The organism is Paenibacillus sp. MY03 (assembly GCF_002165585.1).
Classification (GTDB): domain Bacteria; phylum Bacillota; class Bacilli; order Paenibacillales; family Paenibacillaceae; genus Pristimantibacillus; species Pristimantibacillus agaridevorans.
Genome location: NZ_MXQD01000043.1, coordinates 57,672 through 115,342, shown reverse-complemented (window position 1 = coordinate 115,342; position 57,671 = coordinate 57,672). Strand labels below are relative to the sequence as shown.

General features: G+C 52.5%; 43 protein-coding genes (1 of these 43 only partly in view). 39 read left to right on the top strand and 4 right to left on the bottom strand.

The genetic code is table 11. From position 1 onward, the window contains the following. The first annotated feature begins 124 nt into the window (after positions 1-124). The 17 genes from yyaC (at position 125) to B1748_RS27435 (ending at position 19,978) form a co-directional block, all read left to right on the top strand. Entirely contained in the window at positions 125-688 is a 564-nt protein-coding gene (yyaC, locus tag B1748_RS27510; protein WP_087571159.1) for a spore protease YyaC, read from the top strand. Between the two features lie 64 nt (positions 689-752). Then, complete coding sequence (locus tag B1748_RS27505) at positions 753-1,604, top strand: alpha/beta fold hydrolase (protein ID WP_087571158.1); 852 nt, start codon at positions 753-755, stop codon at positions 1,602-1,604. Between the two features lie 89 nt (positions 1,605-1,693). Beyond that, complete coding sequence (locus B1748_RS27500) at positions 1,694-2,359, top strand: DUF6483 family protein (protein WP_087571157.1); 666 nt, start codon at positions 1,694-1,696, stop codon at positions 2,357-2,359. Next, positions 2,359-3,549, top strand: coding sequence for a class I SAM-dependent methyltransferase (locus tag B1748_RS27495; RefSeq protein ID WP_087571156.1), 1,191 nt, complete (start codon positions 2,359-2,361; stop codon positions 3,547-3,549). Before B1748_RS27500 ends, B1748_RS27495 begins: the two co-directional genes overlap by 1 nt. A gap of 103 nt (positions 3,550-3,652) precedes the next feature. Continuing rightward, positions 3,653-5,332 (top strand): histidine kinase N-terminal 7TM domain-containing diguanylate cyclase, encoded by a 1,680-nt coding sequence (locus B1748_RS27490; RefSeq protein WP_256975964.1) that lies wholly within the window; start codon positions 3,653-3,655, stop codon positions 5,330-5,332. Between the two features lie 393 nt (positions 5,333-5,725). Further along, positions 5,726-6,808 (top strand): HD-GYP domain-containing protein, encoded by a 1,083-nt coding sequence (locus B1748_RS27485; RefSeq protein WP_087571154.1) that lies wholly within the window; start codon positions 5,726-5,728, stop codon positions 6,806-6,808. A 166-nt stretch (positions 6,809-6,974) separates the two neighbouring features. Next, positions 6,975-8,138, top strand: coding sequence for a thiamine-phosphate kinase (locus tag B1748_RS27480; RefSeq protein WP_256975963.1), 1,164 nt, complete (start codon positions 6,975-6,977; stop codon positions 8,136-8,138). A gap of 16 nt (positions 8,139-8,154) precedes the next feature. Then, entirely contained in the window at positions 8,155-8,646 is a 492-nt protein-coding gene (gene tsaE, locus B1748_RS27475; protein ID WP_087571164.1) for a tRNA (adenosine(37)-N6)-threonylcarbamoyltransferase complex ATPase subunit type 1 TsaE, read from the top strand. Next, positions 8,643-9,557: a tRNA (adenosine(37)-N6)-threonylcarbamoyltransferase complex dimerization subunit type 1 TsaB gene (gene tsaB, locus B1748_RS27470; RefSeq protein WP_087571152.1), complete on the top strand. Its 915-nt coding sequence runs from the start codon at positions 8,643-8,645 to the stop codon at positions 9,555-9,557. Before tsaE ends, tsaB begins: the two co-directional genes overlap by 4 nt. Before the next feature lie 2 nt (positions 9,558-9,559). Continuing rightward, entirely contained in the window at positions 9,560-10,054 is a 495-nt protein-coding gene (gene rimI, locus B1748_RS27465; protein ID WP_087571151.1) for a ribosomal protein S18-alanine N-acetyltransferase, read from the top strand. Further along, positions 10,051-11,109 (top strand): tRNA (adenosine(37)-N6)-threonylcarbamoyltransferase complex transferase subunit TsaD, encoded by a 1,059-nt coding sequence (gene tsaD, locus B1748_RS27460; RefSeq protein ID WP_087571150.1) that lies wholly within the window; start codon positions 10,051-10,053, stop codon positions 11,107-11,109. Before rimI ends, tsaD begins: the two co-directional genes overlap by 4 nt. 1,503 nt (positions 11,110-12,612) lie before the next feature. Continuing rightward, entirely contained in the window at positions 12,613-14,175 is a 1,563-nt protein-coding gene (locus B1748_RS27455; protein WP_087571149.1) for a 2-isopropylmalate synthase, read from the top strand. A 500-nt stretch (positions 14,176-14,675) separates the two neighbouring features. Continuing rightward, positions 14,676-15,419, top strand: a complete 744-nt coding sequence (locus tag B1748_RS27450; protein WP_087571148.1) for an ABC transporter ATP-binding protein — start codon at positions 14,676-14,678, stop codon at positions 15,417-15,419. A gap of 198 nt (positions 15,420-15,617) precedes the next feature. Further along, on the top strand, positions 15,618-16,598 hold the full coding sequence (locus tag B1748_RS27445) for a polyprenyl synthetase family protein (RefSeq protein ID WP_087571147.1): 981 nt from the start codon (positions 15,618-15,620) through the stop codon (positions 16,596-16,598). Positions 16,599-16,736: 138 nt separating this feature from the next. After that, complete coding sequence (locus B1748_RS37035) at positions 16,737-16,907, top strand: competence pheromone ComX (RefSeq protein WP_179215859.1); 171 nt, start codon at positions 16,737-16,739, stop codon at positions 16,905-16,907. A 40-nt stretch (positions 16,908-16,947) separates the two neighbouring features. Beyond that, complete coding sequence (locus B1748_RS27440) at positions 16,948-19,344, top strand: ATP-binding protein (protein ID WP_087571146.1); 2,397 nt, start codon at positions 16,948-16,950, stop codon at positions 19,342-19,344. Further along, positions 19,322-19,978, top strand: coding sequence for a response regulator transcription factor (locus B1748_RS27435; RefSeq protein WP_087571145.1), 657 nt, complete (start codon positions 19,322-19,324; stop codon positions 19,976-19,978). The genes B1748_RS27440 and B1748_RS27435 overlap by 23 nt, the downstream gene beginning before the upstream one ends. Before the next feature lie 86 nt (positions 19,979-20,064). On the opposite strand, the gene B1748_RS27430 is transcribed toward B1748_RS27435, so the two are convergent. Then, entirely contained in the window at positions 20,065-22,002 is a 1,938-nt protein-coding gene (locus B1748_RS27430; protein WP_087571144.1) for an ABC-F family ATP-binding cassette domain-containing protein, read from the bottom strand. Positions 22,003-22,156: 154 nt separating this feature from the next. Here B1748_RS27430 and B1748_RS27425 point away from each other — a divergent pair, with 154 nt between their 5' ends. From B1748_RS27425 to B1748_RS27390, 8 genes are all read left to right on the top strand, one after another. Further along, positions 22,157-22,783 carry a 5-formyltetrahydrofolate cyclo-ligase gene (locus B1748_RS27425; RefSeq protein WP_087571143.1) on the top strand — a complete coding sequence of 209 codons (627 nt, stop codon included), beginning with the start codon at positions 22,157-22,159 and terminating at the stop codon, positions 22,781-22,783. A gap of 18 nt (positions 22,784-22,801) precedes the next feature. Then, positions 22,802-23,278, top strand: coding sequence for a cyclic pyranopterin monophosphate synthase MoaC (moaC, locus tag B1748_RS27420; RefSeq protein WP_087571142.1), 477 nt, complete (start codon positions 22,802-22,804; stop codon positions 23,276-23,278). A gap of 36 nt (positions 23,279-23,314) precedes the next feature. Next, positions 23,315-23,809 carry a MogA/MoaB family molybdenum cofactor biosynthesis protein gene (locus B1748_RS27415; RefSeq protein WP_087571141.1) on the top strand — a complete coding sequence of 165 codons (495 nt, stop codon included), beginning with the start codon at positions 23,315-23,317 and terminating at the stop codon, positions 23,807-23,809. After that, positions 23,806-24,870 carry a molybdopterin-binding protein gene (locus B1748_RS27410; RefSeq protein WP_087571140.1) on the top strand — a complete coding sequence of 355 codons (1,065 nt, stop codon included), beginning with the start codon at positions 23,806-23,808 and terminating at the stop codon, positions 24,868-24,870. The genes B1748_RS27415 and B1748_RS27410 overlap by 4 nt, the downstream gene beginning before the upstream one ends. A gap of 95 nt (positions 24,871-24,965) precedes the next feature. Beyond that, positions 24,966-25,193, top strand: a complete 228-nt coding sequence (locus B1748_RS27405; protein WP_087571139.1) for a twin-arginine translocase TatA/TatE family subunit — start codon at positions 24,966-24,968, stop codon at positions 25,191-25,193. Between the two features lie 72 nt (positions 25,194-25,265). Further along, on the top strand, positions 25,266-26,081 hold the full coding sequence (tatC, locus tag B1748_RS27400; RefSeq protein ID WP_179215858.1) for a twin-arginine translocase subunit TatC: 816 nt from the start codon (positions 25,266-25,268) through the stop codon (positions 26,079-26,081). A gap of 197 nt (positions 26,082-26,278) precedes the next feature. Further along, entirely contained in the window at positions 26,279-27,445 is a 1,167-nt protein-coding gene (locus tag B1748_RS27395; protein ID WP_087571138.1) for a YhgE/Pip domain-containing protein, read from the top strand. A 27-nt stretch (positions 27,446-27,472) separates the two neighbouring features. Next, a complete protein-coding gene (locus B1748_RS27390) occupies positions 27,473-28,066 on the top strand; it encodes a TetR/AcrR family transcriptional regulator (RefSeq protein ID WP_087571137.1) in 594 nt (197 codons plus the stop codon). Positions 28,067-28,217: 151 nt separating this feature from the next. Here the strand turns inward: B1748_RS27390 and B1748_RS27385 are convergent, their stop codons facing one another. After that, on the bottom strand, positions 28,218-28,970 hold the full coding sequence (locus B1748_RS27385; RefSeq protein ID WP_087571162.1) for an IclR family transcriptional regulator: 753 nt from the start codon (positions 28,968-28,970) through the stop codon (positions 28,218-28,220). A 241-nt stretch (positions 28,971-29,211) separates the two neighbouring features. Between B1748_RS27385 and B1748_RS27380 the strand changes: the two genes are divergently transcribed. The 6 genes from B1748_RS27380 to B1748_RS27355 all read left to right on the top strand — a co-directional run bounded on the left by B1748_RS27380 (position 29,212) and on the right by B1748_RS27355 (position 41,421). After that, positions 29,212-30,135: a dihydrodipicolinate synthase family protein gene (locus B1748_RS27380; RefSeq protein ID WP_087571136.1), complete on the top strand. Its 924-nt coding sequence runs from the start codon at positions 29,212-29,214 to the stop codon at positions 30,133-30,135. A gap of 29 nt (positions 30,136-30,164) precedes the next feature. Beyond that, the gene (locus tag B1748_RS27375) at positions 30,165-31,832 is read left to right on the top strand and encodes a type 2 periplasmic-binding domain-containing protein (protein WP_087571135.1); all 1,668 of its coding nucleotides are present in this window, start codon (positions 30,165-30,167) and stop codon (positions 31,830-31,832) included. A gap of 19 nt (positions 31,833-31,851) precedes the next feature. Further along, a complete protein-coding gene (locus tag B1748_RS27370; RefSeq protein ID WP_087571134.1) occupies positions 31,852-32,799 on the top strand; it encodes an ABC transporter permease in 948 nt (315 codons plus the stop codon). 15 nt (positions 32,800-32,814) lie between these two features. Beyond that, positions 32,815-33,717 carry a carbohydrate ABC transporter permease gene (locus B1748_RS27365; RefSeq protein WP_087571133.1) on the top strand — a complete coding sequence of 301 codons (903 nt, stop codon included), beginning with the start codon at positions 32,815-32,817 and terminating at the stop codon, positions 33,715-33,717. A gap of 47 nt (positions 33,718-33,764) precedes the next feature. Further along, entirely contained in the window at positions 33,765-35,174 is a 1,410-nt protein-coding gene (locus B1748_RS27360; protein ID WP_087571132.1) for a hypothetical protein, read from the top strand. A 577-nt stretch (positions 35,175-35,751) separates the two neighbouring features. Continuing rightward, positions 35,752-41,421 carry a cohesin domain-containing protein gene (locus tag B1748_RS27355; RefSeq protein WP_087571131.1) on the top strand — a complete coding sequence of 1,890 codons (5,670 nt, stop codon included), beginning with the start codon at positions 35,752-35,754 and terminating at the stop codon, positions 41,419-41,421. A 470-nt stretch (positions 41,422-41,891) separates the two neighbouring features. Here the strand turns inward: B1748_RS27355 and B1748_RS27350 are convergent, their stop codons facing one another. Together B1748_RS27350 and B1748_RS27345 are read right to left on the bottom strand one after the other, a co-directional pair. Continuing rightward, a complete protein-coding gene (locus B1748_RS27350; protein ID WP_087571130.1) occupies positions 41,892-43,520 on the bottom strand; it encodes a response regulator transcription factor in 1,629 nt (542 codons plus the stop codon). A gap of 28 nt (positions 43,521-43,548) precedes the next feature. After that, on the bottom strand, positions 43,549-45,327 hold the full coding sequence (locus tag B1748_RS27345) for a sensor histidine kinase (protein ID WP_256975962.1): 1,779 nt from the start codon (positions 45,325-45,327) through the stop codon (positions 43,549-43,551). A 261-nt stretch (positions 45,328-45,588) separates the two neighbouring features. Here B1748_RS27345 and B1748_RS27340 point away from each other — a divergent pair, with 261 nt between their 5' ends. From B1748_RS27340 to B1748_RS27305, 8 genes are all read left to right on the top strand, one after another. Continuing rightward, positions 45,589-46,932, top strand: a complete 1,344-nt coding sequence (locus B1748_RS27340; RefSeq protein WP_087571128.1) for an ABC transporter substrate-binding protein — start codon at positions 45,589-45,591, stop codon at positions 46,930-46,932. A 99-nt stretch (positions 46,933-47,031) separates the two neighbouring features. Next, positions 47,032-47,970 carry a carbohydrate ABC transporter permease gene (locus B1748_RS27335; protein WP_087571127.1) on the top strand — a complete coding sequence of 313 codons (939 nt, stop codon included), beginning with the start codon at positions 47,032-47,034 and terminating at the stop codon, positions 47,968-47,970. 15 nt (positions 47,971-47,985) lie between these two features. Beyond that, positions 47,986-48,825, top strand: coding sequence for a carbohydrate ABC transporter permease (locus B1748_RS27330; protein WP_087571126.1), 840 nt, complete (start codon positions 47,986-47,988; stop codon positions 48,823-48,825). A gap of 127 nt (positions 48,826-48,952) precedes the next feature. Then, a complete protein-coding gene (locus tag B1748_RS27325) occupies positions 48,953-53,074 on the top strand; it encodes a 3-keto-alpha-glucoside-1,2-lyase-like domain-containing protein (RefSeq protein WP_087571125.1) in 4,122 nt (1,373 codons plus the stop codon). Positions 53,075-53,098: 24 nt separating this feature from the next. After that, positions 53,099-54,814: an S-layer homology domain-containing protein gene (locus B1748_RS27320; protein ID WP_179215857.1), complete on the top strand. Its 1,716-nt coding sequence runs from the start codon at positions 53,099-53,101 to the stop codon at positions 54,812-54,814. A gap of 42 nt (positions 54,815-54,856) precedes the next feature. Continuing rightward, a complete protein-coding gene (locus B1748_RS27315) occupies positions 54,857-55,984 on the top strand; it encodes a glycoside hydrolase family 88 protein (protein ID WP_087571123.1) in 1,128 nt (375 codons plus the stop codon). 243 nt (positions 55,985-56,227) lie between these two features. Next, entirely contained in the window at positions 56,228-57,415 is a 1,188-nt protein-coding gene (locus tag B1748_RS27310; protein WP_256975961.1) for a DUF2264 domain-containing protein, read from the top strand. A 106-nt stretch (positions 57,416-57,521) separates the two neighbouring features. Further along, positions 57,522-57,671 carry the 5' portion of a hypothetical protein gene (locus B1748_RS27305; RefSeq protein WP_087571122.1) on the top strand. 99 nt of this gene lie beyond the right edge of the window, so the window shows 150 of its 249 coding nt (coding positions 1-150); it begins with the start codon at positions 57,522-57,524; its stop codon lies off the right edge, out of view.

Genomic DNA, 57,671 nt, shown 5'->3' with positions numbered 1-57,671 from the left:
AAGTGCGAGTTCAGAAAGTTTGATTATCGGTACAATAGCGAATGCCTCCGATGCTGCGTTTTTTTCAGAAACACTGTAGAAGATTGAATGTAGCCAGGACCTGAGGAGCGGAGGAAATAAAGGTATGATTATCGGCAAGACACCCCAGGCTGAACAGGAGCTCGGAACTCCCGCACGGTTAGCTTCGTTTGTCGCTGACATTGCCCGGTTGCAGCCGGACAGGGAGAAGATTCTGTTTGTCTGCATCGGCACCGATCGTTCCACCGGGGATGCGCTGGGCCCTCTTGTCGGCACGCTGCTGACGGAAAACGGCTGGCCGCGCGTTATAGGCACGCTGGCGGAGCCGTGCGACGCCCATCGGGTCGAAGGGGCTGCGGCCGCGGCGATGCATGAACAGAGCGAGAGCTCGCTGACCGTTATCGCGATCGATGCGTGTCTCGGCAAGCCGCAATCGATCGGCGGCTACATGCTAGGGAGCGGCTCCCTGCAGCCGGGAGCGGCGACGGGACGCCAATTGCCGCCGATCGGCGACTACGCCATCGCAGGCGTCGTCAATCGGTTCGGCCCCAAGGCATACGGCATGCTGCAGACCACTTCGCTGCATCTTGTCATGGGAATGGCGAGAGAGATTGTTTCAGCTATTAACGAAGCGTGGTATATCCATAATAGTGAGATTCACATCCACTAATAAGCAATAACATTCTTCCGGTAGACGGGGGGATGGGCATTACACCCATGAGGAGGGATTTCGTATGAATGGCAAACCTGGCATTGACGCACAGACAATCTCTATCGCGAACAGTTCCGTAACGCTCGGCAGCGGTCTCGAGCTCTCGTATTACGATTCGAAGGGCATGGGGGCGGAGGAACCGGTATTGGTGCTTCTGCACGGTTACTGCGGAAGCTCCTCGTACTGGGAACAAATCATCGCCGAGCTGGCGCGGCACGCAAGAATAATCGCGCCCGATGCGAGAGGCCATGGCATCAGCGCGGCTCCAGCCGATGAAATATATTCGATGGAAGCATTCGCAGGCGATGTGGAGGAGCTGCTGGGACAGCTTGGCATCGGCGAGGCCGTCATGATCGGCCACTCGCTTGGAGGGTATATAACGCTTGCTTATGCGGAGCAGTACGGAGGCAGGCTGACCGCGTTCGGACTCCTGCATTCCACGACGCTTCCTGACAGCGATGCCGCAAAAGAAAACCGTGACAAAGCGATTGCGACAATCGAGGGAGATGGGGTCGACGTCTTCGTAGAAGGACTCGTGCCCAAGCTTTTCGCCTCCGATCGGTTGGAAGAGCTTGATATGCAGGTGGCAAGAGGCAAGGAGATCGGACGAGGAACGTCGCAGCATGGAGCGGCGGCTACGGCACGAGGCATGAAGGAACGTCCCGATCGGGGTTCCGTCATTCGAGACGCGTGGGTTCCTGTGCTGATCGTGGCCGGCGGGAAGGATGGCGTTATTCCGGCCGAGAGCGCGTTCGCCGCGACAGGCGGGAAGACGACAATCGTAGAGCTTGGGGAAGCCGGACATATGAGCATGCTGGAATGTCCGGAGGATCTGAAGACGGCCATCCGGGATTTTCTCGGAAGCTTGCGCTAGTCTGCCGTTCACTAATATAAAGTAGAAAGCCGGAGCCGGCCGTCGTTCGCCATGAACGCGCCGGCTCCGTATTTGGGGGAGGAATAGCGTTGTTCCAAAGGGATTATTTCATGCGTATGATCTCGCAGATGACGGAAGCCATTGGTCAGATTATGAACCTGCGCCGGGAGCGGAAGCAGGAGGAAGGCCTTCTCGTTATCGACGAGCTGCTGGACAAGGAATTTCGACTGAGCAGCAAGCTGATCCGCTCGCTATCGGATGACGACCTGGTCAAGGTCATGTCTACGAATGGCCTTCCGGACACCGATCATCTGCAGGCGATCGCGATATTGCTGAAGCAGGAAGCGCTACTCCAAGCAGAGCTCGGCAAAGAAACGGAGAGCTTCGCCGGCTACGTCAGGTCGCTTCGATTGTTCATCCGATTATCGCTGCTGGAAGCAGAGCCGACGCTGGTGCAGCCGGATGACGAAGTGAGGGATCTGCTGGAGACGCTTCGTCCCTTTGAGCTGCCTGTTCCCGCAAAGCGGCTACTGATGGAGTGGCATGAAGCGGGAGGCCGTTTCGCGGATATGGAGAACATCATGTACGAGTTGCTTGAGGATATGGCATTGTCCGCGGCGGACGCAGCGGCTGTCTATGAGCGGCTGCTGCTGCTGGATGACGGCAAGCTTGTCCAGGGCGGCCTGCCCCGGGAAGAAATCAGGCAAGGATTAACGGATTTGTCCGTCAACCATATGAGGAGTGAGCAGGGTTAATGAGCGAAACAGGGCAAGAGGAATGGCAGCGGACCGTAGCGGAATGGATGGAGAGAGGGGAAATGCTTCACGCTACGCTAAGCCAGCCGCGGCGAAGGGATGACGACACGCCGCCTAAAACCGTCGTAAGGCCGGTTGCCATGAAGGATGGGCTGCATTATCAATTCGAGTCTCATTACAAGGCAAAGGTGCTCCATCGAAACCTGAAGGAGGAAGAGGCTTCCGAAACCTTATTGTCGCTGTTAAAGGGCGATTACAGGCAGGCGTTAATAAAGACGCCGCAAGCAGACGTCCAATTGCTTTTTAGCAAGAAGGGGAAAGCTGCGGTTCGCCGTCTGGCTCCAACCGCAAAGAGCTCCGTTCCCATGGAGCATAATCGCAAGAAGCGCCGGGTGCTGGAGGAAGGCACTCCGGTGCCTTTCCTTGTGGAGCTGGGCATCATGACGCCGGAGGGCCGGGTGCACGCCAAGAAGCAGGACAAGTTCCGACAGATCAATCGATTTCTCGAGATGGTTTCGGATGTGCTGGATGATCTGCCTGCCGGACGGGAGCTGCGGATTGTCGACTTTGGCTGCGGGAAGTCTTACCTGACCTTTGCGCTGTATCATTTGCTGGCGGTAGAGCTGGGCCGGCCGATCTCCGTAGTGGGACTTGATCTGAAGGCGGACGTCATTCAGTTTTGTTCGGAGCTTGCGGGTAAGCTGGGTTATGACCGGCTGCAATTCCTGGTCGGCGATATCGCGGAGTACGAAGGCCTGACATCGGCGGATATGGTTGTGACGCTGCATGCCTGCGATACCGCGACCGATGCCGCGCTGGCCAAAGCAGTGGGATGGGGAGCCTCCGTCATCATGTCCGTGCCTTGCTGCCAGCACGAGCTGTTTGGTCAAGTCGAGAGCGAAGTGCTGGCTCCGATCTTGTCCCAAGGTCTGCTCAAGGAGAGATTCGCCGCCTTGGCGACGGATGCCGTCAGAGGACAGCTGTTGGAGACGCTGGGCTACAAGGTTCAGATGCTGGAGTTCGTCGATCCGGAGCACACGCCCAAAAATCTGTTGATTAGAGCTGTAGTCTCTGGTCGCAAAGAACTATCTCTGTCTAAATGGCAGGAGTATGAGGCATTCAAGTCGTTCCTTGGACTCTCTCCCGCGCTGGAGAGAATGCTACCGGGAGCATGGCCCGTTTCCAGGTAAAAATAGTTTCCATCCAACAAATAGGCAATTGTCGCGAGTAATAACATTTGCTACAATGGAAATAGATGGCTACCAAACGAATGGGTGAATCTTATTGGATTGGATGATCTGGCTCGATTTCAGCATGTTTCTGATACTTGCGGCCCTGTTTCTGTATGTGTTTTCCTCAAGCACGGTTACGGTTTTGCATCGCATTTATCTCTTGCTCCACGTCGTTTTCATCATGTGGCCTCTGTTCCAGTTCGCATCGCAGACGACATCCGAGACTTCCTTTAGGATCTTGTACCTATCGGCTTCCTACATAGGACTTTCGATGCTTGGAGTCGGCTGGCTTGTCTTCATCCTTTACCTGTCAGGACAGTCCTACGTCATTCGCAAGAGCAGGATGTTGGTTCTGGCGATTCCCGCCTTTCTGTCGGTTGCAGTCGTGTGCTGGAATCCGGCAGGCATGTTCCTGCAAATCAACAACGAGTTGGGGCCCGTCAAGCAGTTGCAGCACGGTCCGCTTTATTGGGTCATGATCGGACAGCTCTTGCTTTATCTATCCGTGTCGCTGATTTTATTGATTCATAAGCTTCGAATGAAAGACGAATCTACTCGGCAACGTCAGATGGTCCGGACGGCATTGATCGGATTGTTTATGTTGGCGTTTTTCGCGATTGGAGATCTGCTCGTCAACATCTATTTCATCGATCTTCTGAACAACTACATTCCGCTCATCTCTATCGGCCTGACAACGACGGCCGTCTATATCGTAAATGCGATCAGCCGGAACCGGGTGTTCGACATCATCGGCATTGTGCAGCGCGACGTCATGAATACGATGTCAACGGGCATTCTTGTCATGGACGAGAACGACGTTATTCTGGAGATCAACAAAATGCTGCAGCCGATACTAAAGCTGCGAATCGGGGATTTCTTCCAGCCGTTTTCGCTTGCAGCGCAATTTAAGGATGAGCCGGCCAGGCAGCTGCTGGCGCTCTTTGAGTCTCAACGAATGCGTCCCATGGAGCGGCTGGAAGTGGAGCTTAACATCAATTTCAACGACATCTGCTACGTGGTCGTGCAGTCGGCCCCGATATTGGACGGGAAGAAGCGAATAATCGGCCGCGTCTTGACCTTTCAGGATGTAACGGAGCTTAGAATGCTGGTAGAAGAGACGAATTCCCAGAACGAGCTGCTGCAGCAACGGAACAAAGAGCTTCTCGTTATGCAGGACGAGCTGTCCCAAGCGAACAGGAAACTGGAGCAAATGGCGATTACGGACGGCCTTACGGGCTGTTTCAATCGCAGATACTTGCTGCAGCAGCTCGAAAGCGAGATCGTATCGAATATTCGGTACGGCATTCCGTTTTCCTTGTTTATCTTCGATCTGGACCATTTCAAGATGATCAACGATCGTTTTGGCCATCTTGCCGGCGACGAAGTATTATGCAGCACGGTACAAGCCGTACGAAGAGTACTGCGTCCGACGGATGTGCTGGCCAGATTCGGCGGGGAAGAATTCACGGTCTATTTGCCCCATACGAATCGGGAGCAGGCCGACCTTATCGCGGAGCAGGTCAAGATGACTGTGGAGCAGAACAAGGTGCCGTCCGGCATTGGTGACGGAGTTGTCTCCGTGACGATCAGCATGGGCGTCAGAACGATCGACCGGTTCGATCTGGACAATCTGACTGATCCGAAGTCTTATCTGCGCGAACTGATGGCAGAAGCGGATGCTGCATTGTACGAAGCGAAGTATAGCGGACGCAACCGGATCGTTAAGAGCAAGCTGGCGTAAGCGGATTGCTCCGAGCGAGAGAGGGATGACAGCAGATTGACTGCTTCGTCCTTTTTTTTCCACTTTTCGTGTTCAGATTTTGTTCAGAAGGTTGTGCTTCATCCGGGCCAAGTGGATATTAGCTACATAGTCAGACGTTATGATGTTTGCTAATATATATATGCATGTTCAAAAAGTTCGGTTTTCAGCACCGAGAAGATGGAACGAAAGTAGAAGCTGAGGAGCGGAGCGTAGTGGAAGCTACGTGAGCACCGGAAGTTTCGCTTGCGTTCCATATTCGATGTCGATTAGGCTTCGTGGCATACTTCGTGATCAAAGGCGGACTTTTTGAACTACCTCTTAGAGCTTCACCTTCGCGGATAAAGACTCACAATGAAGGCAGGTATACACAAAATGAGAAAAGTGCAGCTAGCAATGGCGAAGCCGGGGGATCGGATTGCCAGATCGATCTTCCAAGAGAATGGCAACGTCTTGCTCGGGACCGGAGTTGAATTGAACGAGCGATACATCGAGAGGCTTCGCAACATCGGTATCGACTTTCTATATATTGAAGACGGGCTTTCCGAGGACATTGAACCTGAGGAGACGATTCGGGACGAGACACGGACGAAGGCTGTCAATGAAATTTATAAAACCATGAATTCCTTCAAAGACGAGGTCGTGACCAAAGGTCGGACGATTGCTCCCGATATAGGGCGCAATTTTCGCGCGGTGTTCGGCAACATCATGCAGGATCTTGCTACTCGACCGAATATGCTGGTCAATCTGTCGAGTATTCATTCCATGGACGCCTATTTGTTCCAACATTCCTTCAATGTAGCCGTATTGTCCGGCATTATGGGAATCGCCAAGGGATTCAATCGGAATCAATTGGAGGAGCTGGGGGTAGGCGCTCTGCTCTTTGACATCGGCATGACGAAGCTGCCGCCGGAGCTGCTGAGCAAGACGGGACGTTATACGAAGGAAGATATGGAGTTGATGCATTCGCATCCCAAGCTGGGCTTCGATATTTTGCGCAAATATCACGATATCTCCATCGTATCCGCGCACTGCGCTTTGCAGCACCACGAACGATTCAACGGCATGGGGTATCCGCGAAACTTGAAAAAGGATGAAATTCATATATATGCTCAGATCGTCGGACTGGCCGACACCTATGATGCGCTCGTATCGCCGCGTCTGCATCGCAAGCGTTATACAACAAGCGAGGCGATCGAATTTCTATTCGCTTCCGGCGGCACGTTCTTCGATCTGGAGCTGATCAAGCTGTTCTGCAGCCATATCTCGGTATATCCCGTGGCGACGACGCTTCAGCTGAACACAGGTCAAGTTGTAGTGGTGACGGAAAATAACCAGCTTGCTGTGCATCGTCCCAAAGTGCGCGTCATTATGGAGGCGGATGGGACTTTGCCCAAGTCCCCGTACGAGATCGAGCTTAAGGATCAGCTTCATATTACAATAGTGAAGGAGTTGTAATGACGAGAGAGATGCGCTGGCGATTGCGGCGCGTAACGGAAGCCTCCCCCGCTAATCGGCAGAAGCCGCGGCGTAGGAGGTTTTTTGTCTATATCGCAAGCTTTGAATCCTGCGCCGTTTAGGGTAGAATGGGGGGATATAAGAAGAGAAAAGGGAGATTGTCGGTGTGGATGAGTTTGCTAGCATAACGCATTGGACGGGGCGTCGGCAGTCGGCGGAATGGCAGCGCGCGCGAGGCGTGTCGCTCGGCATCGGCGACGACGCCGCGGCTGTCGATATCACCGGGGCGAGCGACGGCATCCTTGGCGCCAAGCACATGGTGCTCGCGGTCGACACGATGGTGGAGAGCGTGCACTTTAGCAGCGAGACGATGAGGGACGAAGACGTCGGCTACAAGGCTCTTGCCGCCAATGTGAGCGATATTGCCGCGATGGGCGGCGTGCCTCTGCATGCGCTCGTATCGGTCGCCGTGCCGAAGTCGTACGGTCCGGAGCGGATGCGGAGGTTGTACGACGGGCTGTACGAATGCGCCGAGCGCTATGGGGTGGCCGTGATCGGGGGCGACACGACGTCGTCGCCGGATCGGCTGGTTATATCCGTCACGCTGACGGGAACCGTCGAGGCGGGACGCGAGGTGCGGCGATCCGGCGCGAAGCCCGGGGAGGCCGTGTTTTTGACCGGCGCCGTGGGGCTGTCGGCGGCGGGGCTGCATCTGCTGCTCGCCGAGGCAGGCGGAGGCGGAGCTGCTGGTTCTGCGAAGCAGCGGTTGCAGGCAGGCGATGTTGAGACGGGTCATATCATGCCGCATGCGGAGGCGGGCTATTTTGAGCTGATGCAAGGACAAGGGCGCGACGGTGAGCGGGAGTCGGGGCAAAGCCGTGCTGCGCTTGTAGCGGCGCATCAGCGTCCCTCTCCGTCGGTGCGGGCCGGCAGGCTTCTGCTGGAGCACGGGTGCAGCAGCTTGAACGACGTCAGCGACGGAGTTGCCAGCGAGGCGTGGGAAATTGCGGAAGCTTCGGGGCTTCGGCTTGTCCTCCGAGAGAGCCGTCTCCCGTTGGACGATGCTCTTAAGACGTATGGCGCCGATGCCTCTCTTAATCCGCTGGAGTGGATGCTCTATGGCGGCGAAGATTACGTGTTGCTAGGCACGATTGCCAAGGACAAGCTGGAGGAGGTTCGAGACGTTTTCCGCGAGGAAGGACTTCCCTTTTTCGAGATCGGCGAGACGTTGGAGGGGCCGGTTGGCGTGGAGCTCGTCCGGGAGTCGGCACAAAGCGGCGATGAGCGGAATATTCCTGTGGCGAAGCGGGGGTATAATCATTTTGGATAATGAAGCGGTGATGAGGATGAAAGTGGGCAAGGGAAAGGCTGTTCAAGAAGTGGGCAGCTTGCAGGAAACGAAAATATGGGCGTCCAGACTGGCAGCTCTCGCAGGTCCGGGGACGGTCATCGCTCTCGACGGCGATCTCGGCGCGGGCAAGACCGCATTCTCTCAGGCATTTGCCGCGGCGTTAGGCGTTAGAGGCGTGGTAAACAGTCCAACTTTCACGATTATTAAGGAATACGAGGGGGAGAGCCTCCCTTTTTATCACATGGATGTTTATCGGTTGTCCGCTGATGAAGCGGACGAGTTGGGGCTTGACGAATATTTTTACGGCAACGGCGTCACGATTGTGGAATGGGCCAGTTTGATCGAAGAACTGCTGCCGCCTAATCGCCTGTCTATCTATATCGAGCATCTCGGAGGAGAAGCAAGGCGATTCCGGTTGACGGGATGGGGAGAGCCGTATGCGGAGTGGCTGGACAACGCTATGGAACAGGAGCAACTTGGACAATGAATAAGGCAGCATGGGCAGGGAGCGGCCCGGTTATCGCTCTGGATACGTCTACGGCTGCGATGGCAGCCGCGATTATCCGTGACGGGGAAGTGCTGGGAGAGGTGCAGTCGTTGGCGGAACGCAATCATTCCGTTCATGTCATCTCCCATTTAAAGGATCTGTTGTCATCGTCGAATATAAAGCCGGAGGAGCTGGCGGGTATCGTCGTCGGCAACGGTCCCGGCTCCTATACGGGCATGCGGATTGCGGTCACGGCCGCCAAGACGCTGGCCTGGTGCTGGGAGAAGCCGCTGGCAGGCGTCTCCAGTCTCGAAGCGATCGCGTTCGGAGCTTGGCACAGAGGGATGGAAGACGCGCCTGCAAGCGGTGAATTCACGGATGCTCGTACCGAAACGAGCCGCGAGCATTGGGTGCTGCCCATTATGGATGCCAGGCGGGGGCAAGTGTATGCCGCGGGTTTTGTTTGCCGTGCGGGTGCAGATACAGATGGAGCTAATGTCGAAGAATGGTCGAGATTCGCCGAGGATGGCGTGCGGTTGATGGAACGATGGGTGGACTCGATTCTTGAGCGGATCAAAGATATGGTTGGGAGAAAAGCGGGTTCTGATGGTGCTTGTGCAGAGGAATACGCCAACTCGGATCGGATACATGCAGCCGTGCCTGTCGTCTGGCTCGTCGGCGACTTGTCGCTGCATGGACCGGCAGCCGAGCGGCTGGCCGCGCAGGGAGCGGAGCTGGGTGCCGAAGTCCGGCTAACGCCTTACGTCATGGAAGGCCGATACTTGGCGGAGCTTGGCCAAAGACGGCTTGCTGCAGGAGAGAACGAAGATCCGCATACCTTCATTCCGAATTACACGCAGCTTACGGAAGCGGAAGTGAAGTTGAAGGCGAAGCGGGCGAGTGAGGGATAGAGATGCCGGTGAATCATGCAAAGCTTGTATATCGCCCCATGTCGTTAGCCGACATTCCTGCCGTTCTGCTCATCGAGCAGGAATCGTTTAGCAGTCCCTGGACGGAAGAGTCGTTCGTGAACGAGCTGAAAAACAATATGTTCGCCAGATACCTCGCGCTGGAATACGGCGGAGAATTAATCGGATATGGCGGCATGTGGATCATTATGGACGAGGCGCATGTCACGAACATCGCGATCAGATCCGATGTCAGGGGTATCGGGCTCGGGCATCGGCTGATGGCTCAGCTGCAGCGGACAGCGCTGTTCTATGGCGCGGCACGCATGACGCTGGAGGTGCGCGTCTCCAACGAGCATGCGCAGCGGCTATACCGGAAGCATGGCTTTCAGCCATCCGGCGTACGCCCGAACTATTATTCGGATAACAACGAAGACGCGCTTATTATGTGGGCGGAGCTGGATGAGAGCCGGCTGGGAACGGGAGAGGAAAGTCATTGAATACAACTGGCAATTACGATGAAACTTTGATACTTGCGGTAGAGACAAGCTGCGACGAGACATCGGTGGCGGTCGTCAAGGGCGGCAAACATATTCTGTCCAATGTAGTCAGCAGCCAGATCGACGTTCACGAAGCTTTCGGCGGAGTCGTGCCGGAGATTGCCTCGCGCAAGCATGTCGAAAGCATAACGTTAATTATCGAACAAGCCATCCGCGAATCGGGACATGGATTAAAGGATATGTCCGCCATTGCGGTCACGCAAGGACCCGGGTTGGTCGGGGCGTTGCTCGTAGGCATCGTCGCGGCAAAAAGTCTGTCGCTCGCGTTGGACATTCCGCTAATTGGAACGCATCATATCGCGGGTCATATTTATGCCAACGAGCTTGAGCATGAGCTTCGATATCCGTGCTTGGCGCTTGTTGTGTCCGGCGGGCATACCGAGCTGGTCCTGCTGGAGGAAGAAGGCAGCTTCCGGCTGATCGGCCGTACCCGCGACGATGCGGTGGGCGAAGCCTATGATAAGGTCGCCCGCTCATTGAAGCTGCCTTATCCCGGCGGACCGCATATCGACAAGCTGGCTGCGGAGGCCAAAGCTGCGATCGAGCTGCCCAGGGCATGGCTGGAGGAGGGGAGCTACGACTTTAGCTTCAGCGGGTTGAAATCCGCCGTGCTTGCCGTCATTAACCAGACGCGCATGAAGGGGCTTGAGCTGGACGAGGCTGCACTGGCCCGCGGCTTTCAGGAATCCGTGATCGAGGTGCTCGTGACCAAATCGCTTAGAGCCGCCTCGGCTTATGGCGTCAAGCAGCTTTTGTTGTGCGGGGGCGTTGCCGCCAACCGGGGCCTGCGGGCTGCGCTTGCAGCTCGCTGCGAAGCCGAGGGGCTGCCGCTCCTCATCCCGTCCGGCAAGTTATGCACGGACAATGCCGCCATGATTGGGGCGGCTGCGCATCTGAAGCTGAAGCGCGGCATGTATTCCGACCTTGATCTAAAGGCCGATCCCGGTCTGTCTCTGGAAGCATGGTCGCCGGAGATTGAAGATCGGACTTATTGACCACATATTTATAAGTTTCCGAGCTTGTCGGAAAAGTGAAATTCTTATTGGCGATAAAACCTGCCTCTTGCTTACGAAGCGGCTTTGCTTTGCAAAGCTGGAGGTCGCTCATCTTCGGGAGGCCTCGATAGAGGTTTTCTCAGAATGATAGGAAAATATAAGTTTTCGAATCGCTTCCAGGGCTGAAACGAAACAATAATGTTTATAGAAGGATGCTGCATGTCATTGTAAGTCATGAAGAGAATAAAGGGAAAACCTCCCGCTATTCTCGCTCCAATACCGGATTTTGCGGCTTTAAGGGTAAATCCTCCCTTTAATCTCCATCCAATTGCCATCTGCCCTCTGGTTCGCTTGAATTAGAGGGAGGTTTTCCTTCTAACACTTCGAGGAAACGAAAAGGCAGTAAAATAAAGGGAGATTTTCCCCTAATTTAAACTACAGGAAAGCATTTCGCCGTACTTTCACTACATTTGCGAGTTCAGAAGTTCGAATGTCAGAAGTTCGAATTGACAGATAATTATCGTCCGGCTATAATAGACAGCAATACTTCAATCCTCATATTCGCAAACGCTAAGAACAGGAACAGTAGAGGTGCTCCGGGACGCATAGGGACGTAATGTCTTGATTGCTCAGAGAGCTGCGGGTGGTGCAACGCAGTCGATGGAAGCCTTGAAGCTCGCCTGGGAGCGGAACTAAGAAACATTGTCATGTCTCTCATGCATGGGAGGGCAATTTACTTAGTTACGGTTAACCTCCGTAAGCAGGTTCATCGTGATGGACTCCGGATCCGTAAACGATGATTAAGGTGGGCATTCTTTCGTCTTTTTTGACGGAGGCTGTCAACAAGGGTGGTACCGCGCGGGTCTTCGTAACCTGTCGTCTCTTGAATAAGAGACGGCAGGTTTTATTTATTTTCAGGACCATTAAGAAGTCGGTCGACTGGCGGAGGAGATAAGGTGCACCTTATCGTCCGCCAGAGCGAACATCCTGATTGATGGATAGACTGGTCGATGGCAAAGAGCGCTGCGTATGAGGCAAGTGAAGTGAACTTAATCGAATACTGAATAAACGCTATGAGCAGGAGCAAGTAGAGCAACGGTTGGCAAATCGGTTCACAAAATCATGGGTCATGTGAGTTATTCTCATGAAACGGTGGATACGGTCAAGAGAGCTGCGGGAAGGTGCGACGCAGTCGAAACCAGGGCTTGAATCTCGCCTGTGAGCGGAATACGGGAACGTGGCGGCCATTTACGAAGCGCAAGCTTCGGGATAGAACCATTCGCCGCCGGTACTGTATTACGGATCGCCTCCGTCAACGGGCTTTAAGCGGGCATGCTGCACCGGACATATGCGTTCGGGCACGGCCAATTGGAGTGGTACCACGGCAGAAGCGTTAAGCTTGTCGTCTCTTGATCGATTGATCGGGGATGGCGGGCTTTTTTTCGTTTAGAAATAACCTTGGCTACTACACTTCTATAGGACCATTATCGAGGAGGAAAAACAATGGAAAACTACAAAAAAATACAAATATTCGATACGACTTTGAGAGATGGAGAACAATCGCCGGGAGCCTCGATTGCACCGGAGCGCAAAATCGTCATTGCCCGCCAGCTCGCCAAGCTGGGCATCGACGTGATCGAGCCGGGGTTCGCGGTGTCCAGCGCCGGCGAGTTCGCGGCGGTACAGCAAATATCGCGCGAGCTGCAGCAGGTGGAGATCGCCGGCTTCGCACGGGCGGTCAAAGGCGATATTGACGCCGCGGTTCAGGCAACGGCGGATGCAGCTCGCCGCAGACTCCATCTGTTCATCTCGTCGTCGGACATTCATCTGAGCCATCAGCTGCGCAAATCGCGGGAAGAGGTCATTCGGATTGCCCGCGATATGGTGGCGTATGGCAAACAATTCGTGGACGAAATCGAATTCTCGGCGATGGATTCGACGCGGTCCGGCCGTGATTTCGTCATCCAGCTGGTCGAAGCCGTCATCGAGGAGGGCGCTACAATCATTAACTTGCCCGATACGCTGGGGTATGCGATGCCAAATGAAATTATCGAGCTGTTCCAGGCTGTGCGCAAGGAGGCTCGGGGAGGCGATAAGGTGCGATACAGCGCGCATTGCCACAATGATTTGGGTATGGCGGTAGCGAACAGCCTGGCCGCGATCCAAGGCGGGGCTACGCAGATCGAAGTGACCGTGAACGGCATCGGCGAGAGGGCGGGCAATTGTTCGCTGGAGGAGCTGGTTATGGCCATCGAGACGCGCCGGGACTATCTGAAGGCGGAGACGAACGTCCAAATCGATCAGATCTACGAGACGTCGCGAATCGTCAGCCGGACGATGAATTTCCCCATCGCCTACAACAAGCCGATAGTCGGACGTAATGCATTCCAGCACGAATCCGGCATCCATCAGGACGGGCTGCTGAAAAACCGGAACACGTATGAGATCATGGATCCCGAGGCGATGGGCATCTCCAGAAGCATGATCGTGCTGGGCAAGCACTCGGGCAGCCATGCCATCAAACATCGTCTGGCGGACTTCGGCATTGAGCCGACAGAGGAGCAATTCAAGGCGATCTACACCAGGTTCAAGGAAGTTGCCGACGGGCAGAAAATCGTAACGGACAACGAGTTGATCCGCATAGCCGGCGACATGACCCGGACGCAGCTGGACCCGCTCGTCTTGGTGGATCTGCTGGTGCATGCAGGTACGCAGCGGGCGAGGACCGCAACCGTTACGGTACGCGAGAACCAGGACGGACGCGAGGAAAGTTATACGGCTATGGGCGAAGGGCCGCTCGAAGCCGTTATCCTGGCACTGAAGCAGGCCATTCCGGCTGAGGCGGAATTCGAGGACCTGGAGCTGCATTCGCTGTCTACCGGAGAAGATGCGTTCGGCGAAGCGGTAGTGAGCGTGCTTTATGGCGGCGAGAGATTCAGGGGCAGTTCTGTGCATAATGATATTATTCTGGCGGCGGCGCAGGCATACGTGTCCGCATGCAACCAGGCATTTATGTCTGCGGGGGCGGCTCGGAAGGAGAATCACGGGAGCAGGAAGATTAACTAAGTCGAATAATGGGGGGCTCCCCAACGAAATAGCTGACATGTGCACAAACTTATCCACAATCGACCCTCGTTTTGGGGATAAGTTTGTAAAGAGGGCGTAAACCTTGGGTTTGCGCCCTCTTTCTTATGTGGGGGAAACGGGGATAACTTTTTCACAATTGAATTGTGGATAATGTGGATAAAGTGGATATAAACAACGAGATCATAGGCTCCTGCGCATATTATTCGTCAGAAGCTTGGAAATTGCGGGCCTAATCTCGAAAAATGTCGACAGAATTAACTAACAATTTATCCAGAGTTGTGGATAAGCCTGTTAATAGGTATGTCGAACCAACGAAACCAAGGCGCGGGAGGCGGAATGACAAGGGATAAATGCGGCAATCGACAGCGCATGGCGAGAGCGCAATGATATTTGCGTTAATTACGAATCAAGTTTTCGGTGAAAACACGTGCCGGATGAGCTATCTTAACAATAAAGTCATACATGCGGAGGTAAACTGAATGGATAAGGGAGCCGTCATCCAGGTGAATCAAGTCAGCAAGCATTTAGGCGCTAACCATGCAATCAAGCAAGTATCCTTTCAGGTGAGGCAAGGAGAACTATTCGGCGTAATTGGCAAGAGCGGGGCGGGAAAGACGACGCTGCTGGAGCTGATTTCGGGCCAAAGCAAACCCGACGAAGGTTCCGTAAGCGTGCTAGGCTTCAATATGTTGACGGATGGGGATAAACTGAAGGAACACATCAATTTTTTGATGGGAACAACGACTTTGATCGATAAAATGACGGTGAGGGAAGCGCTGGAGATGTTCCAGGATTTCTATCAACGAACGATCGATACCGACGTCGTGCTAAAGCAGTTCGGACTGGCGCCCTATGCCGACAAGATCGTCAAGCGGCTGTCCGGCGGGTTGCGGCAGCGAACGACGCTTGCGATCTCCGTCGTCAATGATCCCGAGATTATCTTTCTCGACGAACCTACGACCGGTCTCGACAGTCAGGCGAAGCGCGAGTATTGGTCTATTCTTGCGGGACTGAGACTGCAAGGCAAGACGATTGTCATCATCTCCCACGATATGACGGAAATTCAATATTGCTGCGATCGTGTCGGCGTCATGAAGGAGGGGAAACTTGTCGTATGCGACAGCCCGATGACGCTGATCGAGGAGCTTCCAAGGGGCGGGCTTACAATGGAGGCGGTATACATGGAGTATGCCGTAGGCAGCAGGGGAGGCGTTGAAGTTTAAACCGGTTGAACAAGGCAAGCGCGTCCAAGATCCGTCCAGCGAACACAGAAGTCTAATGGAGATAAGGATGGAAATGATCGCACTTCTCTTATCACGCAGGAGCGAGGAGGGAATTGGTGATTCAAAGAAGAACGATGCCAGCAAACGCAGAACGTAGTATACTGGTTATGGCATTGTTGAACTTGCGGAGGAATCCATATGGATTGGGTACATAATGACTGGAATAATCTAAACGTTAGAATCGGCGAGGCAATGAAGTCGCTCATTCGGGAAAGGTTCCAATCCCTGCGGCTTCAGAAGCACGCGCTTGATTTCGTGGAAGACAAGCTCGGCGAGGTCATGATCTTCGGATCTTTGACGTTCGTTCACTACCATATGTACGGCGGTATCGAGGGCGACCCTCTTATGACGGCGGCGGGCATGGAATTATTGATTCTGGCAACGGATATTCTCGACGATTTGGAGGATGGAGACGCGCCTGCCAAGCCATGGATGAACATTCCTATGCCGGAGTCGCTTCATGCCGCAACCTCCATCCTGACGCTGGCGCAGCAGGCGATGCTGCAAGGGATAAAGGATATCGGACTTCGCGGCGAATTCGCAGAACGGCTCAACAATCAACTGCTGCTTTCCGCGAACGGACAGATGATGGATATTGCCGGCGAAGCGAAGGACGAGGATGGTTACGTGGAGATGATACGGTTGAAGTCCGCGTCCTTGTTCGTTCTGGCCTGCAATGCAGGCGCGATGTGCGCGGGACGCGAGTGGAGTCCGGACATAGAAGCGTATGCGGAAGCGCTAGGGCTGTCCGCCCAGATGAAGAACGACGTCAGGGATCTAGTGCGCTGGGACGACAAAAGCGATTTTCTGGGACGAAAGATCAGTTTGCCGCTGCTGTATTTGATGGAAAGCGGCACGGAGCAGGACTCCTGGATTATAGACTACTTCCAAGGGAGATCCGGCGCGGAAGCCGTTCGGGACAGGCAAGACCAGTTCCGCGAAGCGCTGGAACGGACAGGCGCCTTGCTGTATGGAACGGTGATGGGACGTATGCACTATAATCGTTTCCTTGATTTGCTGGACGCCATGCCTGCCGAAGATAGGTGGAAGGAAGGGCTTGTTCGCATGTTGGGCGATGATAGTCAGATCAATGACAGGGCCCTTCGATCTAACGCCTAGTCCATAGGGAGCGAAATCACGCAAAAGCTATTTCGGTAAATACCAATCAAGTTTGCGTTTGCCTGCTATCCTATGTCTGATATAGTAGAAATGTACTATATTCGATGTTCATTAATAGGAGAAGCGGAGGAATGTAAAATGTTGAAGGACATGATTCGTCAATTGGCAAGCAGCGCAGAAAGTATGAAGTTGGTTATGGGTGGACAAGTTCAATTGGCAGGAGTTTCAACGGAAGAACAGAGAGCTCTCCTAGGCGAATTGAAGGATAAGGACAACGGTGCCCGTTATTTTGGTTACGGCTGGAACTAGTTTCCAAGTCAGATGAAGAGATTGAAAGGAAGAGGTTTGCATGAAATCTACGGCAATGAAAAGGCTGAGCGCATTCCTCTTCTTGATTTTTTTTGTTACAATAACCATCTATTTGACTGCCGTCATTATTCGCGTACCTTCCATCGGAGCGTACGTCCTTCCTCAGGATAATGCCGGTTTTTTTGTTGTTTCACTGGCACCTGGGGGCCAGGCCAAGATGAACGGACTACAGATTGGTGACCGGGTGCTTGAGATCAATGGCAAGCAGGCGAACGAATTCCCCAATCTATTGAAATACGATTCGCTGGAGGACGCGGACAACGTCCTTATCGAACGTCGAGGCAGCTCCATCATCTCCATTACGTTCGCCAAAGCCTGGTCGGGCGAGCATACGACGCTCGAATTATTGCTGCAGCTATACATACCGGGAATATCGCTATTCGTGTTCTGCGCGTTCTCCGCATTCCTTTATGTAAAACGAAATCATGATCCGGCGGCTATTATGCTTATTCTGTTCTTTTCGTCGATCGGGATAAGCTACTACAGTTCCTCGGCGTCCATCTTGAGGGACCCCGTCGGTTTATCGATTATTTATGTCGTATTGCCTACCATTCCGTTATTGTATATGAGCTTCATGAACATTTATCTGCGAAGATTCGACGCGAGCCTTATCGACAAGCGATGGCTTGTCGTACTCTTCGGAATCGTCGGAGCGGTCAGCGCGAGCAGCCTGATCTATATTTGGACGGATCTGCTTAGCAACGAGACGTTTAATTATATCAAGAATGCCTATAGCGCTATTGTGCTCATCGGCAATCTCGTTTGCGTCTACAAGCTTGTGCTCAAATATATGAAACACCGTTTTACGAAGCTTCATTCGCTGTTTACGATAACGTTGACGGCCCACCTCGTGGCTTTTACGCCATTCGCGGCTTTGAACTTGTTGCCGCAGCTGTTTGGCAACGATCAGGTTCTACCTCCGGCATTCACGGCTTTGTTTTTGTTTGTGCTGCCGATCGTCTATTTCTATCTGTCGACTTCCAATCAGCTGTTCGACATAGATTTTATATTAACGCGATTCAAGTATTACACGGCGTTGTCACTCCTGCCGGCCTTACTGCTGGCGGCAGTGGTCACGCTCGCGGCCCAGGCGCCGGATGGCGGCGCCTGGTCGAAATTTATCGGATCGTTTGTCATTGTATATGTAGGCATGACATTGTTCTTGTACGCTAAGGAACAGATCGATCAGCGATTCCGGCCTAGGCTGTTCAAGGCGATGTACAGCTATCAGGACAGTCTGGATCGCTTCTCCCGCAATGTGGCTAAGGTCATGAAGCAAGGCGATCTGGAGTCGGTTCTCAAGAACGAGATCAACCAGTTGCTGCCCGTAGGCCGCATAACGTTCCTTATCGTCGATCAGTCGGAGCATGCGGTGTTTCCTATGAGCGATGAACACGAAGAGATGGTAACCGCCGACTTCCTGCTGGGTACCGTCAACGCGTTCAAGCTTGGGGACTTGATTGATCTTCCGTTCGGTCTAGGTCTCGTCATCGGCAAGCAACGTTCCAGATACCATGTATTGTGGATTGGCATGAAGACGAATCATACGAAATTTAATTCCGACGAAATTCGCTGGCTAAAAACAATGGCCAACTATTCCAGCATTGTGTTCGAGAATCTGTATTTGATAGAAGGACTGATCGAGGATCTGCAATCCGAGGTCCGCAAAGAACACGCGCCCTCCCCATGGGTGCTCAGGATGTTGTTCCTCCTGTCGGAGAACGAGCGGCGAAAGCTGGCAGCGGATCTCCATGATTCCGCGTTGCAGGACCAATTGCTCTGGTATCGCAGACTGGAGAGCATCATGATGGACCATCCCCTCTCGGAAAAGCTCGGCAATGAGCTGGAAGCGATTAAAGAAGGGCTTCTGGACGTCATTCATCAGATCAGGGAAACCTGCAATGAACTCAGACCGCCGTTGCTTAAAGAGATGGGGGTTGTCGAGGCGGTGGAGTCGATTATCGAGCATACGCAGATGAGGGTGAACTTCGAAGTGAAATTCCGTTCCAAGCCTATTCAGCACGAGCTGAATGAAGAGCAGATAACGGCGATCTACCGAATCGTTCAGGAACTGCTGCGCAATGCCGACAAACATGCAGACGCCAAGGTTATTACACTGGAGCTGGAATTGCGCAAGGATATGTTGTATTTCCGCTATCAGGATGACGGCATCGGTATGGATGTCGAAGGGATGGCGGAATCTTTCGAACATATGGGATTATCGGGCATTAAGGAACGTGTCGCGAGTCTGGATGGCGAAATTTCGTTCGTATCGGAGCGCGGCCGGGGACTTGAGGTGACGATCCTGATGCCGGTTATGATAGAAGGGGCAAGAACCGAAAGGGGTATTACAGGTGATTCATATCTTATTAGTTGACGATCATCCCTCCGTGGGAGAAGGCACGAAGACGATGATTGAACAAGATGGCGAGATGAAGGTGACTGTTGCACATTCCGCTTTGGAAGCTTTAAACAAAGTGCAGACAGGCAAGGAACCGTTCGATCTGATTCTTTGCGATCTCAATATGCCCGGCATAAGCGGGCTGGAATTGACGAAGCGCTTGCTTCAGCTTGATCCGGATCGCAAGATCGTCATCTATTCCGGCTACGAGATTGGCTCGCACTTTAATCTGCTTATCGAATCTGGCGTTTCCGGCTTCATATCGAAGACGGCTTCGCGGGAGCAACTGCACAACTCCATTCGCTGCGCGTTACGGGGAGAGGCGGTTATCCCCATTACGTTGCTAAAGCAGCTAAGACGAAACGAAGTATTGGTGGCCCGATCGGAGTTATCCATCGAAGACGTATCGATCAACGAGAAAGAGATGACAATTCTGTCTGAGGTTGCTGCGGGCGTGAGCAACAAGGAGCTTGCAGCAAGTTTGCATGTCAGCCAACGCAATGTGGAATATCAATTGACGCGTATTTTCGAGAAGTTGAATGTAAGATCCCGTTCGGAGGCTATTCGCGAAGCGAAACGTCTCGGACTTATTAGTATGGAAACCTATTAATGCCATAGAAGAGGGCTGCCGGCGCGATGAGAGTATCGTGCAGGCAGCCCTCCCTCTATAATTATGTTTGATCCGCCAGAAGAGGTCTACATCAGTTCTTCCCATTGCTCATAGGCTGCGGATAACGTTTGTTTGTGTTCTTCGATGGAGGCTTGAATCTCTTGAATGCGGATGTAATCATTAAAGATCGCGGGATCCGTCAATTGCTCCTCCAGTTCGGCGACGGCGCCTTCCAGCTCGGCGATCTGGGCTTCGAGCTGCTCCAGCTTACGCTGCTTGCTGCGTTCGTCGCGTTTGGCCTGTTTCTCCGCTTCGTAGGAGTTGGCCGTCGGAGCTTCTGCAGCGGCGCCGGTCTTGCGCTGGGCGGAGGCTTGCATGGCAAGGGCTTCGCGCTTGGCGTCTTCCATTTCGATTTTTTTCTCCAGCATATCATCATAATTGCCCAGGAAATGTCGGATGCCGTCGGGATGAAGTTCGATGATTCGCTCCGCCATCTTATTTAAGAAGTAGCGGTCATGGGAGATAAACAACAGCGTGCCTTCATAATCGATGAGTGCGGCTTCCAGCACTTCCTTGCTGAACAGGTCCAGATGGTTCGTAGGTTCGTCGAGAATGAGAAGGTTGGCTTGCGCCAGCATCAGCTTGGCAAGCAAGACGCGAGCTTTCTCGCCTCCGCTTAAGGAGGAAATCCGTTTGAGCACGTCTTCGCCGCTGAAGAGGAAGTTGCCCAGGACGGTGCGAATTCGTGCTTCCTCCATATGGGAATATTCGCTCCAGACTTCCTCGAGCACCGTATTCTGTCCATTTAGGCGGGTATGCTCCTGATCGTAGTACCCAATCTTTACGTGGGTGCCGAATCGTATGGTGCCGGAAGCGGGCTCAAGCTGCCCCATCAGCGCCTTCAACAGCGTGGACTTGCCGATACCGTTCGGTCCGATCAGCGCCACGGTTTCGCCGCGCGTCAGATCGAATCCGATATGGCGGAATAGCGGCTGCTCTTTGCCGGGGAAGGTAATGGACAGATCGTCGACGCTGAGCACGTCCTTGCCCGACATGCGCTCGATCTCGAAGGTGAAATGCGCTTTCTTGAGATCGCCGAGCGGCTTGTCCAGTCGTTCCATCTTCTCCAGCGCCTTGCGTCGGCTCTGGGCTCGCTTGGTCGTCGAGGCGCGCACAATATTGCGCTGGATGAACTGTTCCATCTTCTCGATCTCGCCTTGCTGCTTCTCATAATGTTTAAGATCCGTCTCGTATTCGGCAGCCTTGATCTCCAGATATCGGGAGTAGTTGCCTGTATAACGTGTGGCGACATGGCGTTCGATCTCGACAATCGTGTTCGCCATGGCGTCGAGGAAATACCTGTCATGGGATACGACGACAATAGCGCCTGCGTAACCGCGCAGGTAGGATTCCAGCCAGGTCAGCGTCTCGATATCCAGATGGTTGGTAGGCTCGTCAAGCATGAGCAGATCGGGAGCCTGAAGCAGAATGCGAGCCAGCGCAAGACGCGTCTTCTGTCCGCCGCTTAAGGTGGAAATGACCGTCTCCATATCGAAGCTGCCGAAGCCCATGCCGTGCAGGACGCTGTTGATGCGCGTATTGATCTCGAAGCCGCCCTGCTCGCGGAACCAGTCGGAAAGGAGAGCATACCGCTCCAGCGTCTCCTCATAGCGCTTGGGATTGTCGTGGAGTTCCGGATCCGCGATCCGCAGCTCCAACTCGCGGAGCTCTTCCTCCGCTTCAAGCAGATGGGAGAACACGGCGCGCATCTCCGCGATAATGGTGCGATCGGATTGAAGGCCGCTGTTCTGGGCGAGATAACCGAGCTTCGTTTCTTTGGCTTTATGTATATCGCCGGAGTCGGCGGACATCTCGCCGGCGATTATTTTGAGCAGGGTGGATTTGCCTGCGCCGTTAACCCCGACGAGGCCAATCCGGTCGCGTTCCTGAACCTGCATGGAAATATGGGATAATACGGCGGTGACGCCATAATGTTTGGACACATTGGACACTTGCAACAGCATGTCTGACCCTCCACTCCATAGTTGCAGCATAACGCTGCGTGCATCAATTTCTAGTTTACCACAAAGTGCTGCATCCATTGGCGAAAGTTGTATAACAATGGTACACTACATGGAAAGGAAAGTTCAGTCATGGGACGGGAAAGAGGATTGAACGATGGACGCGCCATACGTTGGACAGGAGAAAGCGAAGGCACGGGCTGTCTATGCATCGGACAGGAATGCGTTAGACCCCGAGGAGCGCCTTAGATGGTCAATTGCGGCATGCCGTCATATCGCGGATCTGGTGGAGCGCGAACGGCTTCGCGTTATTATGGCGTATGTGTCGTTCCGCAGCGAGCTCGACTTAAGTACGCTGATGCAATGGTGCTGGCAGAAGGATGCCCAGGTTATCGTGCCGAAATCCATCGTAGAAGGACGAAGCATGACCTTGCACAGACTGGACAGCTTCGCGCAGCTTCGAGACGGGGCCTATGGCATTCTGGAGCCCGATCCGAACCTTGCTCCTCCGCTCGAAGAGGATGTTGTGCCGGAGCTTGTGCTGGTGCCGGGGCTCGCCTTCGACCGAAATGGGGGAAGAATGGGATACGGCGGAGGTTATTACGATCGCTTCTGGCAAAGGATGTCCGACAGCAACGAACGGTCGGGGAAGCAAACGCTCTGGCTCGGAGCCTCATTCGAAGCGCAAATAAGGGATGAGGTCCCGGGTGAGGAGCATGATTTGCGCCTCGATGGCGTTGTCACTGAAGCGGCTATTTATTGGAGAGCGGCACCACATAGGTAGAGAAAGGAGAGGCGCGGGATGGAGCTTACCCACTTTAACGAACAAGGAAGGGCAAGAATGGTCGATATCTCGGAGAAGGACGTCACGACCCGGGTCGCGACGGCGCGAACCGGCGTCAAGATGCATCGCGAAACGCTGGAACGGATCAAGGCTGGGACAATCGGCAAAGGAGACGTGCTGGCGGTCGCGCAAGTCGCGGGCATTATGGCGGCCAAGAAGACGGCGGACTGGATACCGATGTGTCATCCGCTGCCTCTTACCGGCATTAATATCGTTTTTTCCGACAACGGCGAGGACGAGTTATACATAGAAGGAACTGTGAAAACAACAGGCAAGACGGGCGTGGAGATGGAGGCGTTAACTGCCGTATCGGCTGCGGCGCTTACGGTCTACGACATGTGCAAGGCATTGCAAAAGGATATGATTATCGGGCCAACGCAGCTTGTTGCAAAGAGCGGCGGCAAGAGCGGAGATTATCATATAGCGGAAGCGTAGAGAATAGTGGGACATTCGGGACGGGAGGAATGGGATATGCAGTGGAAGGTTGCGTTATTGACGGCTAGCGACAAGGGATCGCGCGGGGAGCGGGAGGATACGAGCGCTCAGGTTATTCGCGAGTTGGTGGAGGAGGAGCTTGGCGGCGTCATCGTCGATTATCGGATCGTACCGGACGAGCAGGATGAAATTATGGCGGCATTAATCGAGATGACGGAGTATTTCCAGGCGGATCTTGTTCTGACGACCGGAGGGACGGGCCTCGCTCCCCGTGATATTACGCCTGAGGCGACGCTTAAGGTGATCGATCGGGAGGTTCCGGGGCTCGCGGAAGCCATGCGAATAGGCGCGCTGCAGAAGACGAGAAGGGCGATGCTGTCCCGCGGCGTATGCGGCATTCGCGGCAACTCCTTGATCATCAACTTGCCTGGGAGTCCCAAGGGCGTTCATGAGAGCTTGATGGCTGTTATGGACCAGCTGCCTCATGCGCTCGGCATTCTGTCGGGACAGCTTGGAGAGCATAGCGGATGACGGAACGAAGCACGGAGCAGACGGAGCTGGAGCAAAAAACGATTCGGCAAGGAACGTCGCTGCTGAGAGAAGTGTCCGTATATGATGCCGTGGGATTGCGATTGGCGCATGATCTGACGCAGATTATTCCCGGTCAATTCAAGGGAAGACTGTTCAAAAAAGGACATCTCATCTCCGAAGCCGACATTCCAAGTCTGCTCGATATCGGAAAAGAGCATATCTACATTCTCGAGCTTGGCGATGGCGAGCTGCACGAAGACGATGCCGCGCTAGCAATGGCTCTTGCGCTTGCCGACGAGCAGCTCGTGCTTACAGAACCCCACGAGGGCAAGGTAAGTTTGAAGTCTCAAATACTCGGGCTGGCCGAGATAGACAAGGATATCGTGGACGCCGTAAACGCGCTGGGCGAGATCGCGCTTGCAACGGTCAAGCGGCATGCCGTGATCCGTCCAGGAAATCCTGTCGCGGCTACAAGGGCGATTCCACTGGTCGTGCCCAAGGAGAAAGTGGCGGAAGTGGAGGAACTGGCCAGACAGTACCGCCTCAAGCATGACGGAGCGGCGCCGCTGCGCGTTAGGCCGCTCCGCAAGGCGAGAGCGGGGCTGCTGACGACGGGAAGCGAAGTGTACGAGGGACGAATAAAGGATAAATTCGGTCCCGCTGTTGCTGCCAAACTGGCGGAGTTAGGCTCCGAAGTGGCGGAGCAGCGTTTTGCCCCCGACAATAGTCAAGTAATTGTCAAGGAAATACACTTTATGCTGGCGCAAGGGTATGATATGATACTCGTGACAGGCGGCATGTCCGTTGATCCCGATGACCGGACGCCTGGCGCCATTCGTCAAGCGGGCGCAGATATCGTCAGCTACGGAACGCCTATGCTTCCGGGCTCTATGCTGCTCATGGGTTACATACAAGGAATTCCTATTCTCGGACTTCCGGGCTGCGTCATGCATGACCCTTACACCTCATTTGACGTGCTTCTCCCGCGAATTCTCGCAGGGGACACGATTACGAAGGCTGATATAGTGCCGCTGGGATATGGCGGCTTGCTGTCGCGTTAACATCGCAGGCCATTCTGCGGCAGAGGTTTGGCGGGCAGCTTAAGAAGCTGGTTTCTCGCACGGATGGGCAATACTCAAATGAAGGAGGTATAATTATGAGCGGAATTGGTGCAGGTGGCATTATTTTATTGGTCCTGATCGCCTTGCTGTTATTCGGACCTAACAAGCTTCCCGAGCTCGGCCGCGCATTCGGCAGGACTCTTCGCGAATTCAAGTCGGGAGCGCGCGAGATTATGGATGACAGCGATGCAAAGGACAGAAGCAGAGTGGAAGTAAGTACGGCACCCGATACGGAGAAAACGAACAAGCGGCTTCCGGAATAACCGGACCCGCTTTTTTCTTGAAATCGAAGAACGGTTTGCGGGAGCATGTCGAAAGGAGAGTCGAATTCACCGATGAAAGCCGGCGACAAGGTGAGGGAGAATAGCGACAAAGGTTTGCTTCGGGAAGATGGCCTGATGCCGTTGTTGGAGCATCTGGGCGAGTTTCGTAAACGCATGATCTATATTTTAATCGTATTAACGCTGGGACTCGTGCTCGGTTTAGTTGCGGCGCAGCCTTTGTATAATTATTTGATGAGTCTGGAACCGGCCAATACGATGACCTTACATACGTTTTCTCTGTGGGATGGCATCGGCATGTACATGAAGATTGCTCTTGTCATAGCGTTAGTGATCACGCTTCCGTTTACCGCCTATCAGCTATGGGCATTTGTAAAGCCGGCGCTGAGACCGATTGAGCAGAGATCCACGTTAAAATACGTGCCATTTGCGCTGATTATGTTTTTGGCTGGCCTCGCGTTCGCTTACTTTGTTGTGTTTCCGCTTGCGTTTAACTTCACGCGTACAGTTGCGGCACACTTGAATCTGGAGGAAACGTACGGGATCATTCAGTACTTTACGTTCATGTTCAGCATTCTGATCCCGATCTCGCTGCTGTTCGAGCTGCCGCTTGTCATTATGTTCCTGACGGCGATCAGGATCGTCAATCCTCTGCGATTGCGCAAGATGCGCAGACTTGCCTATTTTATTATGGCGATAATCGGCGTTACGATTACTCCGCCGGATTTCATATCTGACATCCTGGTCATTATTCCGCTCGTGCTGCTGTACGAATTCAGCGTTTTTCTGTCAGGCATCGTGTTCCGCAAGCAGCGAGAGGCGGATGCCAAGTGGGAGGAAGAAGAGGATTCGGCTGCTGCTCAAACTTAATCGTACAAAGAAGAAACCTGACGTGTGGATGCGTCAGGTTTTTTTGTGGATAGGAAAAAATGTTTGACTAGATGTGCATCACGTTGGCCTGTTCGCGACAAGCCATATTATGAGGCTTGACAAAACAATCACTCCGGAGCATAATTTAAACATTCGTTTTAAACGTTTGTTTAATACAAGAATGGAGTGGTAGAATAATGAAGACGGCGCTGCAAGCGTTCCTGAAAAGGCCGACGACCTGGGTCGGTATTATTACGGCATTTATGTTCCAAATTATATTCTCGGTCATATGGATGACGGGATACGACGGGGTAACGGATCGTGTCGACGGACTGACGATCGCGATCGTCAGCGAGGATGCCAGCGGGATGGGAGAGGCCATTGCGGGAAATCTGGCGGATCGATTGCCCTTCACTGTCGTGCGGCCTGAGTCGGTGGAAGCGGCGAAGAAGCAGCTGCATGACCGCGAGCTGCAGATGGTCGTGCACATCCCTGCAGACTTCGCGGGACAGGCGGCTTCGCCTGACGGGCAAGCCAAGATCGGTTTCCTTATCAACGAATCCAATCCCGCGCTGATTAAGAGCATGATGAGCGGCGCCGCGGAGACGATTACCGCCGAGGTGAACCAACAAGCCGTCGCGATGGGCATCAAAGGTACGTTGACGGGCATGAACATGCCGGAGGAGCAAGCGGCAGCGGTATCCGGCGGATTGTCGGAGCGAGTCGTGTCGGATGTACAATCCGTTAATCCCGTACAAGGCATGAACAATCAAATGGTGCCGATGATGATGGTGCTTGCCTCGTACGTAGGCGCGATGATCATGGGGATGAATCTGGAGCAATCGTCGATGGCGATCGCATCGGCGACGGGCCGCTGGAGCCGCTTCGGAGCGCGCAGCCTGATTAACGTGATTTCCGCTGCTGCCGTATCGTTGGTCGGAGCTTCGCTCCTCGCGGCGCTCGGAGGCCAGATCCAGGAAGGTTTCCTCCATCTGTGGGGCTTCCAGTTTATTTTCTTGCTCACGTTTATGTTCGTCTCCCAGATGTTTTTGTACGTGTTCGGCATGGCGGGCATGTTATTCAATATTATGCTGCTGTCGGTTCAGCTCGTATCCTCCGGAGCCATGGTGCCGCGAGAGCTGTTGTCCGACTTCTATACGGGACTTAGCAAGCTGTTGCCGGCAACGTACGCGGTGGACGGCAATATGAATATTTTGTTCGGCGGTCCGGGCGTAGGCGGCGACTTGGCTGCGCTGCTCGTGATTACGGCTTTTGCAATTGTGGTCAGCGCGGCAGCGGTGGTGTTCAAGACGAAGACAGCCCGCCAGCCTCAGGCGGTTATCGCCGGTCGTCAGCAGTCATAACATTTAGGCAGGGAGCGATCGGGAGACATGTCAACGATAGACGAAATGGATGTGAAACGGCGAATTGTGACGGCAGCCAAAAGACTGTTCGCGAAGCATGGCTTCGAAGGCACGTCCATTCGACAAATCTGCGAAGAAGCGGGAGCTAACGTTGCTCTTGTCTCCTATCACTTCGGCGGCAAAGAAAGTTTGTTCGGCGCGTTGTTCGAGACGGAATTCCCGAATAACCGGGTCGCTTCGGTGAATCCGGATATGGATCCCGTGGCCGGCGTCAAGCTGGTGATCCGGGAGGTCACGGCCTTCAGGCAGTCGGATCCGCTCTTGATAACGATCATCCAGCAGGAAATAATAATGAACACGCCGCGTATCCAGAAGATCAGGGAGCACGTCATGCCGATGTGGGGACTGCTGCGCAAGTGGATCAAGGAAGGGCGCGAGCGCGGCCTGTTCGAATTCCACTCGGTGGATACGGTGTTTATGTCTGTTGTAGGTACGCTCCTCTTCCACCGCAATCAAGAGTATTGGTCGGTCATGCTTGAGGAAGGGCAGCCCGATCTGGAGACGATGACGCAGGAGTTGACCGAGTTCATTCTGCGGGGCCTGCATTACAAAGCTGAATAAGCAATAAATTTGCCCGGGTGCTTTTGCGACCCGGGTTTTGAATTTATAGGGCATGCCCAGCAAAGCACGGATTGCTTGGAACTTGGAGCGGCAGCGAAGAATCCTCCCGCGTATGGGGAGGGGCATGAGATGAAAGAGATGCTTGCTTCACTCACGTACGCAAACTGATCTTCTGGCTGGCGGTGTGCAGCTTTTCTGCATATTCCTCTATGCGGTCTTCAACTCTGAGCGACGGACCTGATATGCTCATGGCGCCAAGCAAAGAACCGTCCCTCCTGAATACAGGAACTCCGACGCACTTAATGCCGAATTCATGCTCCATATTATCGATACTGTATCCTCTTTTGCGAGTAAGCTCCAATTCGTTCAGCAAGGCATTGCGATCCGTTATTGTGTTAGGCGTATGGGCGCGCATGCTTTGCTCGCTTATCGCTTTTATTGCCTGATCGGGCGGTAAAAAAGCCAGAATTGCTTTGCCAAGGGAAGTGCAGTACATTTCGGCCGTCTCGCCTGCCATAGAACGCGCATTAAAGGATGTAGCCGGATATACGCCTTCCAAATACATAATGCGAGCTCCTTTGGGCACCGCAAAATAAATGACTTCATTGACCTCTACCGACAAGGCGCTCATAGGCGGTTGGATTGCGTTATGCAACCCCAGATTGGAGTTTATAATATACGACAGCTCCAAAATCTTGGTACCGAGACGATATTTGCCGTTCTCCGTATTTCTTTCGATATAGCCAAACTGCTCATAAGTAGAAATAATGTTGTGCACATTGCTTTTGTACAAATCAAGCCGCTCGCTAATTTCTGAAATCCCCAATTCCGGTGTTGCAACTGAAAAGCAGGACAATATGTCCAATGCTTTTTTCAATGTTTTCACTTTTGCTTCCTCTGCCATCGCCAAACCCCTCTCTCCTGAATTCCTAATCTGCATTGTTGTTCCCTATTATAGAACAGTATACTATTTTTACGCAACATCATTCTACATAAATTTGGAATTCCGGCTGATTTTCGCCTGGAAATATAATATATAAGTTGAATCCACTATTTACACAACAAAATTACTGTGCTAATATGACGTCATAAAGATAAATATAGAATAACGTTCTATATATTAGAACAAATGAGGAGTGGATAACATGCAGAGCATCAAGAGCGGCGTATGGCCAACCATGATTACTCCTTTTACGGCAAACAATACGATCGACTATACCGCCGTAGAAAAGATGATCGATTTCTATCAGAAACGAGGTGTTGCAGGCATATTTGCAGTGTGTCAATCCAGCGAGATGTTTCACTTGACTCTTGCGGAGAAAAAAAGCTTGGCAAAGTTTATTGTCGAGAATGCGCCAGACGGTATGCAAGTCATTGTATCCGGACATACGGCAGATAGTGTGGACGATCAGGTCCGTGAAGCGGAAGAAATCATGTGTACCGGTGCAGAAGCCTACGTCATTCTGCCAAACCGCTTTGCTGCGGAGGATGAAAGCGACGATATCTTAATCGAGAATATGATAGCGTTTACAGAAAGGTTGCCCAATGTCCCGCTAGGTATTTACGAATGCCCATATCCTTACAAAAGATTGCTGTCGCCAAAAGTACTGCGTTCTTGTGTGCAACTCAATCGATTTTTGTTCATTAAAGACACTTGCTGCAGCATACAGCAAATTGCCGAGAAGTTGCAAATCATTAAGGACTCGGGCATTAAATTGTTTAACGCCAACAGCGCAACATTGCTGGAAAGCTTACAGCTTGGCGCAGACGGATACAGCGGGGTTATGGCTAACTTTCATCCGGAACTATACGCCTGGCTTTGCAATCATTTTCAATCCAGGCCGGAACAGGCTGAGCAGTTGCAGCAATTTCTCGGTACCAATTCGATGGCGGAGTACCAGTACTATCCGGTTAATGCCAAATACAGCCTGACACTGCAAGGTCTCCCGATGGAAATAGGCAGTCGGGTTCGGGACACCAATCTATTTACCGAATCGCAGCGCAAAGAAATCGCTCAGCTAACGGGACTTTCGTTAGTAGCGAGAGAAGCAATGGCGATAGAGGTTTAACACTATTCATTTTAAAGGGAGGCAAAAGTATGAAAAAAATACGTATTTATTCGATGTTCAAATTTGGCCTGATCACGATTTTGGTATTAAGCATGCTGGCAGCATGCAGCAAAGCAGAAACACCGGGCACTAACACTCCTGCTCAGAACCCGGGCACAAGCAGCACCACGCCGGATCAAACGGATGGCACTGCCGATGGCGGCATGACCAATTTGGAAGGTTATCCGATTACGAAAGAACCGATTACCATTAAAGCCGTCGTCTCTTACAGCGCATTGCGCCCGGAAATGGACACAACGGAAGTTTGGAAGTATATTGCCGAGAAGACGAATATTAATGTTGAAGTTGAAGTATTAAAAGATTCCGAAAAAGTAGATTTAATGTTTGCCAGCAATGATTATCCCGATATTCTGTTAGCTGTCGGCATCAATGCAAATCAAATGACTTCCGCCGTTGAAGGCGATCAATTCGTTGAGATGAAACCGTTGATTGAACAATATGCTCCAACGTGGAACCGCTTTATGGAGGAGAACAAGCTTGTTTATAACGGCTCGTTGGCTTCCAATGGAAAGTTGTATGGCTTGCCTTTCATTGACTTTGCTCCATTTGTTCGCAACTTGCGCGACCAATGGATTATGATGGATTCCTGGTTAAACGAACTGCAAATACCAATACCTAAAACGACTGAAGAATTCAAAAACGCTCTAATTGCTATCAAAGAAAATGCCGGAAAAGGATCTATCCCAAGCGATGTTATTCCGTACTATTTCATGTTCGACCGCTATGTTGGCGGGCAATTCGATATTTATGGAAGCTTTGGCGTTTATATTACACACGGAGATTATCTATATGTAGATAACGGTGTCGTTAAAGACCAGTCTACCAATCCGGCGATTAAAGAACCGCTCAAATATTTGCGCGAACTTTACAGTGCAGGGGTGATTCCTCCTGAAGTGTTTACAGACGATTTCAATACTTATGCAGCTAAAATCAGCTCCCTTCCGCCGGTTGTAGGCTCCTATCATTCTTACGAAAACAGACAGCCGGAGCTCGGAACGTCCATGGGCCCGCTCGACAGCGGGAACGGTCAGAAGCCGTTGATCAGAAGCCAAGCCTATATAGCAGGACCGGCCAACGCTGCTATTATTACTAAAAACAATAAATACCCTGTTGCAACCGCTCGGTTGCTGGAAGCAATCGCTTCAGATATCGAACTGGGTATGACGATAAGCAGGGGCATTCAAGGAGTAACCTGGGATTTTGACAGTGAGGGAAAAGCCTATCAATTATTTTGGGAGGAATCCCCTGACAAAATGACGGAGCATAGCGGTCAGTTAGGGTTGCACAATTCCATTGTCGCCTTGAGAGACCAGGACTTCTACGAAAACAAATGGAAAGAGCTGACCTATGATGTGAAGAACAACAGAGCTTGGGCATACGAGAATGTATATAAGGATGTAGTCATGCCCAATGACATGGTATTAGTAGAAGGTGCGCTTGATGCAGATGATGTCAGCATGATGAAGCAATACCAGGCTGATCTAACGAACTATCGTAAAGCGATGTTTGCCGATTTTATTACAGGCAAACAAGATATCGATGCACAATGGGATGCGTATGTGAAACAAATGAACAACCTAGGCTTGGAAAAGTTTGTGGGGTTAAAACAAAAAGGATACGATGTAATCGCGAAATAATGGAAGGGGCTATGAGCGGATGAAGTCATCGAGACTAAATACAGGGAGTGGAAATCTTAAACCCTTAAGCTATAGAATCTGGGAAAGCCGACAACTTTATATCTTTCTTCTGCCAGCCATTGTGCTAGTTATTATTTTTAACTATTTGCCGATGTATGGCGTCACGATTGCTTTCAAAGATTTTAAGCCGCATTTGGGCATTATAGACAGTCCATGGGTAGGTCTCAAATATTTCGACCGGTTCTTCTCAATGCCTATGTTTACCGTCATTCTGAAAAACACATTAATACTAAGCTTCTACATGCTGCTTGCCGGTTTCCCGCTGCCTATTCTGCTGGCGCTTATGCTTAATAGCGCAAGCAATCAGAAGATGAAGAAGCTGGTTCAGACTATTACTTATGCCCCCCATTTTATCTCTATCGTTGTTATTATCGGGATGGTCAATATTTTCTTCTCGCCCTCGATGGGAATCGTCAAAAACCTGTTGAATTCCCTAGGCTGGCTGGAAGGAAATCTTGGAGTATTGATAGACGCTGCCGCTTTTCCGCATTTGTATGTGTGGAGCGGCGTCTGGCAAGGTCTTGGCTGGAGCAGCATCATTTACCTCAGCGCATTGTCCGCGGTAGACCAGTCCATGCACGAAGCGGCCATTATAGACGGCGCCAGTAAATTTCAACGTGTTTTAAAAATCGATCTGCCGTCTATATTGCCCACAATTGTTATTTTGTTAATTTTAGAATCCGGATCCATCATGAATGTAGGTTTTGAGAAAGTATTTCTTATGCAAAACTCGTTCAATGTAAGTACAAGCGAAGTTATTAATACCTACGTGTACAAGATAGGGATCAGAGAAGGACAGTACAGTCTGTCTGCCGCTATAGGCTTGTTCAATTCCGGCATTAATTTCATTATGATTCTTTTGGTCAACCAGATCAGTAAACGCTTGGGCCAAGAATCGCTATGGTAGAGGAGGGAAAGCGCGATGTCAAAACCCATTTCACAAACCAGGCAGGACAAAATATACGATATTTTTAATTACACCATTTTACTTCTACTGCTTCTAATCGTAGCTTATCCACTCTACTTTGTGGTTATCGCTTCCTTTAGCGATCCGAAGCTGGTTGCTACCGGGAAAGTGCTGTTTTGGCCGAAAAGCTTTGATTTCAAAGGTTATTTGGAAGTGTTAAACTACACTCCAATCTGGGTTGGGTACCGTAATACGTTGTTTTATACCCTCTTTTTTACGTTTCTCTCGGTTGCGACAAGTCTGCTTGCAGGATATTCATTGTCCCGCAAAGCTTTCCCGGGCAAAGTGATTATTACAGCGTTTTTGTTGTTTACCATGTTTTTTAATGGAGGACTTATTCCAACTTACTTGCTTGTAAAAGAAATCGGTCTATACGGCAATCCTCTCATTATCATTTTGCTGGGAGCAGTCAATATTACAAACATCATTATTAGCAGAACCTTTATGAGATCTACTCTACCTGATGAACTGTTTGAAGCGGCGAGTATCGATGGTTGCAGTCATTTCTCCTTTTTCTTTCGAATTGTTTTGCCCGTCTCCAAAGCTCTCATTGCTGTGCTTGTGCTCTTTGCAGCGGTAAGCCAGTGGAATTCATGGTTCAATGCTATGATCTACTTGCGAGATCCCGGCTATATGCCGTTGCAAATGGCCTTGCGCGATTTGATTGTCAATCAGTCAGCCATGAGTATGGCATCTGAGAACGCCGATATGGGCGGCGATGCAGTGGCACAAATTTATTTAGTGGAAGCGATGCGGTATGCGGTCATTATCGTGTCCACCTTGCCGATTATGTGCGTCTACCCATTTGTTCAGAAATACTTTGTGAAAGGCGTTATGATCGGATCGGTTAAAGGATAATTCAATCACGAGATCGTACACACTATTACATTTCAGGAGTGAGCAACATGTTAGGATACTCTGGCTGGAGTTACCGGCCTTACAGCCCTTACGATCAATATCATAAACGAGAGTTGCCATATATATGCCGCCTTTCGCCGGGTGTTGCCTCAATCGAGTTGGAGTGGATCGATGCGGGAGACAATGGTGTTCACCTGCTCTATTATCGCAAATATCGGACAAATGATCCTTACGGGGTCATAACGCTGGATTCGCAGATTGGTACGATTACGGGACTGGAGCCGGAATGTGACTACGAAATGTACTTGGTGCGGGAAAACGGCTCGGGTTCCAGCGATATCCGTATTGCGCGGACGGGTCCGTCAATCGGCACGGTTGTCAATTATCTGCATCCCGAGGACGACTCATACGCCTTCTCTGGCAAAAGCTTATGCAGCCCTTCGATTGTCAAGCTGCCGTCGGGCGCCCTGCTGGCATCCATGGATGTTTTTTCGGGCAAAGCGCCGCAAAACCTGACGTTAATCTTCCGCTCCGATGACAACGGCGCACATTGGCGCTACATGTGCGAACTGTTCCCCTGCTTCTGGGGAAAGCTGTTCTGGCATCGCGGCGCCCTGTATATGCTGGCCACCTCCACGGAATACGGCGATCTGCTGATTGGTCGTTCGACGGACGAGGGGCGGACTTGGGGCGCACCTGTTACGATTATGACAGGCGCAGGAAGCTGGAGCGGTCGCGGGCCGCACAAGGCGCCAATGCCGGTTATCGAATGGGAGAATAGACTGTATACCGCCATCGATTATGGCTCCTGGTCGACTGGCGGACATAGCAGCGGGCTAATCTCCATCGATGCCGATGCGGATCCGCTTGTTGCCGAGAACTGGTCCTGTACAGGCTTTTTGCCTTACGATCCCACTTGGCCTGGGGCGATGCCGGAAGGGAAATCCTTCGGGGCATTGGAAGGTAACGCTGTCGTCGGTCCGGATGGAGAAATTTACAACGTGCTGCGTTATCAAATGGCCGGTGAATATGGGAAAGCGCTTGTTTTAAAAGGCAATAAAAATCGACCCGAAGAGCCGCTGCAATTCCATAGCTTTGCTAACTTTAACGGCGGCAGCAATTCGAAATTCGATCTTCTTTATGACGAAGGCTCTCTAGCCTATTGGGCAATTGTCAGCGAAATTGTCGATGATGCGACACCGGGTCAGCGTAATGTGTTATCGCTTGCCTTATCGCATGATATGCAAAATTTCCAAATCGTAAAGAGACTTCATGATTACCGTCATGAGAATCCGGCCGATGTCGGTTTCCAATATGTCAGCTTCTTGATCGATGGCGACGATATTATCTATTTGTGCCGCACCGCCATCAACAAAGCCATAAACATGCATGACTCCAACTATAGCACTTTCCACCGCATCGAGCAGTTCAGACAATACCTGAAAAGTAAAGTTTGAGACGTAGCGGCAGTACGTACGACTTGCATTCGATAAAACATTGGAAAGATGATTGAGTTGTTGACTATTACCAAGCTGAATAAGCTGTGAATTTGCCCGGGCGCGTATGCGACCCGGGTTTTTAATATATAGGAGTATAATACCGCCTATACAGCTTGAAATGTTAGAGGCGGGGGACTCGCGCCGCTATCGTTGTTTACTGCTTTTTCTTGGTGGTAATTTATTACGAATTAGATGTATTTGTTTATTGTTTTCATGAAAATAGTGGGCGGCGTCGCGGATACACAATATAAAATCTTGCAGTTTATACTTTGAAAAGTACATGTCCCCCGGGCAGTTCGGTGTGATAAATTAGGTTGCGATAAGGCACCTTAGGTCACCGGGCCGATTAATCACGATATTGGCGGGGAGAGAGAGGGGATGTCGAAACAATCGGCAGTGTCAGGCAATTTCATTTTTTGATAGCGGTTTCAACGAATTGTAACCGTTTCCGCTGGGTTCGTATAAGCGGGACGGCCGGCGCGTCTGTCGCCATGTCCAATCTCGCAAGGACTTCATTCAAGAGGAGGTTTCAGGATTGAGAAATAAGTATTCGATGAGGATCAAAATAGGCTCGATCGTCATGTCGGTCATGCTGATCATGGGATTGTTGCCGACTATCGCGTTGCCGCAGGCTTCCGCTGCTACGGATTCGACCGTTTATGCGGCGGCCTACATGGGGGCTACGACGACCGCGGGCACGACTTTGCCCGGCAGCGTGGACATCGGCGGGCAAAGCGCGGGTGTCGTCTGGCACATCGGCGATGACACGTTTGCCGTCCCTTACGAAACCGTGACGGTAACCGGAACGGCGGATGGCGGCGTATCCGTCGTGGCGCAAGTGGAGGTCATTCCGCCGGCAACCCATCCATTGGTTTATTTCGTGGACAGCGGCAGAGCCGGCGATTCCAATAACAACGATCCTTCCCCTTCGCCGCTGCATGCAGCGGTCCGGCAGTTGACGGGCAGCGACCTGATCAATCAAGCGCCGGATCAGAAATTTGCGAGCGGGACGACAGAATGGGGGTTCGATGATTCCGCGCATAAGGTCAAATACTCCAAAGACGGAGGTTTCACCAACCCGGCTACCGATCCTTCCAAGTGGATTGTCGGATTGCGGGCCGCGAACGACCATATCGTTTACAAATTGAAAGCCCTTTCTCCCGGGACGTATACGCTCAGCAGCGGTTTCCACGACTGGTACGGCAGCCGCTCCCGGGACATGAGACCGCGAATCGAATACACGGATACTGGCGGCGCGACAAAAGCGGTTCAGCTGGACCCGCTTAACACCAATGCATCCAAGCTTCATTCCAGCGAATTCACGATTGAAGGCGACATCGACGTCAATTTCCCGATGACGTTGACTTACGCTTACGTAGCGAACGAAAAGCCGATTCTTAGCTGGTTCGCCATTGCCAAAGGAGAGGTTAAATCCATAATCGAGGATGCCAGACAGACAGCGGCGTCCATGGTGAAGATTCTGCTGGACGGCAACGACATCCCCGCGAACAACGTCAACGGCCTTACGTTTAAGGGCTTCGGCGTGCTCAGCGCCAACAGCACGAGCGCACTGCTGATGGACTATAAATCGGAGCAGCCCGAGGCTTACGCGGAAATGCTCCGCATTCTGTTCGGCGGCGACAACCCCATTATGACGCACGTCAAAATCGAAATGGGCAACGATCGCAACAACTCTACGGGTCCCGATCCGGCAACGATGCGTACGGCCGATGAGGAAGCCAACGTCACCAGACATCCGGGCTTCCAGCTTGCCGCGGACGCCAAGATCATCAATCCCGATCTTAAAGTGAGCATCCTGCGCTGGAGCGCGCCCGCATGGGCGAACAACAACAATGACAATATCTATACCTGGTACAAAAAAACGATTCTTGCCGCATATCGTGAATACGGTTACATGGTCGATTACGTCAATCCCCATATTAACGAGCATGCGGCGGACCTGACATGGAGCAAACAATACGCCGCGCGGGTCAAGGCGGACAACACGGGATTCGAAAGTCCGGAAGAGCAGGCGCTCTACAACCGGATTCAGGCGGTTATTTCCGACGAGGTCGGAACGGGCACTTTCGGCGGCAGCATGGTAAGCGATGCTTCCTTGCGGGAAGCAGTGCCGATCGCGGCGTTCCACTACAACACCGACGACGACAGCGGCGGCAATTTCAAGCGGCTTGCGGACCAGCTTGATATTGAAGTATGGAACAGCGAAGCGCAAGCCACCTTCAGCAACACGTCCTTCCGTCCCAACAACAACACGAAGGATCCATCGACGGCAGGTACCGGAATTGGCGGCACCGGCAGCGCGCTGGAAATGGGCAATACCATTATCAAAGGGTTCGTGAACTCCCGCAGAACACACTTTATTTATCAGCCGGCTATCGGCTCCTTCTACGAAGGCGGCCAATATTCCTTCAAGGAATTGCTGAGCGCCCGCGACCCTTGGTCCGGCTGGGTTCACTACGATGCGGGGCTGGACGTTCTTCGCCATTTCAGCTTGTTCGCGAAGATCGGTTGGGAGAACGAAGACAATACAGCAGGCATCTGGAGAACGGTTTCCAAAGCCAGCTCCGCCGGAGCGGCAGGCACCAACCCCGTCAGCGGAAGGAATGGCTTGCCGAATTACATGACGCTCGCCGCTCCGGATAAAACCGACTTCTCGACCGTAATCGTAAATGATAGCGAATATACAAGAAACTACAAGCTTCAGACGGTCAATATGGGATATGCGGGTACGCCTTCCCTCGCCGTCTGGGAGACTCGCGAGGCGGATGTAGGCCAGTCCTTTAACAGCAATTATTTGAAATATCGCGGCCAGGCGTCTGCTGACGGCGGCGGCGTATATACGGTGCAGGTCAAGCCGTTCTCGATCGTAACCGTGACGACGCTGGCTGCGGCCGACATCGAAGCCGATCCGCTTCCCGTAGAGGGCGAGCGTACCGTGTTGGATACCGATGTTACCGGGGCTGTCCGGAATACGACGGACAACGTCCTTTATGCGGATGATTTCGACTATAGCGGCCAAACCGTGCCGATCATCGGAGCAGACGGGGAAATTGCGGGTACGCAGGATTATATCGAATCCCGCGGCGGCTCCAAAAGCGTCATCCCGCGTTACACGCACGATCGCAACGGAGCGTTCGAAGCTTATCTGGACGAACAATCCCAAAACTACGTGCTGAGGCAGCAGCTTGATAGAGAGATCATGGGACTAGGCGGCACATGGAACGGCGGCGATCCCGTGACGGCCATCGGAGATTACCGCTGGACCAATTACAGAGCGAGCGTGGATGTTTCGTTCGAAACGAACAACACCTTTGGCGGGAACAACTACGCCGCAATCGGCGCCCGTTATCAGGGCGGGGGCAGCTCCCACAATATCGGCGGCACGCCTTACGTACTAAAGTTCTGGCTAGACGGAGGCTGGCAGCTGCTGGTGAACAACAGCGGCGTAGCGAACGGCAACGTGGCCAGCGGAACCGGCGGCGTGAAGATCGATGGGTTCGATACTGCCCATGACGCTTGGCATAATATTGCCATCCAGGTGGCAGGCGATAAGATTACCGCCTATGTGGACGATGTATTGGTGGCCAGCTACAGTGATCCGAATCCAAAGCTGTCCGGTCGGGTGGATCTCGCCAGCGGGTATTATCATGTCCGCTTTGACAATTTGCTGGTGGAGACGGTAGATGGTTATGTACCTTACTATACAGAGGCGCTCGACGACTTCGAGATGCACGACCTTTCCGCGTCGCGGGCTACCAAGCTGGTATACAATAATCAGTGGGATCACCGCAACGGACAAGGCATGTACCATTATCAGCGTACGCTGACGACCAACCAAGGCGCTGGCGCGACGTTGACCTACACCTTTACCGGTACGGGCCTTGATCTTATTGGTCCCAACAACGGTACGGCCGTGCTGGAGGCAACGGTAGACGGTCAATTGACCGTCATGTCGGATAAAACGATCGCATCCAAGGAGCTGTACCAAACCTATGCGCTTCGCGGACTGGAATACGGAGAACATACGGTCCAAATTAAGGTGTTGAGCGGTACGTTAGTTGTGGATGCCGTCGCGGTCGTATCCGGCAATGCAGCGGGAACGCCGGATATTAGCAAGCTCCGGGCGGCGGTAACCCAGGCGCAGGACATTACGCTGCAAGACGAATATATGGCCAGCGACTGGCAGTTTTTCGAAGCCGCAAGAAACGCAGCAAAGGAAGCCGCGGACAACCCGGCCGCCTACAGACTGGATCAAGAGGGAAGCGAGCAGTTGACGGCTCGTCTGATCTTCGCGCAGAATCAGCTGCTTACCGGCGACATACGGTCGCTTGCGTCTCCTCACTATTCGGCATCCTATGTCGGAGGTTTGCCGAATCTCCCGGCGCAGGTGGAAGCGACGCATGAAGACGGATCCAAATCGATGGTCCATGTCAACTGGAAGCTGGATGGCATCAGCTTCAATACGGCCTATCAAACGGTAACTGTAACCGGAACGTACGGAAGTCTGCAAACTACGGCATACGTGGAGGTTGTGCCGGAGGACATTATGTATTTCGTGGATGCGAACGCAACGGCAGCCGGCCTGACCAGCGGGCATAATGCCACCACGACGCTGGGGTATGATTCGCCGGCGTACAGCTCGGTAGCGGCTCTGGCCAGCGCATCCGGCAAGCCGCTGCTCAACAATGCTCCGGACCGGGTCTACGACGCCGCCCAAGGCTGGGGCCACCGCGCCTTCAATGCTAGCGGCGGGTCGCAGGCCGTTGTCTACAAGGGAATTGTAGCCGGAACGTACAGCAAGCAAACAACGACAGGCATTTACACCGGCAATGCGAACGGTTCGGCTCTTGTCTATACATTCGGCAATTTGCCAGCCGGCGAATATACGCTGACGTTAGGCACCTACAGCTGGTGGGCAAGCACCGCGCGCACGGAGCAAGTTTACCTGGAGTATGACAACAAAAGCGAACTTAAGGATACCATCGTGCTTAACACGGCATCGTTTGATGTCGTAAAAAGCTATACCTTCACGATAGAGCAGGCAGGCGCGGTAAATTTGAGAATGGTTGCTGCAGTCAACAATCAGTCTCCTTTGCTTTCATTTGCAGCCGTTGCACCGGTCAAGAGCGCTGATCCGGGAGTCAATAAAGAAGCGCTGCAGACGTTGTACGAGGAGCTTAAAGACAAAACGAACGACAACTATACGGCGGCAAGCTGGAGCGTCTTCCTGGATGCGCTGGCGGAAGCGAGCGGCGTGCTTCAAGACGAAGAAGCAACGCAACAGCAGGTTGATGATGCTATGGAATCGCTTCAAGATGCGGTAGCAGGCCTGGAGCAGGAGCCGGTCGGTACGCATCCGTTGTACCTGTCGGGGGCGGCAAGCGTCGTATCCAATCAGTCGTTTGATGTAACGCTTGGCCTGAATACGGTAGCCGAAAGCGTGTACGGACTTGATTTCACAATCCAGTACGATCCGACGCAAGTTGAATATGCAGGCGCAGAATCGGTCAAGGCCGGCTTTACGCTGCTGGATCAGTCATCCGAACCCGGACAGCTGCGGTTCCTGACCGTCGATCTTCAGCCGGGAGCGGCAAACGCGGATCCGGTTGCGCTGCTGAAGCTGCAGTTTAAAGCAATAGCTCTCGCCGAGTCTGTTACCAGCAGCATTACGATAACGGATATCATATTGGCAAATGCTGCGGGTACGGAATCGGAAGTGGGGGGGGCGCTGTCGTACAGCATCGAGATCGAGGCAGTTTCCAAAGCTGCGTTGGATGCGGCCATTTCGAACGCGAAGGCGCTACATGGCTCCGCAGTGGAAGGGAATTTGGCAGGTCAATATCCGACAGGCTCGAAGGCGGCATTATGGCTGGCTATTCTGGCTGCGGAAACGACGCAGGCTAATGAAACGGCTACTCAAGCCCAGGTGGATGGGGCACTGCTAACGTTGAACTCTGCGGTTCGGACCTTCGAATCGCTTGTGATATCTCATGCACCTGGCGATTTGAACGGTGACGGCAAGATCGGCATCGGCGATCTGGCTCTGATGGCGTCCGCCTTCTATGGCAGGAACGATGAAGACAGCAATTGGGCTGCTTATAAGAAAGCGGATTTGACCGATGATGGAAAGATCGATATCGAGGATCTTCGCAAGCTGGCGCAATTAATTTTGGGCAACATTTAAACAAGAGGGTGTCCCAAAAGTAAATTTGGAAAACCCTCAAAACCAATAAAGATGACTTTCGTAAAAAACCAAGGAGCTATGCGGTTTGAATTCGCTTAGTTCCTTGGTTTTTAGCGTCCACTGCTGATTTCGTCAGCAAATTGTTTGGCAAGGGAAAGGGGAAAGCCACCCCAACCTCCAGACTTACTTTGGTTAAGCCTCGAAGCAGGAACACCTATGGCAAGAAAAAGCAGCCACTTTGTGCGCCATAGACGTTAAGAACGCCTATGGCAAGAAAAAGCAGCAGCTGCGAGCGGGGGATGTTCAAAAAGACATATTGCGATTTTTGGGACCCCTAATTGGGACGTCCCCGTGTCATGCGAACACTTCTGGGACAGCTCCTCTTGATTAATGAAGGGAATGGAAAGAAGCATGGAAAATAGTACGGGGTATCCATTATAGCGGGAAGGATCGGAATGTCCGATGCCAGGTCAAGACCTTCCATTGGACATCTCCGATTCGATACGCTGCAGGAATTCCCTCGGAGAAATACCCTCTACCTTTTTGAATACCTTGCTAAAATAAAAAGCGCTGTCATAACCGAGCTTTTGCGAAATTTCGTAAATGCGACCTTCTCCGCGCTGCATCATTTCTTTGGCAGCTGTAATCTTCGTTTCTGTAATATATTCCACAAAATTAATTTTGGCGACCTTGGAGAACAGATGGCTCAAATAGTTGGGACTGAAGTTGAATACATCCGCGACGTGATTTAACGTCAATTTGACATCCAGATTTCGTTTGATATAGTCCTGTACATTGCTCACCACCTGAGCTTTGTAGCTTTGTTTTCTGGAAGACAAATTTTCGCAGCAGCCGTCCCGGAATCGGATCAGCCAAGCGATAATATCTTCCATAGCATGCATTTGATAAATACCCCGATAGCCCTCGGGTTCGTTCTCGAAAATTTGCTCTATCATTTCCTCGCCGTCCGCCAGCATGGAAGTAGCCATAAACAGTACGCTGCATGCGGCATCAATGGCAGGCACGAGAGCGTCGGGCCTTCCTTCGAACGTTTCGATCATTTTCGTAATAATGTCATGCAACGCACGGATGTCGATCTCCTCAAACGCGCGGCGCATCTCCGACCGCATGGCGGAAAAATCGAATAGGGCTGTTTCTTGTCCCGCTGTGTCATTGCGCGTAAAAAATACAAATTCGTTTTGCTGTGCTGCGTGAGGCAACATCTGGCGTGCTGCCAGGTAGCTGTCCCGTATCAAATAAGGGTCCTCCACGGCATAGCCGACAGAGCCCATGATGGTGACATTAAAGTAGTTGCGCAAGATAAGCGCCATATGGTTTAGAAGCTTGGCGATATCGGGAACCCACACATTTGCATCCGTAGTGGGTACGGGAATCGTAATGGCAAAGTTGCGCAGATCCAGACCGGTTACAAAGCATGGTCTGTCGGTCAGCAGCGTGCTTTTGGCCATTTGCAGCGTGCTGGAGCAGAAGGCGACCAACTTGTCCCCGCTAGGGGGTACGCTATCGGGCTCCGTGATGCGGCAAATACATACGGTATAAGCGGGCTCCGATAAGTCAATCGACAGATCCTCTTTATGCAGCGTAAACTGGTTCCGGTTCTCAAACAAATTGTTGAACAGACGGATAAAAAACTTATCCCGCTGAGCATGCAGGTTGCTTCTGTATTCCAGGCTGGGATGAGTCTCCATCGAGCGGTAATCCTCCAGGATGGCGATGACTTTGACAATGGAGTCCGAGAGGGATTGCGGCGTCAGCTCCAGCTTGACCAAATAATCGGCAGCTTGAACCTCGACGGCAGCACGCGCGTATTCGAATTCCTCGTAGCTCGTCAATATAATAAAAAGCGGAATCCGACCGTATTTTTTGCGAACGCTGTCGGCGACCTCCAATCCGCTTTTGACCGGCATTTTAATATCCGTAATGACGATATCAGGCCGCAGCGTATCGATCATATCCTCCGCTTGGCCGCCGTTATGCGCGGTGCCGACAATTTCGATATTGTACTGCTCCCATTTGAGCATGGATTGCAGGCCGACACACACCAACGTTTCGTCATCCGCAATTAATAATTTGATCATGCTTCTTTCCCCCTGTCATTGCAGTCCGTTATGCCGATGTCTGCGTAGGCAATAAAATGAACATTTTCGTATATTTTGACGGTTCGCTTTCGATAGACAAACCGTATTTGTCGCCAAAAGCGAGTCGAAGACGTTCGTTGACGCTGCTTAAACCCATATGAGTGATCATCCCGGCGGAGTCGGTGTCATGCTTTTTAAGAATGGCATCGATTTTTTCCTGTTCCATGCCTATGCCGTTATCCTCGATCGTAATTAGCAGATCCGCAGAGTCGCTTCGTTCGACGGTAATGACGATATGGCCGCCAGTTCCTTTGGGTTCTATGCCGTGGAAGATGGCGTTTTCAACGATCGGCTGCAAGGAGAAGCGCGGGATCGGACAGTTCAATAATTGTTCGGAGCCGATATGTTGTTCCAGCGTAATCGTACTTCCGTAGCGGTATTTTTGAATCAGAAAATAATCGTCCAGCAAGGCGAGCTCCTCTCCGAGCGGCACCAGCTTGCGGATGTCCTTGGCAATGTTGCGAAGCAGTCTGGATAGGGAGGTTGTCATTTCCGCGATGCCGGAAGCATTCTGAATCGTCGCCATCCATTTGATCGAATTAAGCGTATTGTACAGAAAATGAGGATTGATCTGGCTCTGCAGCATCCGGTATTCGAGCTCCTGCTTCTGCTTCTCGTCGGCCAGCCGAGTCTCCATAAGCGCGACTATATCTTGCGATAACCGGTTGATGCCACGGCCGACATCACCCAATTCGTTATCCCATTCGATCATTCTATCGACAAAAAAGTGACCCTGCGCGATCTTGTCCATTCTTTTTTTGAGCTTCTCAACAGGGTTGCTGATCGTTCGGGTCAAATAAACCGTTATAATGCCGCTCAAAGCGATGAGCAGGCAAGTCACGCCGAGCATCAGCAAAATCCATACATTGGACAAGGTAGTCAATTGATTCGTTGCGAGCGTCTGCGTCAGTACAACGCCGTCAATGACGGGATAGGAAACGGTAATTCGGCTCGATCCGTCCTTCGACTCGATATGGGATACCACAGTTTGCGACCCGGTCGAATAATCATTGATGAAAGCGGTGTCAACATAATCAGAAACGACGGGCTCTATTTCGGCTCCGTCAATTTCATAATGCGTTTCTCCTAGCGTCACCAGCAGTTGAGAACCGGATGGCAACGCGTAGCCGTGCAACTTGTCTGTAATGACCGAAGTACCGGCTAGCAAATAGACAGTGCCAACGGTTGAACCTTTGTCGTATATGGGAAAGATCACGGGGATGACCTTGGAATTAGAATAAGGATCCTTGATGATCCGCCCCCATTGCTCGGCGGCATCGGAATCAGTGCCGGGAAGCAGGTGAATATTGTGAATGCTTAGGGGCAACGACGTACTGCTGGCCAAGTTGTCCACCTGCAAAAATTTGTTTTTGTTATCCGTCACGACCAGCCGGCGTACATAGCCGTTGGACAGGTTGGAACGAAAGTCTTCCTGCATGGAAGCGTAGAGGTTAATGGCATCCATCGCACTTGCCTGCTCGGAGGAGAAATAGTCGACCAACAGCGTATTGGTAGTGGAATTTGCGCTATTCTTCATAACATGAGCGGAAAGATTGATTAAATCCTTTTCAATAATATGGGCGACGAGCTGCAAGTTGAATTCCGCTGCCTGAACCGCCGTTTTGCGTTGGAAATACGAGATCATCTCGTAGCTGAATATCGACATGAGGGCGGCGGTCAGTAGTGCAAATACGGTCATAATTAAAATAATGCGGCTTTTGATGGTTGTATGTCTATGCTTTCTCAAGCGCAAGCACCCCTTTGTATACGATAACAATACCATAGATGGCACAAACGTAAGAGGTAGGCGATAAAAAACAACCGATTTTACATGTTTTCGATATAATTTTACAGGAATCCAATTGAAAACGCTTTAAAAGGTTGAAAAAGTGAAGGATAAGCCGTTAAAATTGTATCCTCATTGGGCAAGTTATGTTCTAATATTTGAAATAGATTCGGCAATGTCGAGTGGGCTTTACCAATAACGCCAGGAAAAGGGGACTTTTACATGAGATTCAAAAAAACAATGGGAATCGGATTAACGGCTATGCTTGCGGCTGGTATGGTTGCGGGTTGCTCTGGCAATAACGGAAACTCAGGGGCTACAGCAGCGCCGACAGCAGCGCCGACGAATTCCTCAAGCGCTCCAGCGGACAAGGGCAACGAACCCGTTACATTGAAATGGGCATTGTGGGATTGGGAAGCAACCGCTTACTATGAGCCTCTTATTAAAGCGTATACAGAAGCTAACCCTCACGTAACGATTGAGTACGTGGATCTTGGCTCCACCGACTACATGACCATGCTCAGCACTCAACTGTCCGGCGGAGCGGATCTGGACGTTCTGACGATCAAAGATATTCCGGGTTACTCCAACCTGGTCAAGCAAAATCACCTGGAGCCGCTGAACGGCTTTATTGGCGAAAGCGGCATTGACACAGCGGCATATGGCGGTACGGTAGAGCAAATTCAAGTGAAAGACGAAGTATATGCGCTTCCTTTCCGCAGCGATTTCTGGCTGATCTACTACAACAAAGATCTCTTTGACAAAGCGGGCGTGCCTTATCCGACCAACGATATGACGTTCGATCAATATGAAGAGATTGCTAGAAAAGTAACTTCGGGCTCCGGCGCGGATAAGGTATACGGCGCGCATCACCACACTTGGCGCAGTGCTGTTCAATTGTTCGGCATTTTGGATGGCCAAAACACAGTAGTTGACGGCAAATACGATTTCCTGAAGCCGACTTACGAGCGCATTCTGAAGCTGCAGGATGACGGCATTATTATGGATTACGCAACATTGAAAACGTCCAGCACGCATTACTCCGGCGTGTTCTACAACAACTCCGTTGCAACGCTGAACATGGGCAGTTGGTTTATCGCAACGCAAATCGACAAAGTGAAAAGCGGCGAATCCGCCGCCGCCAACTGGGGTATCGTGAAATATCCGCATCCGGAAGGCGTGGAGCCGGGCACGACGCTGGGCACCATCACATCGCTGGCCGTTAACAAAAAGTCCGCCAAAAAAGATGCGGCTCTTGATTTCCTGAAGTTCGTGACAGGCGAAGAAGGCGCAACGGTTATCGCGTCCACCGGCACGATTCCCGCGATCAAAAACGACGAGGTTATCAGCTCGATCGCAAGCATCGATGGTTTCCCGACTGATGAAAACAGTAAAGAAGCTCTGAACACGTTCAAAACATACCTGGAAATGCCGATGCACGAAAAAAGCGCGGATATCGAAGTTATTTTGAACGAAAATCACGACAACATCATGACGAAAAACACAAGCATTGATAAAGGTTTGGAAGACATGAATAAACGCGTGGAGCTTGTATTGAGCAATTAGTGCCACGGAAACAGTGTTTTGTGAGGCGGGCGTTTGCCCGCCTCTTTCAAAATAAAGCAGCAGGCGGCTTGGCGTACGAGAAGGTTTGGAGGGAAAATCATGCAGAAAGAAACGACGCTGGCAACGGGAAAAAGCAACAAGCCGTTTATCACAAGAGGGATGAAGGATCATCTGGTGGCGTACAGCTTTATTGCGCCCAATTTTATCGGATTTGCCTTGTTTACGCTAGTGCCTATGATATTTGCGATTATATTGGCCTTTGTGAAATGGGACGGCTCCAATCCTATGAATTATGTCGGGATTGATAATTTTATAAGACTTATAAAGGACACTACCTTTCATAAAGCGCTTTGGAATACGGTTGTCTATACGATAGGAGTAGTGCCTTTGACGATGGCATGCGCGCTTGCGCTTGCTATCTTGCTTAATCAGAAGATTGTTGGACGTAATTTTATGAGAACGGCGTTTTTCTTCCCGTATGTGGCTTCTCTTGTAGCGGTTGCGGCGGTATGGAACTTTATCTTTAGTCCCACGATGGGACCGATCAACAATCTGTTGCATACCATCACCGGCATTCCTATTGAGGATCTCCCTCGTTGGGCGGCGGATAAAGACTGGGCCATGTTTACGGTTATCCTGTTTACCGTATGGAAAAACATGGGATATTATATGGTCATTTACTTGGCAGGGCTGCAGGGCGTTAATCCCGAGCTATACGAGGCTGCCGAGCTGGATGGCGCAAATGGCTGGAAGCGGTTCACTAATGTTACGATCCCGCAGCTGGCGCCGACAACCTTCTTTGTACTTATGATCCTGGTCATCAATTCGTTCAAAGTGTACGACATCTTCATCAACCTGTTTGCCGGAGCAGATAACCAGTTAAATGATTCCACAAGGGTACTGGTTTATCAAATCTATAATACCGCCTTCCGTTCGCTGGATTACGGCTACGCCAATGCCATGGCTCTCGTGTTGTTCCTGATTGTTATGGGCGTAACCATCGTTCAGTTCCGCGGCGAAAAAAGATACGGTCAATAGGAGGAGACAGAAGAGATGGTTGGATCAAAAAAGAAGTTCCACGCAGGCTGGATGACGCTCGCCTATATCGCGTTAATTGCCGTTGCCATATGCATGATTATTCCATATATCTGGATGCTGTCATCCTCGTTCAAGCTTAATAAGGATGTATTCTCCTTTCCGATGGTGTGGATACCGGACAACATCCGTTGGCAGAACTATGTGGACATTTGGACCCGCATACCGCTTGGCACGTTTATTATGAATACGGTCAAATTATCCGTCATCGTGACCTTGCTGCAATTGCTGACGTCCAGCTTCGCGGCTTACGCCTTTGCGAAGCTTCGCTTTAGAGGGAGAAACCTGCTTTTCCTCTCCTATATCGCAACAATCGCGATTCCTTGGCAAGCCTACATGGTGCCGCAATTCATCATGATGCGCGAGCTTGGCCTAAACAATACGCATCTTGCCATTATTTTCTTGCAAGCTTTCTCGGCATTCGGAGTATTTTTGATGCGGCAATTTTATCAAGGCATTCCGGATGAGCTTTGCGAAGCGGCAAGGATCGATGGTTTGAGCGAGTACGGCATTTGGGCGCGCCTGATGCTGCCGCTCTCCAAGCCGGCATTGTCTACACTGACGATTTTTACTTTCGTTACGACATGGAACGATTTCCTCGGACCGATGATTTATTTGACCAAAACCGAGCTTAAGACGATTCAGATCGGTCTGCGGATGTTCATCTCGCAATATTCGGCCGAATACGGACTCATTATGGCAGCCAGCGTCGTATCGATCATACCGGTATTGATTATATTCCTGGCTCTGCAAAAAAACTTTGTGCAGGGCGTTGCTTCTTCGGGAATCAAAGGCTAAGACTAGCGCATAAGATTGGATCGGCTGCAGGCATGCGGCCCGTCCAATCGTACGCGCATTTAAAAATTGCAGGTTGATGTATGCGCTTTCGTGAATGGAAAATACATAGCGAGGAAGTGGATTTCCTTTGACATCCATCAAAAAGTATACAGCCATATGGACGACAATTTGCATGATCGTCGTGCTGTTCGCTTCGATTGGTCCAACCAATGTGGCTCATGCGAATAGTAATGGCACAATTTTGTTTCAGGACGATTTTTCCGGCGCGTCCCTTTCTTCCGATTGGAGCATTCTCGCAGGTGCTTACAGCGTACAAAGCGGCATATTGAACGCAACCAATACCAATTCGACGATCGTTACGGGAGATGCGGCCTGGAAGGACTACACGGTAGAGAGCCAAGTCCGGATCAACGCCAATGGCGGATACGCCGGCATCGTGTTCCGGGCGCAGGACAACAGCAACAATTATTGGCTCCGGCTGTACAGGCCGGCATCGGGATCGACCCAGGTGCAGCTCATCAAGCGGGTGGGCGGCTCTGCCTCCGTCCTGGCATCCTCCAATCAGACCTTGTCGATTAACCAATGGTACAACCTCAAGGTTGTCGCGATCGGCAGCCTGATCCAGGGGTACCTGAACAATAGCAAGGTCGTTGAGTTTACGGACACTCAATTTGCGGCGGGCAAAATCGGCTTGCAAAACCTGAGTGGAACGATGTCGGCCGATAATGTGGTCGCGACCGAAATCAAAGCGACGTTGGAGGACGGCACGAAGCTGCCGGCATCCTACAATCCGGTCGTTGTCGCCACCCTGACGGGACAGCAACCGGCAATGCCGAATACGGTTAGCGGCAAGGCGTTCGACAATTCCGTTGTGGATCCCATATACGTAGACTGGAGTTTGCCGGCCAATGTCGACTATACGCAAGCCTTCGCCCCAGCGATCGAAGTAACGGGAACCGCTTATTTGAAGGTGGGAGCCGACGGGACGAGACACGATCTGGCGGAGCCCGTGAAGGCATACGTGGAGGTTGTGCCTCCCAATCTGAAATATTTTATCGATGCGGGCGCGGGAGTTCCTAGCATTTATAATGCCGTGAAGGCATTGACAGGGAATGACCTGCTAAACGAGTCCGGCAATGCGGTTTACAATTCGACATCCGGATGGGGGTATATCGCCCTTGCCAGCTCCGGAGCAAACAGCACTGTCATTAACAAATCGGAGCAACCCGATCTGGACAAAAACGCTACAGGCATCATGATCGACGGCGGCGATTCGCTGTCTACCTTGTCGTACAAGCTAGACGGTCTGGAAGGAGGCAAAAGCTATCGCTTTACCTCCTATCATCGTCTGTGGTGGAGCAACGAAATGCCAATCAAAATATCGATCAGCTACAATCTGGACGGAAAAAAGGTATCCAAAGTCGTCAATCGTCTACATCTGGATCACGCGGGTCATTCCAAGCTAATAACCTATGACATCGAGCTGCCGGATGGCGCCGCAGACGTAACTTACGTGCTGACGAACGCAGGCTCCTATACGGCAGGGCCGGGAGCGGGAAAAACAAATAAAAATGCGGCGATCAGTTGGCTTGCCGTGGAGGAGTTGACCGGCCCCGTTCAGCCCGTCACGTATTCATCGATAGGCGGTATGGCTGGAGAGAACACCGACGTCTGGTTTGATACGAACGGCGTTCCGATTCAGGCTCACGGCGGCCAAGTCATTTGGGTGGACCATGTATCGTGGAACGGCAATGAACCGACATATACGGACAATCCGGTCGACGGTGACGGTGCCTGGCTGTGGGTCGGCGAAGATAAAACCTACGGCGGCCGGCCGATTGGCGGCATTCATACGTATGTATCCAAGGATCTATACAACTGGGCAGACATGGGCGTTGCCCTTTATCCGCATCGCGTATTCCCAATGGAAAAAACGGCGAATGGCCAAGGCGTTCAGTTCAGCGACAGCCAGCTTGAGGCGTTGAAAGCCCGCGCGATGGGAACGGCAGGCTTTGGCACCAACGAACTGGGCGATCCTTTGTCCCAATTCGACATCGACTACGCCCGCGACTTCCTGCAGGCGTACGTCGACAATAATGCGCAACCTGGCTATAGCCGGAGCAATGACGGCGATTTCGACTATGCGGCTGCAACCTACGACGAAGCAAGCTTGAGATTGGCGTTTGACCGTACGTATGCTTATTACACCATTATGGAACGTCCGAAAATGCTGTACAACGACAAAACGAACCAATATGTCATTGTGTACCACGTCGACGGGCCAAGCGACGCGCGCATATTGGAGTTTTACGATACGCTCAAGAACGACCCGGCCTATGTTACCGCCGCCAGCCGGTACAGTCGCGCGCAGATGGGCTTTGCGGTATCGGACTCTCCGTTTGGTCCGTTTAAGCTGGTCAACGCGCAGAAAATGAACTACATCGAGGGTTATTACGACAGCAACAAAGGTATGGCCCGCGATATGACCGTATTCAAGGATGACGACGGCAAAGCGTATGCTATTTATTCCAGTGAAGAAAACAAATATACGTATATTTCATTATTGAACGACGAATTTACGGCGCCGATCAAGGACGGAACGGAAGGACTGGGCGAAACCTTTACGGCCCGTGTATTTACAGATACGAGCCGGGAGGCGCCAGCGGTATTTAAATATAACGGTTATTATTATTTCATTACGTCCGGCACAACGGGGTGGGATCCCAATCCTTCCATCGCCTATCGCGCCAATCATATTTTCGGCAATACGACGGACGGAGGCAGGACGTTTACGCCTTATACGAATCTGGGCAATCCGTTCCCGTACGACACGTCGAATACGTCGTATCGTACACAGTCGACGGCGGTCATTCCGTATGATCCCGAGAACGGCCTGTTCATCTATATGGGCGACCGCTGGATCCAACGTGCGTTGGAAACGTCCGGTTACGTATGGATTCCGATTCAGATTACGGCGAACGGAACCAAGATCGAAGGTCAGACGGTAAGCGACTGGAAGCTGGAATCGTTGGATGCGCTGGCGCCGTTGCAGGTGCTGCGAGACGGGGAACATACCGTCAAGCTGGGCGAAGCTCTGGAATTGCCCGCGACGCTTCATTTGAAGCAAGGCTCGACGATTTACGACAACGTGCCCGTAAGCTGGGATCCCGCAAGTCTGGCGTCGGCAAGCACGAAGCTTGGAACGGCTACGGTACAAGGCACGCTTGGAGGAAGCACTTCTCTGGCGGGCAATACGGTTAATTACGAGGTGTCGGTGACTCTGCCGGACCATATGCTTTATTTTGTCAGTCCGTCATCTGGAGAAGTGCCGCAATATACGCAGTTGGTCGGCGACTATACGGCCAGCACGGGCAAGCAGCTCCAGCATACCGTGGCAGAGCAAAGCTACGATCCACAGAATGGAAGAACATGGGGATACACCGGCACGAACAGCATACTCCGGACAAACAACACGGATATTTTCCAAAGCTTGCGCTATGTGAACACGACAAGCAGCCGGGATCTGACCTACAAATTTGATCTCGATGGGGGCGAATACAACGTCTACATCGGCTTCTACGACCCGTGGTTCTCGTCTTCCCAGTCGAATCGCGTTGCGAATACCGCCATCAACGGTACGACGGTGGAAACGGGAAGGATCATTACCGGCTCCTACGAGGCGGCGGCACACAAGGATATCGCGATGGACGAGGCCGGCACGATGGAAATCGTCGTTTCGCCTGCTAAGACCGGCAGCAATACCGACGTACAGCTCAGCTGGATCATCATCGCCAAGACGCAAGCGGATGCCGAGCCGGAAACGGACAAAACCGCGCTGGATGAGGCTATATTGAACGCGGAGGCGCTGCATGGCTCCGCAGTTGAAGGAACTCTGGCGGGACAATACCCGACAGGCTCTAAGGCGGTATTGTGGCAGGCCATTCTGGCCGCGAAAACGACGCGGAATAGTGAAACGGCGACTCAAGCCGAGGTGGATCAGGCGCTTCTGACATTAAACGCCGCCGTTGGGACGTTTCAATCGCTTGTGATCGCGCATGTGCCTGGCGATTTAAACGGTGACGGCAGGCTGGGCGTCGGCGATCTGGCCTTAATGACGTCACTCTACTACGGCAAGAATCAGGAAGGCGCCGATTGGGCTACTTACAAAAAAGCGGATCTGATCGATGACGGCGAGATCGATATCAAGGATCTGCGCAAGCTGGCGCAATGGATTCTGGGCAAGATTTAAGCACTATAGAAAGGGATGGTATCTATGAAAAGAAAAATATGGACGATCGGGCTGGCGCTCCTGCTGCTATGCTCCGTATGGCCTTCTGCGCTGTTCGCGGCGCCGTATGAGCCGGATTTCTACTTGAACGTATCCAAGGCCGAAGTCAGGGTCGGGGAGACGATCGAGGTGGAGATCGGCCTTCGCAATGCGCAGGAACTGGTGGCGTTTGAGTTAAATGTCAAGTTCGATCCATCCCTGTGGACGGCCGGCAGCGGCGCATTTACGACGAGTTTGACAGGCTTCAGCTCGCTGGTAAATACGGAACTGCTCCCCGGAGGCCAAGTGCGAGCAGTCTACTCAAAGCTCGGGGATGCGGCGGGAGAGAGCGGCAGCATTGTGCTGGGGACCGTCAAACTGACCGCCAAAGCGGTCGGCGAAGGAAACTTCACGCTGGACGCCATCAAGGTAGGTCAATCCAATGATCAATGGACGACCTATAAGCCGGCAACGGGTGCGAACGCGGTAATTGTCGGCAACGGAACGGGAGGAGGTGACGGGACTGGCGGCGGCAGTGGCAGTGGCAGTGGTACAACCCCCGATAACGAACCGATCATTACGGAAAAGTCCGTTATGGTGGGGGCGCCTTCGATCGTGGGCGGGACAGCGCAGGTCAAGCTAAATGCCAACCATATGCAGCGAGCGGTCGACCTGCTCAGCGGCCAAACACTGCGCATCGAGGTGCAGCCGGGAGTCGCGGCGAGCAAGGTGGAGGTGGAGTTCCCGCTGGCGCAAGTTCGCGGCGAAGCGGGACAAAAAGCCAAGAACATCGTCATCGACAGCGGCCTTGCGATTGTCACCCTTGACCGGGGGCTGATCGACGACGAATCCGCGTCCAATCTGCAGTTTTCAGTCCGCCGACTGGATGTATCGAGTTTGCCAGCGAATATCGGCGAGCAGGTGAATCCGGGAGACGCGGTGTACGATTTTGAGCTGCTGCTGGATGGACGCCCAATCCGCGCGTTTGGCGGGGGCGAAGTGACGGTAGAAGTGCCTTATACGCTGCGGCCGGGCGAAACGGCGGACAAAATCGTCATCTACTACGTAACGGATAGCGGCGAGCTGGAACTGGTCAAAAACGCCAGGTACAACCCGGCAACGGGAAAGGTAAAGTTTAGCCCGAAACACTTCAGCAAATATTTCCCTGCCTATGTGCACAAGACATTCGGAGATTTGGGCCAAGCGGCATGGGCGCGGTCGTACATTGAAGCGCTGGCGGCAAGGGACGCTGTAAACGGAGTCGGCAACGATGCCTTCCGGCCGAACGGTCAACTGACGCGGGCGCAGTTTATTACGATGCTGGTGCAACTGTTCGATCTGGAGGATGCGTCCGCTGCGGCTACGTTTAGCGACGTGCAAAAAGGCTCTTGGCATGATAAGGCCGTGGCGTCCGCGCAGAAGCTGGGCATCGCGCAAGGAAAACCGGACGGCAGCTTCGGGATAAACGACGCCATCAGCCGGCAAGACATGGCGGTCATGCTGTACCGGGCGTCCAAGGCGATGGGACTGGCATGGAGCCCAAGCGCGGAAGCGCCGGCGTTTGCGGATGCGGCCAGCATCGCCCCGTATGCCGTCGAAGCGGTAGCGGTTATGCAGGAGCAAGGCATTATAAACGGCATGGGCGAAAACAGCTTTGCCCCGCGGGGACTGTCGACCCGGGCGCAAGCTGCGGCCGTACTGTACAGGATGTTTGGACTGTAGAAGGATAAAACGATAGATCAGACAAAGAATGGGAGCAGAGAGATGACCATACAGAAGGAATGGGCACAAGAAGCATGGGAGCAGATTGTCGCAAAAGTATCAAGGACGAGCAAACGAATTGGAGATCGTTTCCCGCATGCGAGCGTAAACGGACAATATGTACTGGAGCCGGCCTATTGGTGGACGGCGGGTTTCTGGCCTGGTTTGCTATGGCTGGTTTACCGGGAAACCGGAGACGAAGCATTACGTGCGCTGGCTGAGAGCTGCGAGGCGCAGTTGGACGGGGTGATATCCGACTACTATCGACTGGATCACGATATGGGATTTATGTGGCAGCTCACTAGCGTTGCCCGCTACAAGCTGCTCGGCGAAGAGGAGTCGAAACGTCGGGCGTTGCTGGCGGCAAATCTGCTGAGCGCTCGGTTTAATATGAAGGGCCGCTACATTCGCGCCTGGAATCCTTGGAGACCGGGCGAGGACAATTCCGGCTGGGCAATCATCGACTGCGCGATGAACTTGCCGCTGCTGCACTGGGCAGCCGACATATCCGGCGATCCTCGCTACAAGCACGTGGCGATTGCGCATGCGGATACGGTACTGGACCATTTTATTCGGGAGGACGGCTCGGTTAATCATATTGTCATCTTCGACGCCGCAAGCGGCGAGAAGCTTGGCGTAAACGGCGGACAAGGTTATGCGGAAAATTCCGCCTGGTCGCGCGGCGCAGCTTGGGCCATCTACGGCATGGCGCTTAGCTACAAGCATACAGGAGACGAGCGTTACCTTCGGGCGGCGCAGCGCGTGGCGCATTTCTTTATCGCGAATCTGCCCGAGGACTATGTGCCCGTATGGGACTTCCGCATTCCCGACGACGTTACGCGCTATCGCGACAGCTCGGCTGGCGCCTGTGCGGCCTGCGGCTTGCTGTTGCTGGCTGAGCAGGTAGGTTCGGCGGAATCCGCGTTGTACCGCGAAGCGGGCGAGCGTATGCTGCATAGCCTGTACACCCGTTACGGGGCGTGGGACAACGCGGAAGAAGAAGGTTTGATTCTGCATGGCACCAGCCATTATCCGGAGAACAAAAATATTGACGTGCCGCTTATCTACGGAGATTACTACTTCGCGGAGGGCATCTCGCGACTGCTGAAGCACGGCGAGTTGTTTTGGTAGCAGCCCCCAGGGCCGCCCATTCGCCTGCCGCTTGCCCGCCAGCTCCATCTTGCTCCTCCTGCTTTTCTTTCATTTTTGGCAAGGAACGTCACTGGTATACGCTGGACTTCCACAGGTTGGATGGAGCCGCAGATAAACGGGTCGACGAAGAGGCAACCGGAAAGTATATAATAGAAGCGGAGTTTTATTTTCATTTTGTATAACGCTCGTAAGACAAAGCAAGACCAGGGGGAATGGAAGAGGATGATGACAGCAGCAAACGTAGGCACCGCTCATTCGGGAGAACGGGCATTTTGGCTGGAGAAGCTGGGACAGGTTGCCGGTCCTGTATTGAACGCGTTGGCCGAGCGGAGGCTAAAGGTTGACATGCCGGTTGAATGCAAGCCTGGCATGTCGGAGGATCGCGCCCAATTTACGCATCTGGAGGCGCTGGGCAGGCTGCTTGCCGGCATGGCGCCATGGCTGGAGCAGCCGGGCGGGGCAGAGGATGGAGCGGAAGAAGCGCTTCGTCTTCGTTATGCGGAACTGGCAAGAGCGGCCATTGATGCCGGCACGAATCCGGAATCGCCGGATTTCATGAACTTCTCGGAAGGCGGGCAGCCTATCGTTGACGCAGCATTTCTGTCGCAGGCGCTGCTGCGCGCTCCGGAAGAGCTGTGGCGGAAGCTGGATCCGGGCGTGCAGCGCAACGTGATCGCCGCATTGAAGGCGACGCGGACGCGCAAGCCCGGCTACAACAACTGGCTGCTGTTCTCCGCCCTTATCGAAGCGGCCCTGTTTGCGGCGGGCGAGTCCGACTGGGACCCGATGCGAATCGATTACGCGATCCGGCAGCATGAGCAATGGTACATGGGGGACGGCGCCTATGGCGACGGGCCGGATTTTCATTGGGACTATTACAACAGCTTCGTGATTCAGCCTATGCTGATCGACTTGCTGGAGACGATGCGGGGACAGGATGGGACATGGGATGACCTCCGCCTTGCAGCGCAGCGTCGGGCCCGACGCTACGCCGCCGTACAGGAGCGGTTTATCGGACCGGACGGCTCGTTCCCGCCAATCGGGCGCTCGCTCCCGTATCGCTGCGGAGCGTTTCACAGTCTCGCCCAGAGCGCGCTGCGCGGCGAGCTGCCGGAGGAGCTCTCTCCCGAAAGCGTGCGATGCGCGCTGACGGCCGTCATACGGCGTACGCTCGACGCGCCGGGAACCTTTACGCCGGAAGGCTGGCTCAAGATCGGCTTGGCGGGACATCAGCGGGAGATTGGCGAAAGTTACATTTCGACGGGCAGCTTGTATCTATGCGCGGTGGCGTTCCTTCCGCTCGGCCTGCCCGCTTCGCATCCTTTCTGGAGCGGCCCGGACGCGCCATGGACTTCGAAGAAGGTATGGAGCGGCGACGAAATTCCGATCGACACTGCCTTGAAATCGTAACAAGGGCATAATAGTCAATAGCCATTGCTAGCCTGCATCCGTCGATCCGTCGTCGGCATGCAGGCTTGTTTGTTAAATAATAGTAAGGTATGAGTTTTCTCTATACTTGACCTATCATTCTCGGAACGAAACGCGCCTCGCCGCGCCGAATAAAGCGGAAAAAACCGCTTTAATGAGCTGCGCGATGCGAGATCCGCAGAATAAAGCGGAAAACTCCGCTTTAATGAACCGTGCGGTGCGAGATCCGCAGAATAAA

Excerpts from the sequence above, each read along its gene's own strand:
- yyaC (WP_087571159.1), top strand. The coding sequence starts at position 125 with ATGATTATCGGCAAGACACCCCAGGCTGAACAGGAGCTCGGAACTCCC.
- B1748_RS27505 (WP_087571158.1), top strand. The coding sequence starts at position 753 with ATGAATGGCAAACCTGGCATTGACGCACAGACAATCTCTATCGCGAAC.
- B1748_RS27495 (WP_087571156.1), top strand. The coding sequence starts at position 2,359 with ATGAGCGAAACAGGGCAAGAGGAATGGCAGCGGACCGTAGCGGAATGG.
- B1748_RS27490 (WP_256975964.1), top strand. The coding sequence starts at position 3,653 with ATGATCTGGCTCGATTTCAGCATGTTTCTGATACTTGCGGCCCTGTTT.
- B1748_RS27485 (WP_087571154.1), top strand. The coding sequence starts at position 5,726 with ATGAGAAAAGTGCAGCTAGCAATGGCGAAGCCGGGGGATCGGATTGCC.
- tsaE (WP_087571164.1), top strand. The coding sequence starts at position 8,155 with ATGAAAGTGGGCAAGGGAAAGGCTGTTCAAGAAGTGGGCAGCTTGCAG.
- tsaB (WP_087571152.1), top strand. The coding sequence starts at position 8,643 with ATGAATAAGGCAGCATGGGCAGGGAGCGGCCCGGTTATCGCTCTGGAT.
- rimI (WP_087571151.1), top strand. The coding sequence starts at position 9,560 with ATGCCGGTGAATCATGCAAAGCTTGTATATCGCCCCATGTCGTTAGCC.
- B1748_RS27455 (WP_087571149.1), top strand. The coding sequence starts at position 12,613 with ATGGAAAACTACAAAAAAATACAAATATTCGATACGACTTTGAGAGAT.
- B1748_RS27450 (WP_087571148.1), top strand. The coding sequence starts at position 14,676 with ATGGATAAGGGAGCCGTCATCCAGGTGAATCAAGTCAGCAAGCATTTA.
- B1748_RS27445 (WP_087571147.1), top strand. The coding sequence starts at position 15,618 with ATGGATTGGGTACATAATGACTGGAATAATCTAAACGTTAGAATCGGC.
- B1748_RS37035 (WP_179215859.1), top strand. The coding sequence starts at position 16,737 with ATGTTGAAGGACATGATTCGTCAATTGGCAAGCAGCGCAGAAAGTATG.
- B1748_RS27440 (WP_087571146.1), top strand. The coding sequence starts at position 16,948 with ATGAAATCTACGGCAATGAAAAGGCTGAGCGCATTCCTCTTCTTGATT.
- B1748_RS27430 (WP_087571144.1), bottom strand. The coding sequence starts at position 22,002 with ATGCTGTTGCAAGTGTCCAATGTGTCCAAACATTATGGCGTCACCGCC.
- B1748_RS27425 (WP_087571143.1), top strand. The coding sequence starts at position 22,157 with ATGGACGCGCCATACGTTGGACAGGAGAAAGCGAAGGCACGGGCTGTC.
- moaC (WP_087571142.1), top strand. The coding sequence starts at position 22,802 with ATGGAGCTTACCCACTTTAACGAACAAGGAAGGGCAAGAATGGTCGAT.
- B1748_RS27415 (WP_087571141.1), top strand. The coding sequence starts at position 23,315 with ATGCAGTGGAAGGTTGCGTTATTGACGGCTAGCGACAAGGGATCGCGC.
- B1748_RS27410 (WP_087571140.1), top strand. The coding sequence starts at position 23,806 with ATGACGGAACGAAGCACGGAGCAGACGGAGCTGGAGCAAAAAACGATT.
- B1748_RS27405 (WP_087571139.1), top strand. The coding sequence starts at position 24,966 with ATGAGCGGAATTGGTGCAGGTGGCATTATTTTATTGGTCCTGATCGCC.
- tatC (WP_179215858.1), top strand. The coding sequence starts at position 25,266 with ATGAAAGCCGGCGACAAGGTGAGGGAGAATAGCGACAAAGGTTTGCTT.
- B1748_RS27395 (WP_087571138.1), top strand. The coding sequence starts at position 26,279 with ATGAAGACGGCGCTGCAAGCGTTCCTGAAAAGGCCGACGACCTGGGTC.
- B1748_RS27390 (WP_087571137.1), top strand. The coding sequence starts at position 27,473 with ATGTCAACGATAGACGAAATGGATGTGAAACGGCGAATTGTGACGGCA.
- B1748_RS27385 (WP_087571162.1), bottom strand. The coding sequence starts at position 28,970 with ATGGCAGAGGAAGCAAAAGTGAAAACATTGAAAAAAGCATTGGACATA.
- B1748_RS27380 (WP_087571136.1), top strand. The coding sequence starts at position 29,212 with ATGCAGAGCATCAAGAGCGGCGTATGGCCAACCATGATTACTCCTTTT.
- B1748_RS27375 (WP_087571135.1), top strand. The coding sequence starts at position 30,165 with ATGAAAAAAATACGTATTTATTCGATGTTCAAATTTGGCCTGATCACG.
- B1748_RS27370 (WP_087571134.1), top strand. The coding sequence starts at position 31,852 with ATGAAGTCATCGAGACTAAATACAGGGAGTGGAAATCTTAAACCCTTA.
- B1748_RS27365 (WP_087571133.1), top strand. The coding sequence starts at position 32,815 with ATGTCAAAACCCATTTCACAAACCAGGCAGGACAAAATATACGATATT.
- B1748_RS27360 (WP_087571132.1), top strand. The coding sequence starts at position 33,765 with ATGTTAGGATACTCTGGCTGGAGTTACCGGCCTTACAGCCCTTACGAT.
- B1748_RS27350 (WP_087571130.1), bottom strand. The coding sequence starts at position 43,520 with ATGATCAAATTATTAATTGCGGATGACGAAACGTTGGTGTGTGTCGGC.
- B1748_RS27340 (WP_087571128.1), top strand. The coding sequence starts at position 45,589 with ATGAGATTCAAAAAAACAATGGGAATCGGATTAACGGCTATGCTTGCG.
- B1748_RS27335 (WP_087571127.1), top strand. The coding sequence starts at position 47,032 with ATGCAGAAAGAAACGACGCTGGCAACGGGAAAAAGCAACAAGCCGTTT.
- B1748_RS27330 (WP_087571126.1), top strand. The coding sequence starts at position 47,986 with ATGGTTGGATCAAAAAAGAAGTTCCACGCAGGCTGGATGACGCTCGCC.
- B1748_RS27320 (WP_179215857.1), top strand. The coding sequence starts at position 53,099 with ATGAAAAGAAAAATATGGACGATCGGGCTGGCGCTCCTGCTGCTATGC.
- B1748_RS27315 (WP_087571123.1), top strand. The coding sequence starts at position 54,857 with ATGACCATACAGAAGGAATGGGCACAAGAAGCATGGGAGCAGATTGTC.
- B1748_RS27310 (WP_256975961.1), top strand. The coding sequence starts at position 56,228 with ATGATGACAGCAGCAAACGTAGGCACCGCTCATTCGGGAGAACGGGCA.